This window comes from Coprococcus sp. AM11-30B (assembly GCF_027674365.1).
Taxonomy (GTDB): Bacteria; Bacillota; Clostridia; order Lachnospirales; family Lachnospiraceae; genus Allocoprococcus; species Allocoprococcus comes.
In genome coordinates this window covers 57,672-115,342 of the sequence record NZ_JAQDVB010000002.1, presented here as the reverse complement: position 1 = coordinate 115,342, position 57,671 = coordinate 57,672, and the positions used below count along the sequence as shown (strand labels likewise).

The following is a 57,671-nucleotide window of genomic DNA, read 5'->3' as shown; positions in this document are numbered from 1 at the left end:
TTGAATGCAAGTCCCTTTGTAAAGAAAGCGGCACTTCTCTTTTCAAATGCTTCTGCAAACATCGGATCATAAGCAGCGCTTACGTCAGAAGAAAGCATTCTTGAATTAGCAAGTGCACGGCGTACCTTCAGTTCAGATTCACCTTCTGTAAGTGCAACAAGCTCTGCAACTGTATTTTCAAAGAAACGAGAATGCATTCCAGTTGCTCCGACGCTTCCGATCTCTTCTTTATCTACTAACAGACAGCATCCTGTACGCTTTGCATTTTCCACATCCAGCATAGCGAACAGAGAAGTAAATGCGCAGACTCTGTCATCTTGTCCATAAGAAAGGATCATGCTGCGGTCAAATCCACAGTCTCTTGCCTTTCCGGCCGGAACAATTTCCAGCTCAGCCGATGCAAAATCCTCTTCTTCGATTCCATAGTTTTCTTTTAAAATATGAAGTACGTTAGCCTTGATCGTTTCCTTTTCTTCTTCATCAAGTCCCTCCGCTTTATCAAGCGGACTGTTTCCAATCAGAAGATCCAGTTTTTCTCCTTCAATCACTTCACTTGCTTTCTTTGACATCTGGTTTGCTGCAAGATGAACAAGAAGGTCTGTAATAACAAATACCGGATCAGACTCTTTTTCCCCAATGCTGATCTCTTCTACGCTTCCATCTGTTTTCGCAACAACACCATGAAGTGCCATCGGTCCTGTTACCCACTGGTATTTTTTGATTCCACCATAGTAATGTGTATCCAGATAAGCCATTCCTTCACTTTCATATAATGGATTCTGTTTCACATCAATACGTGGTGAATCGATATGAGCTCCAAGGATATTCATACCGTTTGAAAGCGGTTCTTCGCCCATACGGAACATGGCAAGCATTTTTTCCATGCATACCGCATATACTTTATCTCCTGCTTTCAGGCTCTTTCCTTCTTTCAGAACATCTTTGATATCCTGATATCCTGCTTCTTTCGCCATCTCAACCGCAAGCTTTACGCATTCACGCTCTGTCTTTCCGGCATCCAGGCAAGCTTTGTACTTTTCATTGATTTCATGAAGTTCTTTTTTGGCAGCTTCATCATAAGAGCTCCAGAGATTCTTTTTTTCTTCCATTTCTATACCTCTCTTCAATTCAGTTGGGATTCCCCACAATATTTTTAGTATAATCCTCTCCCGATAAGAAGTCAATTATTACCCTTTAACTTTACAAGCATTTCCGTCATCGTTTTCTTCAAAACCGGATGCCGTTTATGCGGTGCGATCTCACACATTGGTCCAAGCACAAATTCCCTGTTCTGCATATCGATATGTGGTATACATAAATCATCCTCTTCAATGATCTGATCCCCATAGAAAATGATGTCCAGATCCAGTGTCCTCGGTCCCCATCTGCGGATTCGCTTTCTTCCGGCTTCCTGCTCAATTCGGTGTAACAGCTCCAGAAGCTCATGCGGGGTAAGCAGTGTTTCCATTTTCAGTGCCCCGTTCAGGAATTCATCCTGATCCGTCACACCATATGGCTCGGTTCCGATCAGTTTCGATACCTTCAGGACTCTGCAAAGTTTTTCATTTTTCAGCTCTTCTACCGCATTCTCAATGTATTTTTTCTTATCACCCATATTCGATCCGAGTGCGATAAACGCTTCATTCCAGCAACGTTCAATCTTCACGGAAACCGTCTCAAGCGGCAGTCCTACCGGTGCCCATGGCTTCTTTACTTCCACCATGACTTTCCGGATCTTCTCATCAAATAATAAGATCTCTTCTGCAAGCTGCTCTGCTACTGCTTCGATCAGCCTGTAATTCTTCTCTTCCATCTTTTCTTTTATCAGATGGGAAATGGTTCCGTAATTCACAGACGCTTCCAAGTCATCCGTTTTTCCCGCCTTGCGTGTATCCACATATAAAATGCAGGAAACCAGAAACTTCTGTCCCAGTCTGTTTTCTTCCGGATACACCCCATGATTTGCAAATATTTCCAGGTTTTCAATTTTTATCTGATCCATCTTTTTCTCCTGCTTACTCTCTTGCCAGAATCACTTCTGTCATCTTGATCGCTCTGCGGTTTTTCTCAGCATCATGAACGCGCACAAATCCATAATGGCTCTGTACTGCCATCACGGTTGTGACAAGAGTTCCCTCTTCCCTTTCTGTTACCGGCAGATCCAGTGTCAGACCGATCATGGATTTTCTGGAAGTTCCAAGAAGCATCGGATATCCAAGTCCGTTAAAAAGATCCAGATGCTTCATCACATCCAGGTTCATCTCGTAGGTCTTTCCAAATCCAACCCCCGGATCCAGCATGATCCGGTCATCTTCAATCCCAGCCGCTTTCGCTGTATCTACACACTTCTGCAATTCTGCATACATATCCTTCAGGAAATTCTTGTACACCGCCTCATTTTTATTATGCATCAGACAGCATGCCGCATCATATTTTTTCACAAGACCTGCCATCTTTTCATCGTACTGGAATCCCCAGATATCATTTACCAGATCTGCTCCTGCCTGAAGTGCTGCCTCTGCCACCTCACTCTTATAAGTATCAATCGAAACCGGCACATCAAAATTCTTTTTGACAGCCTCGATAACCGGCGCAGTTCTTGTAATTTCTTCTTCTGACGTAATCTGCTGGTGTCCTGGTCTTGTGGACTCTCCTCCGATATCCAGGATATCGGTTCCGCCTTCTAAAAGCTCTTCTGCATGACGCATTGCCGCATCATAACCGTTCCACTTTCCCCCGTCCGAAAAAGAATCCGGTGTCACATTCAGTATTCCCATAATATAAGTATGTTTTGCTGTGTCAAATTCTTTATTCCCAATTTTCATTTTGTTTCCTCGTTTTCTACCAGATGATTTTCTGATTCTTCTTTTCTCCGCTCCAGTTACAGTCCTTCTCAGCCGGACACGTATAACACGCACGGGAAATCTTATCTGCATCATAAAGGATTTCTGCAAGCTGCCACTTATCCTGCCCTGCATTTTCTGTCTCTTCTGCATTGCCCCGGTGACTTAAAATTGCAAAAAGAATCCTGTCCGACTCCTCCTTTGTAAATCCAGTCTCTTCCAGAATCCTTTTTGCAATTTCAGCACTCGCTATCTCATGGGGAACTCCCGCCTTATACTGCTGCCATTTCCCGATATCATGAAGTAATGCCGTCGCATAAATCTCTTCTTTTCCAAAGGCATATCCACGCTCCATCGAAAAAATATACATCAGACGTGCCACGTCCAGAAAATGGTTCATATCATGATGGCAGAATATTCTTTCCTTTTCTGCATCTTTATTCTTTACCAGTCCTTCTATAAAAAGAGGATGCTCATATATTTTCCAGATTCTCTGCATCCTCCTCTGTTCTTCCAGTTTTCGTTTTATTTCCATCGCACTAACCTATCATACGGAAAAACATGTTCTGCAGCTTTTCATTTTCTTCAAATGCACCTCTTGTAACAACACTGACCGTCTTGCTTCCCGGCTTCTTGATTCCACGCATGGTCATACACATATGCTCTGCCTCAGCAAGTACCATTACTCCCTTTGGATGAAGATTCTCCATCAGGGCATCCGCGATCTGTGCTGTCATCTGCTCCTGCAGCTGAAGTCTTCTGGCAAACACTTCCACAGTCCGTGCAAGCTTGCTAAGTCCCACTACCTTTCCATCCGGAATATAGGCAATATGAACCTTTCCGTAAAATGGCAGCATATGATGTTCACACATGGAATAAAACGTAATATCTTTTTCCACAACCATCTCATTGTTTTCTGCTGTAAATGTCTTTTTCAGGTGTTCCGCTGCATCCTCATTCATTCCGCCACAGATTTCTTCATACATTCTTGCAATCCGGTCCGGTGTCTCAGCCAGTCCTTCCCTATCCGGATCTTCACCGATTCCTTCCAGTAAAAGACGGATTGCCTGTTCTACTTTTTTATGATCTACCATAATGTTCTCTCTTCCTTTTTTCTTTCAAACACGTTTGTTTCCCGTTCAAGTCTTATCACTTCTCCCAGATAAGATAAGGAACCAAACACCAGAACAACATCTTCTTTCCCACATTCTGCTTTTGCTTTTTCAAGCGCATCTGCAATGTTCTCTGCCGGTTCTGACTGTACGTTCTTGGTCTTTAATACTTCACATAATCTCTCTTTTCCCAGATTTCTCTCCCCATTTGGAAGATCGATCGTATACACCTTTGAAAGATACGGAGCCATGATCTCTGCGATTTGTTCATATTCTTTATCTTTAAAAACCCCCATCACACCGACAATCTTTCTGTCCGTCAGATAGGTTCTCACATTTTCCGCAAGTCTTCTTGCGGCATCCCTGTTATGCGCTCCGTCGGCGATCACGGTCGGTTCTTTTTCAAGTACCTGAAACCGTCCAGGCCATGTCACTTTCACAAATCCCTTTCTTACAGCGTCTTCCGGAATCGGGACACCGCTCCTTCTTAACGCATCCACAGCTTCCAATACTGTCGCCGCATTGTCAATCTGATATCTGCCAGCCAGGCGAAGACGGATATCTTTATATTCTCCATAAGAAAAAATCTGTCCATCCATCGTTTCTTCAGAAATCACAGCCTTTTCCGGATGCGAAACCACAAACCGGCATCCGCACTCTCCGGCCTTTTTCTGGAGGATATCGGTCACAGACATCTGCTGTGGAGACGTGACAACTGCCAGACATGATGGTTTTATAATTCCGGCTTTATTTTCTGCTATCTCTTCTAATGTGTTTCCCAACACTCCGATATGATCCATACTGATCGATGCAAAAATACTCAAAACAGTTGTATCTATTACATTTGTCGCATCAAGAAGCCCACCCATTCCGGCTTCCAGAACGACATAATCACACTGTTTTTCTCTGAAATAGAGAAATGCGATCGCTGTTTCTATCTCGAAAACAGTTACGGTAAGATCCGTTTTTTCTTCTACTTTTTCTGCTGCCTCTTTCACCTGAGATACAAAAGGGGCGAGCTCGTCCTCCGCCATCCATTGGCCATCAACCTGAAATCGTTCCATATATCCCATCACGGTCGGAGAACAGTATCTTCCGGTTCGGTATCCAGCCTGCTGCAGGATACCGGAGAGTCCGGCGAGAATCGATCCTTTTCCATTAGTCCCGGCTATATGTATAAATTTCAAATCTTTCTGCGGATTTCCAAGCTCACCCAATAAGCTCTTTATACTATCTAAGCCAAGTACACTTCCGTATTTCGATACATGATCCAAATATACCCTTGCTTCTTCGTATAACATGATTTAATTTTCCTTTTTGTACTTTTCAGCATATGCTGATATCTGAATATTTTATCATATTCCCTTACTGCTGTACAGTTCTATTTCTTTTTCTTTGGTACAACGTGGATCGCTCCACCCTCTGCTTCTTCCAGGGCTTCTCCGATTCCTTCGTTATACGTCGGATGTGCACGCATTCCCTTCAAAAGCTGTGCAACCGTCATTTTATTTGCAATCGCAGTTACAAATTCACTGATCATGTCAGTGGCTCTTGCACACATCATCTGTGCTCCGAGAATCACATCTGTCTCTTCATCTGCCACGATCTTGATAAATCCTCTTTCTTCTTTTGTAATAAGCGATTTACCATTGGCACTCATGATAAATTTACCAGTCTTCACTTTGATTCCCTGTTCTTTGGCTGCATCTTCGGTAACACCTGCTGATGCGATTTCCGGATCTGTATAAACACACCCCGGAACCACATCCAGATTCACAGAAGGTTCTTTTCCCGCCAGCTGTTCTGCAACAACGATTCCCTGTGCACTTGCTGCATGGGCAAGCTGTGCGCCAAAGATCAGATCACCGATCGCATAGACTCCCGGAATACTGCTTTCGAATTTATCATTTACAAGAACACGTCCTCTTTCCATATCCGGAGCAGCACCTTCTGCAAATAATCCGTCGGTATTCGGGCATCTTCCGACTGCACACAGAACATATTCTGCTTCTACAGTCTGTTCTTTTTCTTTTTCAACGAAGGTACATACACAGGTATCCCCTTCCATATGCACACCCTGTACTGCTGCTGATGTATGGCTTTCTACGCCACGTTTCTTCAGGATCAGTTTCAGGTTCTGTGCAATCTCTTTATCCATATTTGGAACCAGACGCGGCATTGCTTCAAGAATGGTAACCTTAGATCCAAGTGCGGAATATACGGTAGCAAATTCTACACTGATCACACCGCCACCGATGATAACCAGACTCTTTGGAACTTCTCTCATCTTGAAGAGTTCATCACTTGTCAGAACTCTCGGAAGATCCATTCCCGGTATTGGAAGAATCAGTGGTTTGGAACCAGAAACCAGAATGACATTCTCTGCTTCAATAGACTGTTCTTCATTCCCTGTAATCTTAACTTTTTTCCCCTCAAAAAGTGTGCCTTTTCCATGATATCTTGTTACACCGTTTGCCTGCAGGAGCTGTTCTACTCCCTGAACAAGCTGTCCGGTTGTCTGCTCCTTATATTCCAGAATTTTTTCAAAATCATAAGTAACATCTGATGCTGAAATTCCGAAGCGGTCCGCTTCTTTGATTTCACGATATAATGTCGATGCATGAATCATTGCTTTTGCCGGAATACATCCTCTGTTCAGGCATGTTCCCCCGACTTCTCTCTCTTCGATCACTGCGGTCTTCATTCCAAGCTTCGCAGATTTGATTGCTGCCACATATCCTCCCGGACCGGCTCCAATTACTACTACATCAAACTTCTCGCTCATTTTATTTCATCCTCCTACAGTTCCTCGCCCTGAATCCATTCGATAATGTCTTTCATCATCTCTTCTTCCTGTGGATCATCTGACCAGAACAGCCCCAATTCCGTACAGATACTTTCCTTTCTGTACTTCAGTCCTTTCAGATACTTCGGAAGTGTATGTATGAAATCCGGATTCAGTGCATCCGACCATGCAATTGCATCCTTGATCTTTCCTGATTCTACTGCAAACTGAAGTGTAATTCCTCCCCATCCAAAACGGTGGGAAAGCTCATACTGAAAATCAATTTTTCTGCCATAGAGCCAGTTCCATGAAGAGAAAAATTTCTCTCTTTCTGCAATTACTCCGGTATCAAGGTCTTCTATTTTTTTATCACGTACCTTTAATCCGTATACCTTTTCAAATGACTGCTTAAGTGCCACCTTCAGTTCTTCCATTGTAAGCTCCGGAAGATAATCTCTTAAATTTGTCACTCTGGATTTTACCGAATCAACCCCCTTTGATTTCAGTTTATCCTTTGATACAGTCAGATATCTGGATAAGGTTTCCATGTTTACTCCTACCATGATCGTGCCATGGTGATAGCAATGTTTTTCCTGCTCATAAAACGCATTTCCCGAGAATTTCTTTCCATCGATCAGGATATCGTTACGCCCGGATTTTTCAGCCTTCAATCCAAGGATCCCCATCGCTCCTATGATTACCTGCAGTTGCCGGTTCAGATCATATTCTTCTTTACTGATCAGAAATGTAAAGTTCATATTTCCCAGATCATGGTACACAGCTCCACCACCTGACAGGCGCCTGGCAAGATGACCACCTTCTTCTTCCAGCTTTGTTGTTCTACATTCTTTCCAAGCATTTTGATTCCGTCCGATAACAACTGTATTCTGATTCTGCCACAAATAAAGAATACATTCTTTATCCTCGCAGTGGAGGAGCAAATACTCCTCCACTGCAAGATTTCTATATGGACTGAACTGATTGCTTTCAATATAAGTAATCTTTTCAATCATAGTTTTTCCCTCGCTTTAAGCTATAACTTATTAGTCCTGCCATTCGTATCGCAGATATGGATGTCTTGCTGCTCCAACCTCATCCATTCTTGTAACCGGTGTTGTAACAGGAGCCTGATGAAGCTGTTCGGCATCTGTTTCTGCAATTTCATACAGTTTGCGTAATACTTCTACTGCTTCATCCAGAGTTTCTTTGGACTCTGTCTCTGTCGGCTCTACCATCAGTGCTTCCTCAACGATCAGCGGGAAGTACATTGTCGGTGGATGTATACCGTTATCAAGAAGTCCTTTTGCAATATCCATTGCAGAAATTCCTGTTTTCTTTTTCAGATCTGCAAGACTCATTACGAATTCATGCATACATACCTCGTCATACGCCATTGTATAAAGGTCTTTCAGTTTGTTCATCATGTAATTTGCATTCAGAACTGCATTCTGGCTCGCTTCCGGAATACCTTCGCGTCCCAGTGTCTTCACATAGGTAAGTGCTTTTACGATGACTGTAAAGTTTCCATAGAAGCTCTTCATCTCACCGATGCTCTGTGGTTCTTTTACAAATTTCAGTTCTTCTTCTCCATCTACTACATAAGACGGAAGGAACGGAACCAGCATGCTCTTGCATCCAACAGGTCCGCTTCCAGGACCACCGCCACCGTGCGGAGTTGAGAAGGTTTTGTGAAGATTCAGATGGATCACATCAAATCCCATATCTCCAGGGCGAACAGTTCCCATAACTGCATTTAAGTTTGCTCCGTCATAGTAGCAAAGTCCGCCACAGTTATGAACGATCTCCGTGATCTTCAGGATATTCTTATCGAAAAGTCCTACCGTATTTGGATTGGTAAGCATAAGTCCTGCTGTATCCTCTCCGCATACTTCCTGTAATTTTTCAAGATCAACACCACCATCCGGTGCAGATTCAATGCTGACTACCTGGAATCCTGCCATTGCCGCACTTGCCGGGTTGGTTCCATGTGCAGAGTCCGGAACGATGATTTTCTTTCTCTTTTCGTCTCCACGGCTCTTATGATATGCTTTGATCAAAAGGAGCCCTGTAAACTCTCCGTGAGCACCGGCTGCCGGCTGGAATGTCATACGATCCATACCTGTGATCTCGCAAAGCAGATTTTCTGATTCCTTGATGACTTCCAGGCATCCCTGTACCGTATGTGCCGGCTGCAGCGGATGGATCTCTGTGAATCCCGGAAGTGCTGCCATATCTTCATTGATCTTCGGATTGTATTTCATTGTACAAGATCCGAGTGGATAGAAACCATCATTCACACCATGTGATTTCTTTGCAAGCTCTGTATAATGTCTGCTCAGTTCAATCTCAGAAAGCTCTGGCAGATGAAGTTTTTTCTCTCTTTTATCTTTTTCCTGTGGAAGTGTTACTTCTACATCGCATTCTGGCAGTAAATCGCAACCTCTTCCAGGTCTGCTTTTTTCAAATATTAACATTACTGCACCTCCTTCAGAATCTGAACAACTGCATCCATCTCTTCTTTGGTATTCACTTCTGTACAGCACCACAGAATTCTGTGTTCGTCAAGCGGAAATCCTCCAAGGATTCCTTTTTCCTCAAGTGCTGCAAGTGCTTTTGCGGCCGGAACATCTGATACAGTTACGAATTCATGGAAAAATTCTCCTTTGTTCTCGGTCTGGTATCCAACTTTTGCAAGTTCTGCTGAAAGATAATGTGCTTTTGAGGTTGAAAGTGTTGCTGCTTTCTTAATCCCTTCATTGCCCATTGTTGCCAGATAAACGCCTACTGCAAGTGCGCAGAGTGCCTGGTTTGAGCAGATATTGCTGGATGCTTTTTCACGACGGATATGCTGTTCTCTTGCCTGAAGAGTAAGTACATAACCTTTCTTTCCATTGTGGTCTTCTGTCTGTCCGACGATACGTCCCGGAAGATTTCTCATCATCTTCTGTGTTGCAGCCATAAATCCAAGATATGGTCCGCCGAATGCAATAGAAAGTCCAAGTGGCTGTCCTTCGCCAACTGCCACATCAGCTCCATATTCTGCCGGTGTCTTTACTACACCGAGAGAAATCGGATTGACATTCATCACATATTTCGCACCGGCTCCATGTGTGATCTCACCAATCTCGGCTGCTTCTTCCAGATTACCGTAATAGTTCGGATGCTGGATCAGTACACATGCTGTCTGTGCATCTACATGTTCCTTCAGATATTCAATATCTGTAAGTCCGTCTTTTTCCGGAATTACTTCTACTTCCATTTCATTTCCGAAGCAGTATGTTTTGATCGTCTCAAGGACATATGGATTCACGGTAGCTGAAACAAGTGCTTTGCTGCGTTTTCTGTCACGGCACATTGCCACACCTTCTGCGGATGCTTCTGCGCCATCGTATACGCAGGCATTGGAAATATCCATTCCTGTCAGATCACAGATCATGGTCTGATATTCAAAGATCGACTGCAGGATTCCCTGGCTGATCTCTGCCTGATAAGGAGTATATGCAGTTAACAAATTTTCTTTTGAAATCACGCTCTTTACTGTTGCCGGAATAAAATGCCGGTAAGCGCCTGCGCCGCGGAAAATCGTCTTAAAGACCTGATTCTTTGCAGCAATATTTTCCATATCACGACGTACTTCTAATTCTGTTTTTCCTTCCGGAATATTAAGACCGCCCTGGATCTTTACTTCTGCCGGAATATGTGCGAACAGATCATCAATTGTCTGAAAACCGATTTCTTTCAGCATTTCCTGACGCTGTTCTTTTGTATTCGGTACATAGCTTCCCATGAATGGTTCACCGCCTTTCCCTGATTATTCTTCGCTTGCTACAAATGCCTCATATTCTTCTGCTGAAAGAAGTTCCTCTGTTCCGGATACATCTTTTACTTTGATAAACCATGCATCATACGGAGCGATATTGATCGTTTCTGGTGCGTCAAGAAGTTCTTCGTTGATTTCTTCAACTTCTCCAGTTACCGGTGAATATACATCTGATACCGCTTTTACAGATTCAACATCTCCAAATACTTCTCCTGCCTCTACACTGTCTCCGGCTTCCGGAAGATTTACAAATACGAGATCACCGAGTGCTGACTGTGCATAATCCGTAAGACCAATTGTCCAGACTCCGCCTTCTTCTTTTACCCATTCGTGTGATTTTGTATATTTTAATTCTGCTCTTACTTCCATGATTTTAATCTCCTTTTCTTTTCAACTGCCGGTCGCTTTTTCCAAACACTCTCTATCGCTTTTTTCTGCGACCGGATTGTTAATCTATTTTCGTTATTATTTTCTTTTATTTTGCTCTCTTATAGAACGGAAGCTGCACAACTTCTGCTTCCACTCTTCTTCCACGTACATCTGCTTCTACCTTGTCGCCAATTGCTACGCTTCCGGCATCAACAAGTGCCATGGCGATCGGATATCCAAGATAAGGGCAATGCGTTCCGGATGTTGTATGTCCGATCTTCTGATCTCCAACATACAGATCCTGATGTTCACGGATGATTCCTCTTCCTGTTACTTTAAGACCAATTCTTTCGATCTTTGGTGTTCCTCTGTCTTCTATGGCTTTCTTTCCGATGAATTCGTCTTTCTTCATCTTAACACCGAAGTTCAGACCTGTTTCAAGAGGTGATACTTCATCATCCATCTCATGTCCGTAAAGAGGCATTGCAGCTTCCATACGAAGTGTATCACGAGCACCAAGTCCACAAGGGATTAGTCCCTCTTCTTTTCCTGCTTCAAGAAGTGTCTCCCACATCTTTTCTGCCAGATCACTTGCCAGGTAGATCTCTACACCATCTTCACCGGTATATCCTGTCTTGGATACGATGCAAGGCATTCCGGCAACTTCTGCGCCAAATACTGCATGATAATATTTCTTTGGAATATTTTCTTCTGTTGTAAGTTTTCTTAAGATTTCCATCGCCTTCGGTCCCTGAAGAGCGATCTGTCCATACTGGTCGGATACATCTGTAAATGTAACCTCTCCTGACTGATGTGCGAGCATCCACTGATAATCCTTATCCTTGTTTGCTGCATTTACTACGATAAAATAGTGATCATCTGATCTTTTGTATACGATCAGGTCATCTACAGTTCCACCGTTCTCGTTACACATCGGGCTGTATCTTGCCTGTCCGTCTACCATATTTGTAAAATCGTTTGTAAGGATGTGCTGCAGATTGACAAGAGCATCTTTTCCTTCACAAAGGATTTCGCCCATATGAGATACATCAAAAAGTCCTGCCTGTGTACGTACTGCCATATGCTCTTTGATCACGCCTGTCTCATACTGAACCGGAAGAAGGTATCCGGCAAACGGCACGATCTTTCCACCTGCTTTTACATGAGCGTCATAAAGGGGTGTTTTTAATTCCATTATTTTTTCCTCCTGTTATTCATAAAGTGGATATTTATCGCAGATCTTTGTAACTTCGGCACGGATTTCATCTGCTTTGGTATCAAAGTCTGTAATCGTCATCTTGATCAGTTTTGCGATGGTCTTCATATCTTCTTCTTTCAGACCTCTTGTTGTAACAGCCGGTGTTCCGATACGAACTCCACTGGTCACAAACGGGCTTGCAGGATCATTCGGAACTGCATTCTTATTAACTGTGATGTAAACTTCATCCAGTCTGTTCTGAAGTTCTTTTCCTGTGATGTTCATGTTCTGAAGATCTACCAGAATCAGATGGTTGTCTGTTCCACCGCTGACAAGGTTGAATCCTTCTTCAACCATAGCTTTTGCAAGTGCTTTTGCATTCTTGACAACCTGTTCCTGATAGGTTTTGAATTCCGGTTTTAATGCTTCTCCAAAGCATACAGCTTTTGCTGCGATAATGTGCATCAGAGGTCCGCCCTGTGTTCCCGGGAAGATTGCTTTGTTGATCGCTTTTGCATATTCTTCTTTGCACATGATCATTCCACCACGAGGTCCTCTGAGTGTCTTATGTGTTGTTGTTGTAACTACATCAGCATAAGGAACCGGGCTCTGGTGAAGTCCTGCTGCAACAAGACCTGCAATGTGTGCCATATCTACGAAAAGATAAGCTCCAACTTCTTTTGCGATATCTGCAAAAATATCAAAACGGATCTCTCTTGGATAAGCCGAAGCTCCTGCTACGATCATCTTTGGTTTGCATTCACGTGCAAGCTTTCTGATTGCATCGTAATCCAGAACACCGTCATCATTGACATTGTAAGGTACGAAATTGTAAAGGATACCGGAAAGGTTTACCGGTGAACCATGTGTAAGATGTCCGCCGTGTGCCAGGTTCAGTCCCATAACTGTATCACCTGGTTTGATCAGCGCCTGATATACAGCTGTATTCGCATTTGCTCCTGAATGTGGCTGTACACATACATGGTCACATCCGAATAATTTCTTTGCACGTTCAATTGCAAGATTTTCAAGAATATCTACATCCTCGCATCCGCCATAATAACGTTTTCCCGGATAACCTTCTGCATACTTGTTTGTCGGTACAGTTCCCATCGCAAGCATAACTGCCGGGCTTACGATATTCTCTGATGCGATCAGTTCAAGGTTTCTGCGCTGACGGCCAAGTTCTAACTGCAGCGCTTTCCCTACTTCTTCATCACATTCAGTAATGTAATTTGTTACATCTTCAATTCTGTTCATTCTCTTTTACCTCCTTAAAACCAACTACCTTGTCTTTTTTGCTCCCTTTTCGGTGTGCTAAATTCAGAATTTTATCGTTTATATCTGTATTTTTCCGAATATTCCACTTTTTAGGGTACAAAAAAAACAGGCAAAAAAGTTTTCGTCATTGAAATCTTTTTTGTCTGCCTCTGTCCGTTCACCTGAAAGATCACCCAGACTTTTGCGCTATATAGTCCAGACTACTTCTTCGGTACAATACGTATATATTGTTCTCCAGAGTGTTGTCCGAATATGTTCCTTTTGCCTGAGAGTTTCTGCCTGCCCCTTCGGCTCATGCTGCACATTAAATAACGGTGCGCGCCGTCTGTACAACAAGTATCTCACATATTCATCTTCCAACCTTAACGTTAATCTCATTATATAATTGTCTTCACAATTAGTCAAGCGTTAAATAATTTTCTTTATTGTTTATTATTTGTCAGAATATTTAATAGTTTTTCCCTATAGGCATTGTTTTTATTGACTATTTTTTAACTATATCATCGATTTTCTTTGTCTAATTTCACAAATCAAATTTTTTCTCAGAATCCCATCACACTTGCCAGCATTTCCTCTGCCACAAAATAGTTTCCACTAGTAAAGTTGAATGACAAATGGGACAAATATAAGTGTTCAAATTCGATTGTTGTGCCATGGCGAGGAGACTCAAAAATTATGGAAGCCTCTGCTGACATAATTTTCGCTTTCAGAGGCTCCTCAGAATGGTTGGCACAACGGAATTTGAACACTTATATTTGTCCCATTTGTCTCACAACTTCCCCAACAAACTTTTTTGCACAAAAAGATCCGGACTTCCCAAACCTGGGAAATCCGGATCTTTTCAAATCTCTACCACTCAAATTTCTTCTCAAAGTACGCTTTGAGATCTTCAATTTTAATTCTTTCCTGCTGCATCGTATCACGGTCACGAACAGTAACTGCTCCGTCTTCTTCCGAATCGAAGTCATAAGTTACACAGAACGGTGTTCCGATCTCATCCTGACGGCGATATCTCTTACCGATATTTCCTCTGTCATCGAATTCGCAGTTGTAGTATTTGCTAAGCATAGCATAAACCTTCTCAGCGCCTTCGTTCAGCTTCTTGGAGAGCGGAAGCACACCGATCTTAATCGGTGCAAGTTCCGGATGGAAATGCATCACAGTACGTGTAGAACCGTCTTCCAGTTCTTCCTCATCATATGCTGCGCAAAGGAACGCAAGTACCACACGGTCAGCACCAAGTGATGGCTCGATAACGTATGGAATGTATTTTTCATTGGTCTCATCATCAAAGTAAGTCAGATCCTGTCCTGATACATTCTGATGCTGTGTCAGATCATAATCGGTTCTGTCTGCGATTCCCCACAGCTCGCCCCATCCAAACGGGAAGAGGAATTCTACGTCTGTTGTAGCCTTGCTGTAGAAAGAAAGCTCTTCTTTGTCATGATCTCTGTAACGGATTTCCTCATCCTTAAGGCCAAGAGAGAACAGCCAGTCGAGGCAGAATTTCTTCCAGTAAGCAAACCATTCAAGGTCTGTATCCGGTTTGCAGAAGAATTCAAGTTCCATCTGTTCAAACTCACGGGTACGGAATGTAAAGTTACCCGGTGTAATCTCGTTACGGAATGATTTACCGATCTGACCAATACCAAATGGAAGTTTCTTTCTTGAAGTTCTCTGTACATTCTTAAAGTTTACGAAGATTCCCTGTGCAGTCTCAGGACGAAGGTAAACAACGTTCTTTGCATCTTCTGTTACACCCTGGAAAGTTTTGAACATCAGGTTAAATTCACGGATCTCTGTGAAATTATGTTTTCCACAAGTCGGGCACGGAACTTCATGTTCTTTAATAAAGCCTTCCATCTCTTCATGTGACCATCCGTCAATGCTGTCCGGAATATCAATTCCATGCTCATGTGCATAATCTTCAATGATCTTATCTGCACGGAAACGTTCGTGACATTCCTTACAGTCCATCAGCGGATCACTGAATCCTCCCAGATGTCCGGAAGCGATCCATGTCTGCGGATTCATCAGGATTGCACAGTCAACACCTACGTTGTACGGGTTCTCCTGTACAAATTTCTTCCACCATGCTCTCTTTACGTTGTTCTTAAGTTCAACACCCAGGTTACCATAATCCCATGTATTTGCAAGCCCACCGTAGATTTCAGACCCCGGATATACAAAGCCTCTTGATTTTGCCAAAGCTACAATTTTGTCCATTGTCTTTTCTACCATAACACTAATCCTCGCATTCTTTTTATTTTTCGTTAGAAGAACAAAGCTACTTATCGCGATAACATTTATTCCTCTCTGATTCACCTATTATACCTATTGCATATAGGTTTTGCAAGCTTATCCTGCTAATTTTCGCCAGATTTGTCTTTATTTTCTAATCTAATATACAATTTTCCGGTTATTTCAGCCCTGTGAGCTGCTTCAGAATCTCAAGCGACTTGAATCTGTGATCCACGTATACATCCAGATAACGCTCCATTACTTTTCCCAGTTCCTGTAAAACTTCATCGCTTAAGGTAAAGGTATAGAGCTTTTCCACCGGTGTCCCGACAATGAACTGCATGGCATAAAGGGTAGACGTATTCAGCCGCATTCCGTCATAGATATTCTGACCGCATTCACTGCAGACCAGACCGCCCTCCTTCACACTGAACACACAGGGACGTTCCCTGTTCCCGCATCTGACACACTGAAATACCTGCGGTCCTTCCCCGCTGACACTGAGTGCCTTCAGTTCAAATATGTAGCGTACCAGCTCAAATGGAATGATCTTTTTCGTCAGCACGCGCATCGTCTGATATAGAAGCTTCAGCATTTCCCGCTCGTCATTGGCTTCCCTTGTATAAAAATCTGCAAATTCGAGAAAATAAAATGCATAATATGCCGCTTCCACATCCGTTCGGAGCTCTGCAAAATAATTCTCGATCTCTGCCGACTGGAGAGTGTTGGAATTTCTTCCCTCATACAGCATGAATTTTCCGAAATTACAAGGCGTACATGCCCCTGCAAGCGGACTGTTCGGTCGTCTTGCCCCTTTTGCAAACGCTGATATTTTTCCTTTTTCTTTTGTCAGGATCACGACTCTTTTATCATATTCACCGATCGGTGCTGCCGACAGAATCATCCCTGTCATTGTTGTTAACTGATTCACTGCATTTGTCCCCGTATTTCTCCGTTTTCGCTTTACAGACTTCCTTTTCCCGGTAGGAGAGATAATCCTCCACCCGTCCTGTCCTTGCAAACTGATCCCAGTATTCCTGATTCATCCTTCGGTCACCTCATCTTTTTCTTATGCCTTTTAAGATTAGGTTCTCCCATATTTTCAGATGCTATACTGCGTAATATCTGCCAGCTGTTTTTCAGAGAAACACCTTGACATTTTTTACTCGTCTTCTCGGTATCCGAAGTTCTTGATCAGGAAATCACTGTCTCTCCAGTCTTTCTTTACTTTTACCCAAAGTTGGAGATTTACCTTACATCCGAGCATCTGCTCGATCTCATATCTCGCCGTACTGCCGATCTTTTTCAGCATGGATCCCTGCTTGCCAATGATGATTCCTTTATGGGAATCACGTTCACAGATGATCGTTGCCTCAATATCCATCACTTTTTTGCGTGCTTTCATCTTCTCGATCGATACCGCAATTCCATGTGGAATCTCCTCATTCAGGCAGTGTAGTGCTTTCTCACGGATCAGCTCTGCCACGATCTGCCTTTCCGGCTGGTCGGTAATGGTATCTTCATCATAAAACTGCGGTCCATACGGAAGATATTTCATGATGACCTTTAAAAGCTCGTCTGTATTTTCACCGGTTCTTGCAGATACCGGAACGATATCTGCAAACTGGTATACTTCGTTGTATTTTGCAATACACGGAAGAATGTCTTCCTTCTTCACGGTATCTGCCTTGTTGATGACCAACACGACCGGTGTCGTCACCTTCCCAAGCTGCTGCACAATGTGCTGCTCTCCGGCTCCGATAAAGGTACTTGGTTCAACCAGCCACAGTACCACATCCACTTCATTTAAGGTGCGCTCTGCCACATTTACCATGTAGGTCCCAAGCTTGTTTTTCGCCTTATGGATTCCCGGTGTATCAACAAATACAATCTGTCCTTCATCGGTCGTAAGTACCGTCTGGATCCGGTTTCTGGTGGTCTGTGGTTTATTCGATGTAATAGCAATCTTCTGACCGATCAGATAGTTCATAAGTGTGGATTTCCCCACATTCGGCCTGCCGATCAACGTTACAAATCCTGATTTAAAATCTGCTCTCATGCATTCTCCTTCTAAAATAAATTCTCAACTGTCATAAACAGTTCTTTTTCTTCTTCTATCTTTGCTTCGTTTCCGATCACACAAATCTGATCATTTGCAAGCACCGCACGTGCCACACCTGCAAGTGCACGGATATCCTCCTGGTTGGCCGTAAGGATCTCTTCTCTTTCTTTTCTGATCATCTCTGCACTGACATGATTCATATAAAGGTTCATAGAACGGTCTCCCTTGGTTGCCGGTGTCATCGGCTGATCAATGTTGCTGATCGTTCCGATAATATATTTTGTCATATCACGCTCACTAACCGTGAAGTTCTCCAGATATTCCGGAACTCCGTCATAGATTTCCAGAGTTCTTCCCAGGTTCGGATCACGGTAAGATACAAAATACCCCTCACCAATGCGGTTAAAGTTGCTCATGCAGCCATAAGCTCCTCCTTTTACACGGATATTGATCCAGAGATACTCATAACTCATGATCACTTTCAGGATCTGCAGTGCCCCGTTATATTCCTCCCCTGCGTCGATAAAGTTGCCTGCCTTTGCCACAAACTGTACTTTAGAAGAAGTTTTAAATCCTTCATTCTTCTTTTCACAGTGCAGGATGCATCGGCTCTCTGGCGTTTTCTCCGGATAAAGAGCTTCTTTTAAGCTTCCGATCTCCTCTTCCAAAACGGCAAGTCCCTCTCTTGAGGCTGTGTAACTGATCATCACATTGCCTTTTCTGAAAAGCAATTCCGACAAAGCCTTCAATCCACTGATGATTTCTTCTTTCTTCTCATCAAAATGTTCTTCCATCTCACGGATATTCTGGTAATATTCTATTCCATTCGTCGTATCTTTGAATTTTGAAATCGGTGACTTATAAGACATTGCCCGGAGTGCTGCTGCGGAATGTCCTGCAGACAGGAAACGATCCTGCAATCTGGTCTTTGTCATAGAAAGAATCTCTTTCAGACGTTTTTCATCATCCAGTTTCGATGCTGTCAGAATCTCTTTCATCATACGGATGGCAAATGGAATCTGTCCATAAAGTGCTTTCCCTTTGATTTCAAAAGTTGCCCTGAATTCTTTTTCTTTGACCTTCGTCACATCCGGATAAAGCTCCAGTGAAGTTCCGATTCCTCCGGTATGTCTGTTGATCTCGTTGAAAAGTTCTCCATATTCATAATGCTCGGTGTCAATGATTCCGAGAACTGCCTGCAGAAGTCCTACCATCGGGAGATCTTTCTCCGGCACATCGGAAAGGTCAAACATCAGATCCAGATAACCGATTCCGTTCGTTTCAATCTCATGGAAGACAGTCGGGATATCTGCAATCTTCATCTCTTCATTGTAAATCGGTGCGATCTCTCTGGAAATATCCTCCCTTGTCAGCATCGGAATCTTCTCCAAATCCTCCTGACTTGACGGTTCTTCCTGATACTCCTGTAAATGCTTCGTATCTGTAACCAGCTTTTCGATTTCTTCCCTGCTAAGGCTTTCTTTGTATGCCTGCAGTTTTTCTTTTAATTCTGCATCCAGTCTGGCTGTACGTCCCGGTTCCGGCACGATCGTAACCAGTGCTCCATGCTGATTATCCAGAAGGTATGTCTGAATCAGCTTTTCAAAATACCCGGTACTGATCTGCTCTTTTAAGAATGCAAAGGTGCCCAGCGCCTCCACATGGATAAACGGCTTTGTTTCATCATAAAGCCAGCTGTCAAATATCTGCAGACCGTACATCAGTCCCTTCGGATAGCCTCCGAAGTCTGCTTCACGGTAACGGAATTCATGGTAATTGATTCCCGCTTCCAGTGCCTTTTTGTCCATTCCGTTTTCTACAATACCTTTTAATGTATCTTCGATCACTTTTACAAATTCTGCCTTCTGCTCTTCATTCGCATTCTTTGCCACGATCGAGAAAATCGGCTGATAGGTGCTGCTGTCATAAGATCCGCTGATGTCTTTTCCGATTCCTGCTTCCAGAAGTGCTTTTGTGATCGGTGCTCCCGGAGCAGAAAGCAGTGCATAATCCAGGATCTGGAATGCCAGATACAGCTTTTCATCCAGAGAAGTCCCAATGACCTTATTGTAGGAAAGATAGGTATTATCTTCTGTCGATTCATTACTTGCGATCGAATACGGCTTTGTGATATCATGCATTTTTTCAAACGGCTTCTGCAGATGGATCTCGGAATCTACTTCTTTTTTATCGTAAGCAGACAGATATTCCTGATCCAGCCAGTTTAATTTCTCTTCCATATCCATATTGCCATAGAGGTAAATATAACTGTTGGACGGATGATAATAGGTTCTGTGGAAATTCAGATATTCTTCATAAGTCAGTTCCGGAATCACATCTGGATCTCCGCCGGACTCATTTGCATAAGTCGTATCCGGGAACAGAGAATTCAGGATCATACGGTCCAGAACACCATCCGGTGAAGAAAAAGCTCCCTTCATCTCATTATAAACAACTCCGTTATAAGAAAGCTCCCCGTCTGCTTCCTCCAGGTGATAGTTCCAGCCCTCCTGCCGGAAGATCTCTTCGTGTTTGTAAATATTCGGATGCAGGACTGCGTCCATATACACGTCCATCAGATTCTGAAAATCCTTTTCATTACAGCTTGCAACCGGATATACCGTCTTGTCCGGATAAGTCATCGCATTCAAAAAGGTGTTCAAAGATCCTTTTACCAGTTCCACAAACGGATCCTTGGTCGGAAACTTTTCCGAGCCACACAGAACAGTATGTTCCATGATATGTGGCACTCCGGTACTGTTCGTGGTCGGTGTGCGGAATCCGATATTAAATACTTTATTTTCATCATCATTGGAGATCAGAAGCACCCTCGCACCGCTCTTTTTATGTCTTAAAAGCGCTCCTTCCGATTTCAGATCCGGAAGAGGTCTGTGCTCAATGATCTCATATGCTGTAAGCTTTGTTAAATCCATATATGATTTCCTCCAAGTTCTGTAGTTAGTCTCATAAATAACATTGTACACATTTCTTTGATTTGATACAAGGTCTTGGTGGGAAATGTTTTCCATAATCCGATGTACCTTCCCAGTTCTTTATGATTTTTCCGTCAACTATTAGAAACACGCTCCGCGAGTTTCTCAAGTTATCGCGTCAGTCGCCAAGGTCTCGTGCAAGCACGGACTTTGATTCGTTGCTCGCGTAAATAAAATAAGGAACAGCTACGAAAGCCATTCCTCATTTTCTCTATTATGCTTCTTTCTTCTGTGAAAAAGCTGTTGTCTGCTCTTTCTGTGAAAATTTCATGAATGTCACAAAGACAAGCATCATGATGATTCCTGCCGGAAGTGCGATCCATGCACTCTGTACGAATCCGGCAATAATATAAGTGATAAACGAAATCGCCGCGCAGCTTGCCGCATATGGAAGCTGTGTATTGACATGATTAATATGATTGCACTGTGCACCAGCAGATGCCATGATCGTTGTATCCGAAATCGGTGAACAGTGGTCACCACAAACTGCTCCGGCCATACATGCGGAGATAGCAATGATCATCATCGTCTCATTCTTTCCTTCAAATGCATGTACCACGATCGGGATCAGGATTCCGAATGTTCCCCAACTTGTACCGGTTGCAAATGCAAGAAAGCATCCCACAAGGAAGATGATTGCCGGAAGAAGATTTACCATACCTTCCGCACTTCCGGCTACAATGCCTGCTACATATTCTGCCGCTCCAAGACTGTCGGTCATAGATTTCAGCGTCCATGCAAAAACAAGAATCAGGATTGCCGGAACCATCGCCTTAAATCCGTCCGGGAGACATGCCATACACTCATCGAATTTCAGCACACGTCTTACCAGATACAGCACGATTGTGATCACAAAAGCAAAGAAGCTTCCATACACCAGTCCCTGGGAAGCATCACTTCCAGAAAATGCTTCTACAAAACCAACTCCGTCAAAGAACCCACCGGTGTAGATCATTCCGATCACACAGCAGATGATCAGTGAAATGATCGGGATCAGAAGATCCATTACTTTTCCTTTACAGTTATCCACTGTCTCTTCCTCCGTATTTGCATACGGTCTGTCCGGTGTGGTGTAAATATCACCTTTTTTCGCATTATCTTCATGAACCTTCATCGGACCATACTCAACCTTCATCACAACCATTGCGATCATCATCAGGATGGTAAGGATTGCATAGAAGTTATATGGAATTGCACGGATAAATATTGAAAATCCATCTTCACCTTCTACAAAACCCGTAACGGCTGCTGCCCAGGATGAAATCGGTGCAATGATACATACCGGAGCTGCTGTCGCATCGATCAGATACGCAAGCTTTGCTCTGGAAACATTCTGCGCATCCGTTACCGGACGCATCACGCTTCCGACTGTCAGACAGTTAAAATAGTCATCGATAAAGATCAGCACACCAAGAATGATTGTTGCCAGCTGTGCACCTACACGGCTCTTGATATGGGTACTTGCCCATTCACCGAATGCGGCAGATCCTCCTGCCTTGTTCATCAGGCAGACCATGGTTCCTAAGATAACCAGGAAGATCAGGATTCCCACATTATAGCTGTCAGAAAGAACAGCTACGATCCCTTCCTGAAAAATATGGGTGATGGTTCCTTCAAAGGAAAATCCGGAATAGAATATTCCACCTACTAAAATTCCTACAAATAATGAGCTGTACACTTCTTTTGTGATCAGTGCCAGTGCGATCGCAACCACCGGTGGAACCAGTGACCAGATGCTGGCATACATCTTCGGTACATACTCCTCCGCGTCTGCTGCAAAGGTGACAAGGGGACTTGCCATTACGCAGATCATTACAGCTGCGAGCAGACTGCTTAACTTTCTCATTTTTTCTCTCAATTAAAATACCTCCTGTTTTAAAACATAAAAATGCCATGAATAACGCTTGCACCGGCAAAACGCATTCATGGCATGTAAAGTCTTCCTTAAATGTTCTTCCGATAGCGCTCCACGTGTGTGACAGTACGCTGCATCTTCTGCATCGTCCCAGAAACCGGGGTTGGGGTTCCGGCTCCTTCGGCGGTATTTCCTTTCTCTTCTGTCGGCTTCCCTGCCGCATCTTTCAGAAGGTACTGATAAATCCCGCGCCTCTATCAAGCTGAATATTCATCATTTTCTTTATCAACCATACTACAAAATTTTCATTTTTGCAAGAGATAATTGCTATTTTACAATATCTACCGCTTCTTTTGTCATTTCTTTGATCTTTTCAAATTCTCCGCCATTTATCAGAGCATCCTTTACCATCCAGGTTCCGTCACATGCGAGTACCTTGTCAAATGCAAGATAGTCTTTGACATTCTGTGGACCTACAACACATTTGCAGGCAGTGTGCAGCGCAGGTTCTTTTGCGTACACGTCCCCTTTTGAATCCCCCCAAACAAAAAAGGAGTCAGAGACTTTCGTCCCTGACTCCTCATTAAAGTCAATCTTATTCTTCAGAACCGTACAGTGTAACGAGTTTCTGCAGATATGCATATCTAGCTTTTGCTTCTTCTTCGTTCTTAGCAAACAGAACTTTAGCCTTTTCAGGATTGAATCTGGCAAGAGCATTGTAACGAACTTCACCGTTAAGGAATTCTTCGTATCCGGCAAGATCTGGTGCCTTGCTGTCAAGAGTGAACTTAGATCCTTCTGCTTCTGGATTGAAACGGAAGTTGTTCCAGTATCCACATTCAACTGCAAGCTGTTCTTCTGTCTGAGCTTTGCTCATACCTTTCTTGATACCATGGTTGATACATGGAGCGTAAGCGATGATCAGGGATGGTCCCGGATATGCTTCAGCTTCTGCGATAGCTTTTACAGTCTGGTTGAAGTCAGCACCCATAGCGATCTGTGCAACGTATACGTAACCGTAGCTCATTGCGATAGAAGCAAGGTCTTTCTTCTTAGTTTCTTTTCCGCCTGCTGCGAACTGAGCGATAGCACCAGTCTTAGTAGACTTAGAAGACTGTCCACCTGTATTAGAGTAAACTTCTGTATCGAATACCATTACGTTGATGTCTTTTCCACTTGCAAGTACGTGGTCAACACCACCGAATCCGATATCGTAAGCCCATCCGTCACCACCGAAGATCCACTGGGATTTCTTAGCAAGGAAGTCTTTCTTTTCTACGATATCTTTGCATGTCGGGCACTCGCATCCTTCTAATGCAGCAACAAGTTTGTCTGTAGCTGTTCCGTTAGTAGCTCCGCATCCGTATGTTTCAAGCCATTCGTTGCAAGCAGCTTTTGCTTCTTCGCTGGCTTTATCTGATGCAGCAACTTCTTCTACTTTCGCTTTCAGACCTTCTCTGATTGCTTTCTGAGCAAGTAACATACCATAACCGAACTCAGCAGCATCTTCGAACAGTGAGTTAGACCAAGCCGGTCCCTGTCCCTTAGAGTTTACTGTGTAAGGTGTAGACGGTGATGAGTTACCCCAGATAGATGAGCAACCTGTTGCATTAGCGATGTACATTCTGTCACCGAATAACTGTGTGATAAGTTTAGCGTATGGAGTCTCTCCACATCCAGCACAAGCTCCTGAGAACTCAAGCAGTGGCTGTTTGAACTGAGATCCTTTTACTGTATTTTCTTTAAATTTAGCAACAACTTCTGGTTTTACTTCGATTTCTGTACCAAAGTCAAAGTATACCTGTTCTCCTGCGTTCTCTTCCATGTTACCCATAACAAGAGCTTTTTCACCCTTCTTACCTGGGCAGACATTTGCACAAGAACCACATCCTGTACAGTCATAAGCTGATACAGTCATTGTGAACTTCATTCCCGGCATACCGATCATGTCGATTGCTTTCAGTCCTTCTGGTGCTTTTGCAAGTTCTTCTTCTGTAAGAGCTACCGGACGGATTGCAGCGTGCGGACATACATATGCACAACGGTTACACTGGATACATGTCTCTGACTGCCAGATCGGGATATCTACAGCGATACCACGTTTTTCGTATGCAGCTGTTCCTGACGGTGTAGATCCATCTACATAGTCTTTGAATGCAGATACAGGCAGTGTGTTACCTTCCTGAGCATTAACTTTAGACTGGATGTTCTTAACGAATGCTACTGCATCTTCTCTTCCACCCTTAACTTCTGGTGTGAACAGACCTTCGTCTTCGCAGTTCTTCCAGCTTTCCGGTACTTCAACAGCGTTAACCTGTTTAGCTCCGGCATCGATAGCATCGTAGTTCATCTGTACGATCTTATCACCCTTCTTGCCGTATGTAGCTTTTGCAGCTTTCTTCATAAGGTCGATAGCTTCTTCTTCCGGAATGATGTTAGCCAGTTTGAAGAATGCAGACTGAAGAACTGTATTGATACGTCCGCCAAGTCCGATTTCTTTACCAATCTTGATACCATCGATTGTGTAGAATTTGATGTCATGGTTAGCGATGAATGCTTTTACCTGTCCTGGAAGATGTTTGTCCAGTTCTTCTACTGTCCATGGGCAGTTAAGAAGGAATGTACCACCATCTACAAGTTCCTGAACCATGTTGTATTTGTTGATATATGACGGGTTATGGCATGCAACAAAGTTTGCTTTGTGAATCAGGTAAGTAGATTTAATTGGTTTCTTACCGAAACGGAGGTGAGACATTGTAACACCACCGGATTTCTTTGAGTCATAATCAAAGTAAGCCTGTGCATACATATCTGTGTTATCACCGATGATCTTGATAGAGTTCTTGTTAGCTCCGACTGTTCCGTCAGCTCCAAGTCCCCAGAACTTACAGTTGATTGTTCCTTCCGGTGTTGTAACCAGTGGAGCACCTACTTCAAGAGAAAGTCCTGTTACATCATCAACGATACCGATTGTGAATTTAGCTTTTGCTTCATTTTCAAATACAGCAACAACCTGAGCCGGTGTTGTATCTTTAGAACCAAGTCCGTAACGTCCTGAGTTGATCTTAACAGCATCGAATTTTGTTCCTTTAAGAGCTGCAACAACGTCAAGGTACAGAGGTTCTCCAAGAGATCCTGGTTCTTTTGTTCTGTCAAGAACGTTAATGTACTTAACAGAATCCGGAATTGCATCTACAAGTGCCTGTGCGCAGAATGGTCTGTAAAGACGAACTTTAACAACACCAACCTTCTTGCCCTGAGCAAGTAAGTAATCGATTGTTTCATCGATTGTGTCGCAAACAGATCCCATAGCGATGATTACGCTTTCAGCGTCCTCTGCACCATGGTAGTTGAACAGTTTGTAGTTTGTTCCGATCTTAGCGTTAACTTTGTCCATGTATTCCTGTACGATTGCCGGCATAGCATCGTAGTATGGGTTACATGCTTCACGAGCCTGGAAGAATGTATCCGGGTTCTGAGCTGATCCTCTTTCACATGGATGGTTCGGGTTCAGTGCATGTGCACGGAATTCCTTGATTGCATCCTTGTCTACGAGATCTTCCAGATCTTCGTAATCCCATGTTTCGATCTTCTGGATTTCGTGTGATGTACGGAAACCATCGAAGAAGTTAATGAATGGAATCTTACCTTTCAGTGCTGCACAGTGTGCAACCGGTGTCAGGTCCATAACTTCCTGTACGCTGGATTCACAGAGCATTGCGCATCCAGTCTGACGACAGGCGTAAACATCTGAATGATCACCAAAAATATTAAGAGCGTGTGAAGCTACTGCACGGGCAGATACGTTGAATACACCCGGAAGCTGTTCACCAGCAATTTTATATAAGTTAGGAATCATAAGAAGTAAGCCCTGGGAAGCTGTGTAAGTAGTAGTAAGCGCACCTGCTGACAGTGAGCCGTGTACAGTACCTGCTGCACCTGCTTCAGACTGCATTTCTGTTACCTGAACAGTCTGACCAAAAATATTCTTTCTTCCTTGTGTTGCCCATTCGTCTGTGGCTTCAGCCATTACAGATGAAGGTGTGATCGGGTAAATAGCAGCAACTTCTGTATAAGCATAAGAAGCATGAGCAGCTGCATGGTTACCATCCATGGTCTTCATTGATCTTGCCATTTTCTTTGTTCCTCCTTAGATTGTGTCAAAACTTTTACTTGTGTTAAAATTTTTCTACACTTTCGTTCGATATTATTATAGCTGTTCATATATGAAAAGTCCAGTCATTTTACTGTTCTGATTGTTCCTTTTGACGTACAAACCCTGCATTTCAAGAGGTTGTTTTATGTAAACTGTAGTAAGGTTAAACTATCTCGTTTCATAAAAGAGACGGACATCTGTCCGTCTCTCGCCATACATTATCAATTACTTTTTTAACAAATATTATACGTTAAATCTAAACAGGATAATATCTCCGTCCTGTACAACATAATCCTTACCTTCCAGTCTTACCAGACCTTTTTCTTTTGCAGCGTTATAAGTGCCACATGCCATCAAGTCATCATAGGATACGATTTCAGCGCGGATGAATCCTCTTTCAAAATCAGAATGGATCTTTCCTGCTGCCTGTGGTGCTTTCGTTCCTTTTTTGATTGTCCATGCACGGACTTCCGGTTCTCCTGCTGTCAGGTAACTGATCAGTCCAAGAAGGCTGTAGCTTGCCTTGATCAGCTTTTCAAGACCAGATTCCTTAAGTCCCAGTTCTTCCAGGAACATGCTCTTTTCATCATCATCAAGTTCCGCGATCTCCTGCTCAATTTCTGCACATACAACGAATACTTCGCAGTCCTCTCTTTTTGCATACTCACGGACTGCCTGTACTCCTGCATTACTTGCACCGTCATCTGCAAGATCATCTTCTGCCACATTTGCAGCAAAAATAACCGGTTTGTAGGTCAGAAGATTATAGCTTTCCAGCCACTGCTGCTCATCTTCGTCATTGATATCATCAAAGCTCTTTGCCATCTTTCCATCTTCCAGATGTGCTTTAATTCTTTCCATCAGTGCCAGTTCTTTTGCGATCGTCTTGTCATTTCTTGCTGCTCTGACTGCTTTGGAAATTCTTCTTTCCAGGATCTCAAGGTCTGAAAAGATCAGCTCCAGGTTGATCGTCTCAATGTCACGCAACGGATCGATACTTCCGTCTACATGGACAATATTACTGTCCTCGAAACAACGTACTACATGAACAATTGCATCAACCTCACGGATATTTGCAAGAAACTGGTTTCCAAGACCTTCTCCTTTGGATGCACCTTTTACAAGACCTGCGATATCTACAAACTCAATCGCTGCCGGGATGATCTTTTTGGTGTGATACATCTCACCAAGCACATTCAGACGTTCATCCGGTACAGTAACAACGCCCACATTTGGATCAATGGTACAGAATGGGTAGTTGGCTGATTCTGCTCCTGCTTTTGTCAGTGAATTGAATAAAGTACTTTTTCCTACATTCGGTAATCCTACGATTCCTAATTTCATTTTTTATATTTCCTCCTATAAATCCTTTGATTTCAAGGGATTTCAGCATACTTATTTTTGCAAGTGGGCCATTTAGTGGGCCATTATATTGCCATAAGCGCTTCTGCCACCAAGTCCATTTCTTTTTTCTTTTCTTCCTCAGTAGTATGAACATATAAGTTCATCGTAATTCCAATATTCGAATGGCCCAGTAACATCTGAAGTGTTTTCGGTTTCATTCCTGCTTCAATACATCTGGTAGCAAACGTATGTCTCAAGATATGCATCGAAAATCTTGGAATTTTTGCTTTATCACAGATTTTAAACAACGCTGTATCATATGTACTGTTCTTGACAGGCGTTCCTTTTCGACACAGAAACACAAATTCTTCCCATTCTGTTGAAATTTCTGAAATCCTCTTATTCTTTTCTTTTTGTTTTTTTAGTATAGCAACCGCTTCTTCTGTTAAGGGTATCGTGCGGTAACCTGATTTACTCTTTGGTTCTCCGATACGCCACTCCTTTGCACTGTAACGATATTCCATACTTCTGCGAATCTGAATTGTTTTGGATTTTAAATCGATATCTTTCCATTTCAATCCTACCAATTCGCCTGTTCGCAATCCGGTTTGTAGTATAAAACGATACTGATTTTCATAGCTTTGACCTTCTGCGTATTGTAAAAATGTTTTTTGTATGTCTCTTGTTAATGCAACCTTCTTCTCAGATGGCTTTCCCATATCACTTTTCACAGATTTTTTACAGGGATTGCTACACAAGACTTCATTTTCTTTTGCATACTCAAACATGTTGTATAATGCAATTCTTGCCTGATAAATTGTAGATGTACGATACTCCTGATCTGCCATATCATAAAATATTTTCTGACAGTGAAGTGGTTTCACGTCTGATAGTGGCATCTCCCCAATTACCGGTTTAATATTTTTAATATATCTCTCCGTATAATTGCGAACAGTATTGGAACGGACTATTTTCTTTTTTATCCCAATCCAATAATCAAACCATTGATTGACCAGCATATCTGATGGCATTGAAATATCACTGTGTTCATCCACATAAGTTGCATCAGCAATCCACGCTCTGCATTCTTGCAGCTTTTTGAATCGTTTATGTTTTCTCTTTCCAAACCGATCTACAAATCTGGCTGAGTACAATCCCGTACTTTCCTGGGATATTCCCTTGCCAAGTTCTTTGCCTTTTAAATCTTTTCCCATATTTCAGCTCCTCTCATAAGAAGCCCTAATACAGTACCTTGTATTATACCATAGCATCTTATTTTTGTGAATATTCATTTTCATCTCCTGTCATTCATTTATATTTCCACACTTTCCGAAATGAATTTTTCAAATTCTTTTCTCTTTACAAGTTTTTTCGTACCTACGTAAAGCACAAACGGACATCTCGGTTCTTTCAAAAGACTACTTATTCTGTTTTGTCCGATATTACTGTATTCTGCTGCCTCTTCAATTGTAAGAGCCACTTTTTCACATATCGCAACATGTTGTTTGCTCATAAAATCCTTCCCTTATTATTTAACGTGCGTAGCATACACTTCTATCCGCAATACACACGATCATTCTTTGTATTCAACAACGTTTTCGCTTTCTCCATTTTCATACTTGCAATCGCTTCTCGTTTACTTGTACCTCCAACATACATTGGTGTACACATTTCTAAAATACGATCATAGATACGCCTTTTATCCAACATGGTCTCGCTTTTTATTTCTTTCAGCGGAAGATTGGTTGTGATGATCAAAGGTCGTCCCGAACGGATCCTGCGGTCTATGACGCTAAAAATAATTCCTAACGCATATTCTGAATTTCGTTCCACTCCAAGATCATCAATAATCAAAAGCTGGTAAGAAGCCAATGCATTGATATATTCCGTTTTGTCTGCCAGTGGAAATATATCATCAATAATGGTATTGAAATTTGTCATCTTTACCGTTACTTCCCGCTTAAGAAGTTCATTGGCAATGCATCCGGCAACATAACTTTTCCCGGTACCAACCGGTCCCCAGAACAAACACCCAATATGATTTCTTTTCATTTCATCCCAGTTATCAACATATTTTTTTGCTCTATGCATTACCGCGTCTGACATATCTGCATTCTCAAATGTCCACTCTTCCATCCTGCTCTCGTCAAAACAGATGCTTGTATTTCTGTTGACTAATTCCCGGTGTTCTTTGTCTTTAAAATATTTTTGTTCTTCTTCATATGCTTTTCTGTCACAGGCACATTGCCTGGAATGTTTCTTCATCCCCATAAATCCACCCTCTGGGAAAAAAGCTTCTTTCGCTTCCCCACAGACTTTGCAGTATCGCAAACCATCACTGCCTACACACACGGTATCTTCTTCTCTCATCACAAACTCTCTCCTTCCCCATAGCAATAATTTACTTCATAATATTTATTTCTTTTATATTTCTCAGTTACTTTACTAGGTGCCACATTTCCGGCTTCTGCACAGCCATTTTTACAGCTAGATGATGGTTGTTTTTCCAACTCTGTTGTAGCTATCTTTTCAACCGCCTTATTATCATCCAGTTGTAAACCAATCTCATCCGATGGAATTTTTACATATAAATGATTAGGTTTTGAAAATCCACCGGATCTGCGAACCAATAATCCCATATCATCTAATTCCTTCAACGCTGTTTTTACAGAAGATTTGCATTTATCGATTTGAACAGACAATTCTTCTATTGGAAATATCAAATAAACATTTCCATACTTATCTATCCAGCTATTCTTTCTCGATATCCGCGCCCGGTCATACAACACCATATAAAGAAATTTTGCAGTTTGAGAAATTCGCAGCTTTAATAAAAACTTCGGAAACTGGAAGTACTGAAGCATCTGCTCTGACTCCTTCATGTATTCATATTTCATTCTTTTCTCGCCTCATTTCTGTTTCTAATTATTGTAAAAATCATTTTTATGCCGGCTCAAAAATGTCCTTACATATATTCAAAAGATGAAGGGCATAAATACAGGCTCTTGAGGAAAGTTTTTTATTTTTCCCGCCCAAATACCCTTTCATTAATACGAAACGCCGAGAGGCATTTTTACAGCCCCCTGATGAAATTTTTTTAATTTTTTCGGTTAATTGAATATTTGAAAACAAAAAACACTCACCTATTCCAGGTGAATGCCTTATCAAAATTTCCTTATTTTGTTGTCTATGACGCTTATTCAGATATGCCTGCATATCTGCTAAAATGTAATTGCCTGCAATTATATTTTCACGTGGGTATGGGGACGTAATCCCCATCAAGTCCGCTACTCGTAAGTAATACAAAATTGTCAAAATGACAATACTGTATTACACGGGTGGATCTTGCTCTGGTTGTAACATATTAATTTATACAATAATAGGCCCAAATGGACACTTTCACCATTCGAGCCTATATATTATATGTCTTTGGGATAATAGCGTAAAAAGCAACTATAACAGGGCAAAGTTCACAAGAATTTCACCTCAAAACTTGACATAGATCCTAAATAGTCACCGCGTCTCTTCTATCTCTTCTTGTATATAAAATGTGTAACCATAACATTAATAAGCATTAAAGAAAACATTACACCTACCATAACATGAATCGGCCAATGAAATATAAAATATGACAATTTATTTTCCATATAAATTTTCACTCCAACCAAGGCTGCCACCCCTACAGTAAACAACATTCCCATCACACACATAAAATAATAACTGCCTTCTCCAAAGAGCATTAATTTCATTTGTTTATCCGTCATCCCGATACTTTTCATAATATCAAATTCTTTTCTCCGAGCGTACATCCCGGTAAATACGACGTTACAATAATTGGTCAATCCCGCAATGAATAATATGATGCTTATAGCACCTAGGAGAATTCGATTTCCTCTCATATATGTTTCTTTTTGCTGCATCAGGTCTGATTTACAGATAACAAAAACTCCTGCTTCGCCTGTGCCTTCATCCATCGATACTTCTGTCATTTCGGATCGTTTCTTATTTTCCTCGGATATCAGCTCGCTGATCTGTGTTTTCACATAAGGTTCTTTTTCCGGATCAGCAGTTAATTCCATTGCTAATATCTTTTTCTCAGTTGGTATCTTTTGAAAGCCTTTCTCACTGATAAAATAATATAAGCTGCCTTCTCTACCATGCCAGGATTGATGTATTTCTGGGAAATTATCACTTTGCCTGTCTAAATAACCACATAGAGTAAATGTTTCGGATTCCTTTTGAGGAAATTCCTCTTCCTGTTGTTTCTCTTTACTATCAGAATTACTTTGTTCTTTTCTACGAATCGCATCTTCTTTTGAAAGCAAAGTTTTAAAATATACCGGTTCGCCAATTGCTTCATCTGCAAGTTTTTGTTGTTCCGGGGTCAGCATATGATCATGTATAATCAATACGCCAGTCCCTTCTTCCAAAGATTTTACATCAATATTTAATTGATTATCCTGTACATATTTCTTAAGCGACAAGATTTGATCTTCGTCTATAACTTGTACAGTATCCCAGGTGATTCCTTCCACCATATTATCATTTGTAAGATCCGAAAGCCCTTCGTCATAAGGGCGGATGCCTTTTCTGGACATAACTGTAGTTACATAAGCTCCTTCGATCAGATTGGAATTTTCCCAATCAATACCTTCCATCTTATGTAGTTTTTTCTCCAACTCTTGAGAGATTGGTGAAAATTCATCATAATCGTTATCACACAGCAGTTCCACACCATCTCCCTGTGTCAGCAAAGGATCAACATCAATTTCTCTGGTTTTATATTCTTCTCCATAACCCATGCTTTGCCCAAATTGACTAAACTCTCCTGCCAGCAAAAAATCAGGTCGTTTTTCAAGAAGATGCTTATAATCACAGCCATTTATAAGTACATTCATTAGAATAAAAGACAGGACTCCTAAAAATATGGAAAGGCTTGTAATGATAAATCGTGTTTTATGACGCGTTATATTCCCCCATGCAATATAGAACATTTCTCCTATTTCAGAACGTTTCAACACCATTTCCACGGGATGTTTTATTTTTCTGTTAAGCTTATTTCCATCATAAGTGGCACTCTCAACGCAAGACAGAGTCGTTATTTTTCTAATAACACCTTCCGATGCTATCCACAGAATTCCATTTACAAATAGAACAGAAATCAAAAGAATCCACGGCCTGAAAAAGGAAAGTATCGTGTTTCCTCCCATTTCCTGATAAAAATGAAAGCCTACTATTTTCGGTATCAATAAAATCAAAATCAGTGCAGAAATCAAACTTCCCAAAGCAGAGCCTTTTAACATGAGTAATCGCATTTGTTTCCGGTAAATTTTTGTAATCTGTATTTCTGTAGCTCCAATTGTATGGAGCAGTCCGAGATTTTGAATATCTTCACTCATGGATATCCAAAGGACATTGCACACAAGGAAATATATTCCGCACAAAATGCCCAGCGTTCCCAATATCACCATCTCATATCCACCTGCGAATTTAGAAACGGCCGTATATTGTGCTGTATCAGAAACATATATCTTCTGTTCTGCACTCTTCATCGGCAATGTCTGATATAATTTTTCTTCTGTTTTGCTTCTGCTTAAATGATTACTCTGACTGAAAAGTAACGTATAAGGTCCTTTTTCCAGACTCAACTCATTAATTTTGTCATGTGAAATATATCCAATTGACAATTCATTTCCAGAGTCCGTATACCAGCCACATAGTTCGAATTTTTCTTTCGAATGTTCGAACGCACCTTTGTATACATCTAAGTTTATTTCCATTCCCTGTTCCGGTTCAGAAATACCAAGTTTTTTCAATGCCCTCTCAGATAATAGAATTTCCTCCTTTTTCTGTGGGTAGCTTCCAATCACATTGGTATATGCCGGCTTCAAAAAAGAGTTCCAGCTTTCCAAGTCAGCCCATACTACGTTGCATATCGTTTTTGCATTGTTCTCTGAAACTTCTGTAGCTTCACCTACAAAAATGCTTTTCCCAACCTGTTTTATATAATCCAGTTGTTTTAATTTTGCATATTGTTCTTCTGTTCCATCTTCTATTCTGCCCGAAGAAGCAGCTCCATTTTCTCTGATTAATCTTATTTCTTCTGCCTGTATTTTCCCAAAAGAGATTCCGAATACCATGGTAATCGCAACAATACCGATTACTACCGAGCAAAATAAAATCGAATTTCTTACCTTTTTTGTGCCTGCAAAATTCTTAGCCAGAAATCGGATTATGTCTTTATTGTTATTTGGAATGTTCTTATGAAACATAATGATACCTCCTAACAATCGTTACAATCTCTTGTATAGATTTTCCCATCGGACATACGTATTACTCTGTCTGCCATCTGTGCTACTTCCTCTTGATGAGTTACGATCAATGTCGTCTGATGGAATCTTGCGGCACAGGATTTTAGTAATCCCACAACTTCCATACTTGTAACAGAATCCAGATTTCCAGTCGGTTCATCCGCCAGGACAATGGCCGGTTTCGTTAATAATGCCCGCGCTATAGAAACTCGCTGTTGCTGCCCACCGGACAGTGTTGATGGGAAACGTTCTAATTTATCTTTTAGTCCAAGTGTTTCTACAATTTCATTGAAAAAATCCACATCGATTTCCTTACCATCCAGTCGCATCGGAAGAACTATATTTTCGCGTATGCTAAGAGAAGGTATCAAATTATATTGCTGAAATACAAATCCGATATTTCTTCTTCTGAATATCGTTCTTTCTTCCTTGTTAAGATCTTTTAAACTTGTATTTCTGATCCAGACACCTCCAAAATCCGGAGTGTCAAGACCGCCCAAAATGTTCATAAGTGTTGTCTTTCCACATCCAGACGTACCGACAACCGCTATAAATTCGCCCTCTTCCACTGTCAACGACACACCATCTAAAGCACGCACTTCATATGTATCGGATGTATAATATTTTTTTAGATTCATGGCTTTGATTATATCCATCTTTTCTGTAAACTCCTTTCGTAAATGCTACCTTTAACTCAGCCATAATCTATTGTACATGGTACATCTTACAAACTTCTTACAAGGTGCATATGAATTGTCTATATCGGAAGATTCACCTCTATAAGCATCCCTGGATTCATTTGTTTTGCTTTTATCATCCCTTTTTGTAATAAAACAATCTCTCTGGAAAGATATAAACCAATTCCGCATCCTTCCTGACCTCTTGTCTGCTCGCCTCGATAAAATCTTTGAAAAATTTTGTTTTCTTCTCCGTCTTTTATCCCGATTCCATAATCTCTTATCTGAATTTTATAAAACATTTCCGTTTGTTTCATTGTGATATCGATCGTACTATTGCTTTTGCTATATTTGACTGCATTATCAAACACATTATAAAACGCCTCACACATCCAGTTTTTATCATGTTCGCAAATGATTTTCTCCGGCAATTCTACTTGAAAAAAGATACCTTTATCTTCTGCCTTTTTTTGTATTTGCCCTAATGCATTTAGAATTGTTTCGACAAGATTTTCTTTTTGCATGTGAACTTGTATGATTCCTTGCTCTAATCGAGCAGTTTTTATAAAGCTTTCCACTAAAAAACATAATTGTTCTTCACTCGTTCGCAAGTCTTTCATGTATCCTGTATTCAATACTTCTTGCGTTTCATCCAATGATTCTTGCAGCAATTCCGTATAATTTTTTATATTCGACAGCGGTGTCCTTAGTTGATGCGCAATCTCAGAAATCAATTTCTGTATCTCATATTGACTTTTTTCGGCCTCTTTTCTTCTTCCTTCTAATATTTCCTGTAAACGGATTAATTGATTGGCTGTTTTAGAGTAAAGCGTTTCCTTCCCTATATCAGAATTATCTAAGTCATTGCCGTTTATTAAAGATTCGGTCAGTTTATATATTTTGTTCATTTCCTTTGTCCTAAAATGATTTTCAACTAAATATACAGTACTTCCTCCGAGTATGAAACCTGTTAAAAGTACTGTAAAAATTGCTACAGCCATGCTAATCTCCCATTCTATATCCCATTCCAAATACATTACTGATAACATTCGATGAATCATTTAATTTCTTTTTCAATCTGCTGATCATAACGCTAATTGTGTTAGGATCAATAAATTCACTATCGATTCCCCATATATTTTCCATTATCATCTCTTTTGTAAGAACCTGATTCTGGTTCATAATAAAATATTCCAAAAGCTGATACTCTTTGAGTGTTAACGATATTTCTGTTTTTCCTACAAAAACCTGTTTTCTATCCGAATACAAGATGACCTGCCCGCACATAAAAACATTTTCATTTGATTTTCTCTTCAAAACAACTTCCATACGTTTTAACAATACCTTTATTGAAAATGGTTTGACCACATAATCATCTGCTCCTATATCAAACGCTTTTAACATATCTTTTTCATCATCTTTTGCAGTTAAAAAAATTGCCGGGATTCTTCCATTTTTTTGAAGTTCCTGATATAGATTTATTCCATCTCCATCCGGTAATCCAATATCTACAATCAACAAATCTACAGAACTATCTATATTTTTAATTGCTTCTTTTCTTGAAGCGGCAAGAATCGTTGTATAACCTTGATTTTGCAATGATGTATCTAAGGCTTTTCTCAACAAATTGTCATCTTCTATAATTCCTATTACCATACACACCTCCTAATTTTTCTAGAATGTAATACAAAAAAGCCCATTACAATATACATAACACCTCTGCATATTGTAACGGACTTTTTTTCAAACCCAGACTTGGTGCAAGCACCATTTCTGATAAAAACCTCGAAAGTTTTTGTTCTATGTGCATATATTACCCAATTTCATTCATAAAGTCAATATGTTTTCTACTAAATTTTCAAGTACCTTTTATGTTTTGGATTATTATTTTGCTTCTTAATATATTGTATTACTCCACTAATGAATCTATACGCTTCAGCAATAACCTGATTTTTTTCAAAATACTCTTTGTACTTCAAAACTCTTCCATCTTTTTCACAGAAAAAATGGTACAATTCATCCATTGTTTTATCACGCATATTACGGTTAGCAGCTTCCTTTAAAAGGTCATTATAAACAAATAAAAGTGCCACAAAATCATGAAATGTAGGATAAGCCATATATTTACTACGAGCATGTAAACTAATTTCCTTTTGAGCCTGGGATAATGCATTTGTCAACTTGATGGTCTTTCGAAATTTTTTTGCTCCCTTGGGTTTCATAATTGAACTCATCAAACAATTGCTATGAGCTGCTGCATTTCTTAAAAATTTAATGGATTGTAAATAATCACTGTAATTTGGTGATTTATACTCTTGATAATACATGGTATATAACTCCACAAATTTTCCAAATGATAATAATTCAACCAAATTCCAAACGGAATATTCCTCATCCAGCGAATGTTTCTCTGCTAAATCAGACGTGAAATTATATGAATTTGCTTTCTGTAGTATTTCTATCTTTGTATTAGGATACGCCCATAAATATTTTTTGACAATATTATATCCATCTTCTTTTTCGTTTTGACTAACATCATATAACATCCTTGTTTTTAGTATATGCTCTACATCTAAACACATACCCAAAATTATTTTTCGAAGATACATATCCAGCTTCGACAATTCCACTAAATACGCAAATTCTAAATTTACATATTTACCATTTTTCGGATTAATAGGATAATTTTTTGCATATGATTTCAATTTGAAATAATAATTATTGTAGCGAAGAAATTTTTTTGCATCCTCTTCACACATTATTTCAAAAGTAACTCCTTTTTTCTTGAGATCTTCAATTTGCTCATCTATTGTAAGTTTCTTTTTCATTGTAAAAGCTCTACCTTTTTCCGTTATTTATATCATTTCCATAAATATCATAACAATGAATTTTACAAATAGCAACTATTGTTTATACCTCGTCAATAGCTGTAGCCACTTCACAATTTTCCGGTAAAAAATCACTTAAAATATTTACAATATTTTCCAAAAAAGAAGCGCTCCTACAAGCGCTTCTCCTTACCATATTAGGACTTCGATCAAAAAGTTAGTGGGCCACAAAGTGGGCCATTTTCCAAAAACTCACATGAATTTATATAGAGTTTTATCCAAGTCGGAAATCCGCTAAATGCTCTAGCTATCAGCATTTAAAGGCATTTAACAACTTATATGGACATTTATGAAATCGGTCTCGGAATAACGATTCCTAATTTCATTTTGTATATTTCCTCCTATAAATCCTTTGATTTTCAGTATAATTATCTAAATTCAGTACTCTGTATTATACCATAGCCTTTTCTCTTTGTGAATATTTAAGTTTCTGTTTTCTTTACACTTGTAAGCAACCTTATTTGTAAAACTTAATTTTCTCTAAGAAATTTGTTGCGCCTGCCGCCAATGACAGATCGTTCTTGATGAAAATTTTTTTCGGTTATTTAAATACCTGAAAGCCAAAAACACTCACCCATTCAGGGTGAATGCTTTATCAAAATTTCCTTATTTTGTTGTCTATGACGCTTATTCAGATATGCCCGCATATCTGCTAAAATGTAATTGCCTGCAATTATATTTTCACGTGGGTATGGGGACGTAATCCCCATCAAGTCCGCTACTCGTAAGTAATACAAAATTGTCTGTAATACACGGGTGGATCTTGCTCTGTTTGTAACACATGAATTCATACAATAATAGGCCCAAATGAACACTTTCACCATTCAAGCCTATATATTATATGTCTTTCAGATAATAGCGTAAAAAACAACTGTAACGGGGCAAAGTTCACAAGAATTTCATTTCAAAACTTAACATAGATCCTAAATAGTCACCATGCCTCTTCTATCTCTTCTTGCATATAAAATGTGTAACCGCAACATTAATAAGCAATAAAGATAATATTACACCTACAGTAATATGAATTGGCCAATAAAATGTAAAATATGACAATTTATTTTCCATATAAATTTTTACTCCAACCAAAGTTGCTGCTCCTACTGTGAACATCATTCCCACCACGCACATAAAATAATAACTACCTTCTCCAAAAAGCATTAATTTCATCTGCTTATCCGTCATTCCGATACTTTCCATAATATCTAATTCTTTTCGCCTGGAGTACATACCAGTGAATACAACGTTACAATAATTTGTTAATCCCGCAATGAATAATATGATGCTTATAGCACCTAGGAGAATTCGATTTCCTCTCATATATGTTTCTTTTTGTTGCATCAAGTCTGATTTACAAATAACAAAAACTCCTGCTTCGCCTGTGCCTTCATCCATCGATACTTCTGTCATTTCGGATCGTTTTTTATTTTCCTCGGAGACCAGCTCGCTGATCTGTGTTTTCACATAAGGTTCTTTTTCCGAGTCGGCAGTTAATTCCATTGTTAATATCTTTTTCTCAGTCGGTATCTTTTGAAAGCCTTTCTCACTGATAAAATAATATAAGCTGCCCTCTCCATGCCAGGATTGATGTATTTCCGGGAAATCATCACTTTGCCTGTCTAAATAACCACATAGAGTAAATGTTTCCGATTCTTTTTGAGGGAATTCGTCTTCCTGTTGTTTCTCTTTATTCTCAGAATTACTTTGTTCTTTTCTACGAATCGCATCTTCCCTTGAAAGCAAAGTTTTAAAGTATACCGGTTCGCCAATTGCTTCATCTGCAATTTTTTGCTGTTCCGGGGTCAGCATATGATCATGTATGAGCAACACTCCATTTCCTTCTTCCAAAGATTTCAAATCAATATTGAGTTGATTATCCTGAACGTATTTCTCAAGCGACAAGATTTGATTGTCATTTAAAATCTGCACAGTATCCCAACTGAATCCTTCCACCATATTGTCATCTGTAAGATTCGAAAGCCCTTCGTCATAAGGACGGATGCCCTTTCTGGACATAACTGTAGTTACATAAGCTCCTTCGATCAAATTAGATTTTTCCCAATCGATACCATCTATCTTGTGTAATTTTTTCTCCAACTCTTGAGAAATTGGTGAAAATTCATCATAATCGTTATCATACAACAGTTCCACACCATCTCCCTGCGTCAGCAAAGGATCCACATCGATTTCTCTTGTTTTATATTCTTCCCCACACCCCTGGCTTTTCCCAAATTCGCTAAACTCTCCTGCCAGCAAAAAATCAGGACGTTTCTCAAGAAGATGCTTATAATCACATCCATTTGTAAGTACATTCATTAGAATAAAGGATAGGACACCTAAAAATATAGAAAGACTTGTAATGATAAATCGTGCTTTCTGTCGTGTTATATTTCCCCATGCAATATAGAACATTTCTTCTGTTTCAGAACGTCTGTGCACTATTTTCCCAGAGTGTTTTGTTTTTCTGGCAACTGTATTTTCGTTATAAGCAGCACTCTCAATACAAGACAGCTTCGTTATTTTTCTAATAACGCCTTCCGATGCTATCCACAAAATTCCATTTACAAATACAACAGAAAGCAAAAGAATCCACGGTCTGAAAAAGGAAAGTATTGTATTCCCTCCCATTTCCTGATAAAAATGGAAACCTAATAGTTCCGGTATTAATAAGACTAAAATCAGTGCAGAGATCAAACTTCCCAAGACAGAACCTTTTAACATGAGTGACCTCATTTGTTTCCGGTATATTTTTGTAATCTGTCTTTCTGTGGCTCCGATTGTGTGGAGCAGTCCGAGATTTTGAACATCTTCGCTCATGGATATCCAAAGGACATTGCGTACAAGGAAATATATTCCACACAAAATTCCTATTGTTCCCAATATCACCATCTCATATCCACCTGCGAATTTAGAAACAGCAGTATATTGTGCTGTATCAGAAACGTATATCTTCTGTTCTGCGCTCTTCATCGGTAATGTCTGATATAATTTTTCTTCTGTTTTGCTTCTGCTTAAATGATTGCTCTGACTGAAAAGTAAAGTATAGGAACCCTTTTCCAGGTTTAACTCATTAATTTTGTCATGTGAAATATATCCGGTTGCCAGTTCATTTCCAGAGTCCGTATACCAGCCACATAGTTTGAATGTTTCTTTCGAATGTTCGAACACACCTTTGTATACATCTAAGTTTATTTCCATTCCCTGGTCTGGTTCAGAAATACCAAGTTTTTTCAATGCCCGCTCCGACAATAGAATTTCATCCTTTTTCTGTGGGTAGCTTCCAATCACATTGGTATATGCAGGCTTCAAAAAATTGTTCCAGCTTTCTGAGTCAGCCCATACTACGTTGCATATCGTTTTTGCATTATCCTCTGAAATGTCTGTAGCTTCACCTACAAAAATGCTTTTCCCAACCTGTTTTATATAATCCAGTTGTTTTAATTTTGCATATTGTTCTTCTGTTCCATCTTCTATTCTGCCCGAAGAAGCAGTTCCATTTTCTCTGGTTAATCTTATTTCTTCTGCCTGTATTTTCCCAAAGGAGATTCCGAAGACCATGGTTATAGCAACAATACCGATTACTACTGAGCAAAATAAAATCGTATTTCTTATCTTTTTTGTGCCTGCAAAATTTTTAGCCAGGAATCGGATTATGTCTTTATTGTTATTTGGAATGTTCTTATGAAACATAGTGATACCTCCTAACAATCGTTACAATCTCTTGTATAGATTTTTCCATCGGACATACGTATTACTCTGTCTGCCATCTGTGCTACTTCCTCTTGATGAGTCACGATCAATGTCGTCTGGTGGAATCTTGCGGCACAGGATTTTAGTAATCCTATGACTTCCATACTTGTAACAGAATCCAGATTTCCGGTCGGTTCATCCGCCAGGACAATTGCCGGTTTCGTTAATAATGCCCGCGCTATAGAAACTCGCTGTTGCTGCCCGCCGGACAGTGTTGATGGAAAACGTTCTAATTTATCTTTTAATCCAAGCGATTCTACAATCTCATTGAAAAAATCCACATCGATTTCCTTGCCATCCAGTCTCATTGGGAGGACAATATTTTCACGTATACTAAGAGAGGGTATCAAATTATATTGCTGAAATACAAATCCGATATTTCTTCTTCTGAATATCGTTCTTTCTTCCTTGTTAAGATCTTTTAAACTTGTATTTCTGATCCAGACACCTCCAAAATCCGGAGTATCAAGACCTCCTAAGATGTTCATAAGTGTTGTCTTTCCGCATCCGGACGTACCGACAACTGCTATAAATTCACCATCCTCCACAGTCAACGACACACCATCTAAAGCACGCACTTCATATGTATCGGATGCATAATATTTTTTTAGATTCACGGCTTTGATCATATCCATTTTTCTATAAACTCCTTTCGCAGATGCTACCTCTAAATCAGCCATAATCTATTTTACATGGTACATCTTACAAACTTCTTACAGACTGCATATGAAATATCTATACCGGAAGATTCACTTCTATGAGCAACCCGGGCTTCATTTGTGTTGCTTTCATAATCCCTTTTTGTAATAGAACAATCTCTCTGGAAAGATACAAACCAATTCCGCATCCTTCATACCCTCTTGCCTGTTCGCCTCGATAAAATCTTTGGAAAATTTTGTTTTCTTCTCCGTCTTTTATCCCGATTCCATAATCTCTTATCTGGATCTTATAAAACATTTCCGTTTGTTTCATTGTGATATCGATCGTACTGTTGCTTTTGCTATATTTGACTGCATTATCAAACACATTATAAAATGCCTCACACATCCAGTTTTTATCATGTTCGCAGATAATTTTCTCTGGCAATTTTACTTGAAAAAAGATATCTTTATCTTCTGCCTTCTTTTGTATTTGCCCTAACGCATTTAAAATAGCCTCAACAAGATTTCCTTTTTGCATATGAACTTGCATGATTCCTTGTTCTAATCGAGCAGTTTTTATAAAGCTTTCCACCAAAAAGCATAACTGTTCTTCACTCGTTCGCAGATCTTTCATATATTCTATATTCAATATTTCCTGCGTTTCATTTAATGACTCTTGCAGCAATTCTGTATAATTTTTTATATTCGACAGCGGTGTCCGTAATTGATGTGCAATCTCAGAAATTAATTTTTGGATCTCATATTGGCTTTTTTCAGCCTCTTTTCTTCTCCCATCCAGCATTTCCTGCAAACGAATTAATTGATTGGCCGTTTTTGAATATAATGTTTCTTTTCCTATATCAAAATCATCTAATTCATTGCCATTTATTAAAGATTCGGCTAGTTTATATATTTTTTTCATTTCATTTGTTCTAAAATGATTTTCAAATAAATATACAACACTTCCACCAAGTATTATCCCCACCAAAAGTACTGTAAATATTACTACCGCCATGCTATTCTCCCATTCTATATCCCATTCCAAATACATTACTAATAACATCGGACGAATCATTTAATTTCTTTTTCAATCTGCTGATCATAACACTAATTGTATTTGGGTCAATGAATTCACTATCTATTCCCCAAATGTTTTCCATTATCATATCTTTTGTAAGAACCTGATTTTGATTCATAATAAAATATTCCAAAAGCTGATACTCTTTGAGTGTTAACGATATTTCTGTTTTTCCTACAAAAACCTGTTTTCTATCCGAATACAAGATGACCTGCCCGCACATAAAAACATTTTCATTCGATTTTCTCTTCAAAACAACTTCCATACGTTTTAACAATACTTTTATTGAAAATGGTTTGACCACATAATCATCTGCTCCTATATCAAATGCTTTTAACATATCTTTTTCATCATCTTTTGCAGTTAAAAAAATTGCTGGGATTCTTCCATTTTTTTGAAGCTCTTGATATAGACTTATTCCATCTCCATCCGGTAATCCAATATCTACGATCAACAAATCTACAGATCTATCTATATTTTTAATTGCTTCTTTTCTTGAACCAGCAAGAATCGTTGTATAACCTTGATTTTGCAAAGATGTATCCAAAGCTTTTCTCAACAAATTGTCATCTTCTATAATTCCTATTACCATACACACCTCCTGATTTTTCTAGAATATAATACCAAAAAAGCCCATTACAATATACATAACACCTCTGCATATTGTAACGGACTTTTTTCAAACCCAGACTTGGTGCAAGCACCATTTCTGATAAAAACCTCGAAAGTTTTTGTTCTATGTGCATATATTACCCAATTTCATTCACAAAGTCAATATGTTTTCTACTAAAACATCTGTGTAATTCTTGCGATCTCCATAACTACAATCTTTAGCATCACTCCACCAGACATCACATGAAACCATATCTCACGCATATGCTGTGACTTTGCTATTGGTGCAATAAGTTTCATCCTTTTTTCCTCCTCCATATAAACGACGCAGTGCAAAACTGTAACGCTACAATCCATTCCTGACGCTCTGATTCATCGTTCAAATCGTTTCATCCTTTCAACTTATCTGCATTTCCTGTAAGAAATGATCCATATGCTCTTCCAGTAACTTTATCACTTGACTTTTGTCTTCTGCTCCATCATATATGCTATAAAGCAAAAAAATAGGTCCATAAAAATCAAGTGCTGTCTGTCTGGCTTTTCCTTCATCGCCCAGCATTCCTGAAAACAAAGCTTCCATATAAGTTAATGGTCCGCTTGCAAGATAATTCTGATATAGCTGTGCCATCTGTGGCTCCCTGTACTGTTCCAATGTCAACATCTTACGAAAACAGCTTGAAAATTCTTCCTCCGTCCAATGAAGAAACTGCACCTTTGTGAACTGCTTAATCTTATCAAATGCCGTTTCTTTATACTCGGCTGTAACCTTTTCCAGATCACCCTCCGGCATTTCATACTGCTTTACTCTCTCAATATCCAATTCATTCATTTTTTCAATAATACTGTCCAATATCTCCTGCTTGCTTTTATAATGCTTATACAATGCAGCCTTGGTTACTCCAAGTTTTGAAGCAATATCATTCATGGATGTTCCTATATATCCACTCTGTGCAAATAACTTCAAAGCTTCTTCCAATATTTTTTCCTTTTTGTTCTTTTCTTTGCTTTCCATGTCTATCTCCTAATTTAAATCTGTTATTAAGTTACCTTTTGGTAACTTGTCAAGTAAATTATAAATTAGTGTTTTTTTTCCATATCAACGATTGGTGAAATGAAAAAGGCTTTGTCTATCTGCTGAAAATAATATTTTCTATCGTCCGCCTTCACCATCTGGCAGCAATGTAACAAAATAATAAATAATTCCGAATACAGCTATACTTCCCATCATAATACCGATCATCTGATTTACACCTACCACATTTCCATGAAATACCGGATTGCAATCAAGAGTGGCTCTTATCGCTTCAACCATTTCATCCGGATAATGTTTTCTCTCCATCTCCATGAATACTCCGTGAAGCATATGATTCTTAATCAATGAAGTGGCATATGTACTCGGGAGATAAGACAGTGCCTTCTGAAGACCTGATCCAAAATTTGAAATCGGCATATAAGCACCACATATAAAACCATATCCTGCGCTGACAATTGTACCTACAGCCGAAAGCTGTCCCTGTGTTGTCAACGGAAAGCTAATGATACTTGAAAGCGTACTTCCAAACAGGACGAGCAATATCATATCAAATAAAACCCATAATACATCTACTGCATTCAGATACCATCCCATTTTAAGCAGATATCCCAGACATAATACAAACGCAAGTGCATTGACCATCAATGAATTAGCTACTGTTGACAGAAAATATCCCAAATATATTTTTCCCTTGCTGACAGGCGAAACATTAAAATCCTTCCATGTTCCATTTGCCTTGTCCTGCACCATAGTCAGATTCACACAAAATGTTACAGTGATACAGCTCACTGCCATAAGTGATGCTGTCAGTTGTGCTGCCACGGTTCCATTAATGAGCTTATCCGAAATCGTGATCATATCCGGAATCGCTGCTGTAAAAGAATCTCTGAAAACTTTTGCAAGAAACGTAGCATACAGAACAATCAGAATGACGGGGGTGATCATTGATGTAAACAACATACCTTTATCTTTAAAAAACAGTTTCCTGTTCCTGTTCATTAATGCCAATACTGTTCTCATCAATGCTCACCTCCTAGCTTTTTCCCTGTGACTGCAAGAAATACATCATCCATTCCGCCTTTTACTACTTCATAATCCCTGAATAGGTCCTGATGTTCTACAATAAGCTCCGTAGCTTCCTTCGTATTTCTTACTTTTATCTGATATCCGTCACGTATTTTTTTATATTCTCTGTTCAATGACTTTATTTCATCTTCGGAAACACCATAAACAGATACTATATCCTGTACATAATCATTTTTAAGTTCAAACGGTGTACCTTCCGCTGCGATACTTCCTTTGTCGAGAATCACAACATACCCGGCATTAGCAGCCTCTTCCATATAATGGGTGGTTAGAAATACTGTCATATTTTCATTTTTCTGAAGCTTCTCGATAACATTCCAGATTAATTGCCTTGTCTGTGGATCAAGCCCTGTTGTAGGCTCGTCAAGAATCAAAATTTCCGGTCTGTGCAATAATGCACGGGCAATATCAATCCTCCTTCTCTGACCTCCCGACAGCTTACCTACAGGTCTGTTTAAAAACTCGTCAAAATTCAAAATCTCGACCAGCTCCTGTAATCTCTTATCAAAGGCATTTCCTGTAATGCCGTACAAAGCAGCTCTGCTCATTAGGTTCTCTTTCACCGTAAGTGGTTTATCAAGTACGCTATCCTGAAATACAACACCAAGCATCCTTTTTATCTGTGCGCCGGCTTTGTCAGTTTCTATTCCGTTTACCTGAACCGTTCCACTGTCTTTTTTCAGCAGTCCACAAAGAATAGAAATGGTTGTACTTTTCCCTGCACCGTTTACTCCTAGAAATGCAAACAATTCTCCTTTTTTCACACGAAAGCTCAAATCATTTACCGCTTTTACTTCGCCAAAGCTTTTATTCAAGTGGCTGATTTTAATGATATCTGATTCCATATCTTCTCCTTATATTTTCATTTTTCCTTAAATGCTGCAGCATATGTTGGATTTATCTTTTTTGTTAAAATCCATATATTAAAAAGTAATATGAATGCAAAAATTGTCCATGCCCCTTGGCAGTTACCATTCGGTTACTTATATTGTAGTAACCAATTGGTAACTTGTCAATCTTTTTCTAATCTTCTATCACTTCTATCGGATGAGCATCCGAAACATAAATCATCGGATCATATGAATAAAAAATATAATTTTTTCGCTTGCCATTTTCGTTCTTCACTTGTTTTGTTATAAGCCATTATCTTTCCTCCGATCTGATTTTTGGTATAGAAATCAAATCGGAGCATGGCGGTGACCGGATATGTAGTATCCCACAATTCTCAAAAAATGTCGAAAAAAAGTGTTGCAACCAGTATGATGATTACAACACTTTGTTCATTCTTATTGTTTAATTCTTTTTGTTGAACCCATTGATGCAAATACCACTTCTCCTATTGCTCATGTCTCCCCTCAAAACATTACATTTAGAAGCATATGACATAATAATTAACCACTACCCCATATTATAAATACCACCCAGAGATACTTATTTCAGACTGATAATCAGATTTTTATTGAATTTATTAATCTATATGTTATGACAACATATCTTTCAGACATGTACTCCGGTAGTCACTCGGTGATATTTTATATCTTTCTTTAAATACTCGGTTAAATGTTCTCTGACTTTCAAATCCACTATCCAGACAAATGTTTGTAATAGAATCACTCGTATTTTCCAAACGCTGGCATGCATAGTTCAGCCTTACATCGTTAAGATATTGATTAAAGTTTCTATGGAATGTTTTGGAAAAGAGTCTGGATAAAACATATTTGCTCACCCCCAGATCTTTTGCCATCTCTTCCAGCGAAAATTTCTTCTTAAAATTTGCTGATATATAGGAAACTGTCTGGTAAATAAGATCGTTGCTCCCCACATTACTCTTTTCTACCAAATTTAATTTTCCTATGCAGCGTGCCAACACAATTTGAAGATATGCCTGTGCAACAGTAATATCCGACTGTTCTGTCTCTAAAATTGCATTTATAACCCTATATACCTCCGGTTCAACCTTTTCCGCTTTGATGATTGGGTATTCAGGAGCCATGGATTGCATGATATCTGCAAATTTGGCTATCGTAAATGGCGATGCAATCAGATAAGTCGCTTTATTTACACCGGGTGTCAGTACCTGATAGTGATGAATAACATCTAGAAATACAAAGCCTATATCTCCTTTTTCCATATGGTATAGTTCCTGTCCGACACCAAGTTCTAATGCTCCACTTGTTACACAAACGATCTCCAGTGCATTATGAAGATGTGGTTCAATATGTTTTGACTTCCTATTTATTGCTATGATCTCCTCTTTTGTGTCAACATATCTCGAAAAATGAATACCTGGATCACGAGATGGATAACGCAGTTACCTTTTTCAGTGAAAATTATAACCAGAATATTAGCATAGATGATTATGCTGCCTCACGTGGAATGAGTGTCAGCTGGTTTATCCGAAACTTCAAAAAATACACAGGTTCTACACCAATGCAGTTTATTGTGGGAATCCGAATTAACAATGCCCAGATGTTACTTGAAACAACAACCTATTCCATCAATGAAATTTCTAAAATCGTCGGGTATGATAATCAGCTTTATTTCAGCCGGCTTTTCCACAAGCTGAAAGGATATTCTCCAAGAGAGTACTGAAAGATAAGAAACAAGTTCTAAAATCCACAATATCATAAATCCAGTTTCCCCTCCAAAAGAGGATGCACTCCCTGCAGCATGTTGCCGGATTGTGTCCAACCCTTTTTCAGATTCGTGATTTTTTTCAAAATCCGGCTTTATAATCAAAAAAGTACTCATCTCAGACACCTGGTACCTTTTACGCAAAAAAACCAGATATCATTTTCGAGTGATATCTGGCTTTTCTCTTCTTATACATCTCTTATCAGTCTTTCGTTTCCATAATAACAATCCGACCATTTACAAAACTGATCTTCACTTCATCATCCACAAACTGGTTGCTCACCGTCAGACTGTCGCACGGCATCAGATCATGATGATTGAGCGGCCATTTCGTACCCTCCAAACTGAAATCATAAACCTCGCCTTCCAAAGAAAATACAGAAAGATATGGGCCGTATGCTTCTGACTTTTTCAGCACACAGGATTTATTCGTTACCCAGATTTTATTTTTCTCATCCAGAATGCAGGCATTTACTCCGGCATCACATGCCACACTAAGTGTCTGGACATTCGCCCACAAATGATCGATTCTTCCACCGGTTGCCCCAAGAAGGATCATCTCTTTGCTTCCCAGTGTAATTCCCAGCCGAAGAGCAATCTCTGTATCCGTCGCATCCTTAACCGGATTATATTCCCGGATCGGAATATTCGTCTCCTTGCGATAGTAATCAATCACCTTTGGATCAATACTGTCAAAATCCCCAACAATATACTGAGGCTCAATCTTATGGTTATACAGATACTCAAGCCCCTTATCTACTGCGATAATATAAGCCTCCGGATTTGCTTCAAGAACCTTCTCTGCAAATCCCTCGTCAAGCATTCCCCCACTGATAATGACTGTCTTACTCATAATTCTTTAAAATCTCCATCAATTCTCTTGTGTTTTCTCCTGCATTCCCTTTGAATACAGCTGATCCCGCAACAATCACATTTGCTCCCGCATCCAGTGCTTCTTTCACATTGAATGCATAAATTCCTCCGTCAACCTGGATATCAGTCTCAAGTCCACGTTCATTCAGCATTGCCCTAAGTGTTCTGACCTTATCCAGCGTCTCAGAAATCAGCTTTTGTCCGCCAAATCCCGGATGGACTGTCATCACAAGGAACATATCCACTTCACCAAGGAATTCCTTCAGGACCTCCACCGGTGTATCCGGTGAAATTGCCAGTCCTGTCTTCATGCCACACGCTTTGATCTTGTCCAGAGTCGCACGTATATCCTTACATGCTTCATAATGTACAGTAAGAATATCCGCTCCTGCCTCTGCAAATGCTTCCACATAACGGATTGGTTCCGTGATCATCAGATGCGTATCTATCACCTGCTTTACCGCCGGTTTGATTGATGCAAGTACAGGCATTCCAAAAGAAATACTCGGTACGAACACGCCATCCATCACATCAAAATGTAAATATACCGCTCCATTTTCCTCTGTCTGGCGGATACCTTCTTCCAGATTACAAAAATCTGCCGATAAAATAGATGGTGATAATTTATATTCCATTTTAGTACCTCCTTTTTTCCTTCTGTTCTAGTTCCCGATACATCTCACAATAATCTTCATACCGCACCGGATGCACTTTTCCCTCTTCCAGAGCCTCTTTTACCAGACACCCCGGTTCACTGATGTGATTACACCCCTGAAACCTGCAGCCTCCCTGATACTGATCAAACTCCGGAAAATAATATTTCAATTCTTCCTTGCCAAAATCATTGGTATACAGTGACGAAAATCCCGGTGTATCCATGATATAGGAATCCTCGTCGATCGGGATCAGTTCTGAATGGCGGGTAGTATGTTTTCCCCGCTCGATCTTTCTGCTGATACTTCCGGTCTCCATATTGACATTTTCCTGAAGACAGTTGATCAGAGAGGATTTTCCAACTCCTGAAGGTCCGGCAACAGTTGTTGTCTTTCCTTTTAGTGCCTCTTTAATCTCCAGAATATTTTCTCCTTCTCTGGCACTTGCAAAGATCACACGGTACCCACAAGCCTCATAAGTCTTCTCCAGAGACTCGATTTCCGGCTCATCTGCAATATCCTTCTTGTTGAAACAGATAATAACCGGAATCTCCTGCCGCTCCATCATAACCAGAAACCTGTCCAGCAGATTAAAATGCGGATCCGGCTTCTTCACTGCAAATACAACCAGTGCCTGATCAATATTTGCCACTGCCGGTCTGATCAGTTCATTCTTCCTGGGAAGGATCCGGATGATATTACCGGTCTTCTCTTCTGCATCTAAGATCTCATATTCTACCAGATCTCCGACCAGTGGTTTAATCTTCTCCTTACGGAAAATTCCTTTTGCTTTACATTCATAAATGACAGATTCTACTACGTCATAAACGTAGTAGAATCCTGCAATCCCTTTTATAATTCTTCCCTGCATAAAACAGTCCTTTTAATTTCCTGTATTGTTGCCGTTATTTGAGTTGTTACCGGAATTATTGCTGCCCGAATTGTTACTGTCGGATCCACTGCTTGCCTGTGAGCCATTGCTTACATACAGTGTGATCGCAGTTCCTACATCTACCGATGTACCTTCTCCCGGATCAACTTTTACAACTTTTCCAGATGGTTCTGCACTGTCAATATCAACTTCTGTATAAGTCAGATTTCTGGCATTCAGTGCTGAAATCGCATCTCCAAGTGTCTTTCCTGTCAGAGTTGGTACCTTCACCTGATCTGCAGGCTTTGGTCCTTTGCTGACAACATAACTTATACTTGTTCCTTCAGTCACCTTCGTTCCGGCATCTTTACTCTGACGAATAATCATACCTTCTGCATAATCATCTGAATATTCTTCACTGCTCGTTCCGCCATCGGACAGTCTGTTTGCGTTCAGTGTAGATACCGCATCATTTACATACATTCCCACAATTGGCGGAACTGATACCTTATCCGGCTGTTTTTCACCTTTACTGATATACAGTGTGATCTTAGAATCAGCAGATACCTCTGTTCCCTCTGCCGGATCAGTCCTTGTTGCTTTTCCGCTTTCAACATCACTGCTGTATTCACTGGTAACAGTGATGTTCTTGCTCGTAAAGCCCTGTTTGATCAGTGCTTTCTTGGCCGCATCTTCATCCATTCCCTCTACACTCTGGATCGTGATCTTTTCCGGTCCTGAACTTATTACAACCTTGATCACCGTATTTTTCTTGACTTTCTTTCCTGCTTTTGTCTTCTGCTCAACAATCGTACCTGCTGCCTTATCTGATGCTTTCTCGGATTCTACTTCCAGCTTCAGCTGCTTCTTTTCGCACATCGTCTCTGCAACATTCTGCGGCTGTCCGACCAGATTTGGCACTTCAATCTCATTGGAAAATGAGATCTGACTGTCTGAACGCTTACCAAACACGCCTGCTGCTTTGCCGATCAGGAAAATCAGTGCAAATGCAACGATCACTGCAACTGCAACCATGAGGATCTTCATCATCTTGTTCATCTTCGGATCTACGCCATTTTTACTGTTACCGCGTCTGCCCCCGTTATAATTATCCTCTTCGTCATCCTCATCATAGTCATCATTTTCGTCATATTCTTCATCGTCATAGCCATCATCATACTCTTCGTCATCATAACCATCGCCCTGACGCTTTTTCATACGTGCCATCCGCTCCGGCGAGATCATCACCGTATCTCCCATACTCCGGATCGGAACCATATCTACAAATTCGCCACTCGGATCGACCAACGCCCTCTTCAGATCCTGGATCAGTTCTCCGGCACTCTGGTAACGTCTTTCCGCGCTCTTCTGTGTACACTTGAGAATAATCTTCTCCAGCGCCGGATATAAATCCGGTGTATACTCAGAAGGCGGGGTAATATTCTCCTGTAAATGCTTCATTGCAACCGAAACAGTAGAATCGCCATCGAAAGGAACCCTTCCGGTCACCATCTCATACATGGTGATACCTGCAGAATAGATATCACTCTTCTCATCACAATAGCCACCCCGTGCCTGCTCCGGAGATACATAGTGTACCGATCCCATTGCACTGGTGCTGACTGTCTGCGATGTTGTCGCCTTTGCAATACCAAAATCCGTAACCTTTACCTTTCCTTCTTTGGAAATGATAATATTCTGCGGTTTGATATCTCTGTGTATGATGTGATGATTGTGAGCTGCCTCAATACCGGTACACATCTGAATTGCAATACTGATCGCTTCCTTGGAAGAAAGCTTTCCTTTTTTATGCACATATTCTTTCAGAGTGATTCCTTCTACCAGCTCCATGACCATATAATAGAGTCCTCGATCCTCCCCTACATCATATACATTGACAATATTCGGGTTCAGAAGCCCTGCTGCTGCCTGTGCTTCTGACCGGAATTTCTTTACAAAGTTTTCATCTTCCCTGTATTCTTTTTTCAGGACTTTCACTGCGACATATCTGTTCAGCATACAGTCCTTCGCCTTATATACATCCGCCATTCCACCGGCTCCGATCTTGCTCAGAACCTGATAACGGCCACTTAAATAAATCCCGTCTTTTACCATATACTCACCTCATCAGAAAACGGTTCTGCAAGAACAACACTGATATTGTCATTGCCCCCGTTCTCATTCGCCCGGTCAATCAGATTCTGACCAGCTTCTACGATATCTCTTGCCCCTTTAACTATCGCAAAAATTTCTTCATCCTCTATCATATTACTGAGTCCATCGGAACACATCAGGATGATATCTCCCTTTTTGAGGCTGAATTCATAAAAATCCGCCTCTACATCCTCTTTTACTCCAATTGCTCTGGTAATGATATTCTTATCTGGATGATGTCTTGCCTCTTCCTCATTGATTCCTCCCAGACGAACCATCTCTTCTACCAGGGAATGGTCTCTGGAAAGCTGCCTGATATCCTTATTCAAAAGATACAGACGGCTGTCACCTACATTTATAAAATAAAGTGTATGATCGATCACAGTTGCCGCAACCAGAGTGGTTCCCATCCCCTCCAGATTAATGTCTTCATCTGCTTTCTCGATCAGCTTGTGGTTCGCTGTCTGAGCCGCATCTTTTAAAATCTCTTCCGGTCCATCCTTTAATGTATGCTTCAGTTCTTCTTTCAGAACTTCCACCGTATATTTTGACGCAAAATCGCCTGCCTTGTGTCCACCCATTCCATCGGCTACTACCAGAAGATTCGGCAGCGTACCTAATGACTCATCTGTGGCAAACACGTAATCCTGGTTCATTTCACGTTTTCTTCCAACATCTGTCATAGAAAATATTTTCATATTTTATACTCCTTGCATCGTCTTGCGCCGTAACTGTCCACAGGCTCCGTCTATATCTGAGCCCATTTCTCTTCTTATAGTAACATTTATCCCGTTTTTTTCAAGTTTATTTTTGAAATTCTCGGCACTTTTTTTGTCCGGTTTTTCGTAGTTTCTCTCCTTGATCGGGTTCACCGGAATCAGGTTTAAATGGCAGTTTCTGTCTTTTAAGATTCCCATCAGCTCTTTTGCATCCTCCGGTGTATCGTTTACGCCGTGAACCAGGCTGTACTCAAAAGTGATCCTTCGTCCGGTCTTTTCAAAGTAATAATCACACGCTTCCAGGACCTCATGAAGCTCGTATTTATTTGCCACCGGCATCAGCGATCTCCTCTTTTCCTGGTTGGAACCGTGCAGGGAAAGTGCCAGCGTGATCTGCAGCTTTTCTTCTGCAAGTTTCCGGATGTTCGGTACAATCCCACAGGTAGACGCCGTGATATTTCTCTGGCTGATATTGAGTCCGTGTTCGTCACTGACCATGTGAATGAATTTCAGAAAATTGTCATAATTATCCAGCGGTTCTCCGGTTCCCATGATCACAATATTAGAAACTCTCTCGCCAGTTATCTTCTGGATCTGGTAAACCTGTCTTAACATCTCTGACGGTGTCAGGTTTCGTTCCAGCCCGTCCAGTGTTGATGCACAGAAACGGCATCCCATCCGGCAGCCAACCTGCGAGGATATGCATACCGAATTGCCATGTTTATATTTCATCAGAACACTTTCTACCATATTCCCGTCTTTCAGACAAAACAGGAATTTATTGGTCCCGTCAATCTTTGAAATCTGTCTTTTTTCCATTTCGACTCTTCGTATTTCGTATGCTGCTTCCAGTTTCTGGCGTAAAGTTTTTGGAAGATTGGTCATTTCTTCAAAATCATCCACCAGCTTTTCATGGATCCAGGAATAAATCTGTCGACTGCGGAATCCTTTTTCTCCAATCGCCAGCATTTCTTCCTGTAACTCTTCAAATGAATACGAAGCGATATCTTTTTTTTCCATTATCTGCCCCTCCGGATAAATTTAGCAATATAGAAACCATCGGTTATATCAGACGGGAAAATCTGTTTCTCCCATTCCAGGTCAAATTCCGGATGTTTTTCGGCAAACCATCCGGCGTTTTCCTCGTTCTCTGTCCTGCTGATCGTACAGGTGCTGTACATCAGTGTTCCCTCCGGCTTCACATATCGGCAAACCGCATCCAGGATCTCTCTCTGAAGTGCTGCAACTTCAGTCTCCGTCTCCGGGTTCATCTTATACTTCAGATCGGTCTTCTTCGCAAGAACACCAAGGCCGGAACACGGAAGATCCGCGATCAGCACATCTGCTTTTTCCTCAGAGTCCGCATCGAAGCAGGTTGCATCCTGCTGCACTGCACGGATATTTTCAAATCCCATCCGTGAAATATTTTCCCGAATCAGCTCTACCTTCATCTCTGTCAGATCCCTTGCCTCTACCATACCTGTCCCATTCAGGATCTGTGCCGCATGGAGCGCTTTTCCTCCCGGTGCCGCGCACACATCCAGTATGTAATCTCCTTCTTTGATTCCTGCCTGTTCCGCTACCATGATCGAAGCTGCATCCTGTACCTGGAATTTTCCTTCCCGGAACGCCGGGATTGCTGCCAGATAATCATAGCCTGAGATCAGAAGCGCAGACGCAAGAAGCGGATGTTCTTTTACCTGAATGCCTTCTCCTGTCAGCTCTCTGATCAGCTCTTCTTTGGTGGTTGCATTTCCATTGATCCGGATTGTTGTTGCACGCTCTTTATAAAAACCTTCCAGGATGTATTTCGTCTTCTCTTCTCCATAATCTCTCACCCACATACGGATGATCCATTGTGGCATGGAATACTTTATTGAGAGAAATTCTTCTGTATTCTCCGGATACGCAATCTTATCAATGTTTCGCGCGATATTTCTAAGTACCCCATTTACAAATCCCCGCAGGTTCTTAAAGCCTTTCCTGATAGCAAGGTTGACTGCTTCATTGCATGCTGCCGAATCCGGAACCTGATCCATGTATTTGATCTGATAGACCGCACAGCGCAGGATATTGCGGATCACCGGTTTCATTTTTTCTGTCTTTACTTTTGAAAACTGGTTGATAATATAGTCCAGTTCTATCCTCCGCTCTGTTGTCCCTTCTGCAAGCCTGGTCAGAAATGCACGGTCCTGCTTGGACAGATACTGATATTTTTCCAGCACCTGTCTGAGCACGATATGACTTTTCTCTCCACGCTCGATTTCCAGCAGGATCATCAGTGCAAGTTCTCTTGTACCTACTCCCTGGTTATTCGTCGTCATTTCTTCTTCCTCCTGTCAGGATCAGTATTCTTAAAAGCTGCAGAAGTGCAGATGCTGCACTCGCCACATAGGTAAGCGCTGCCGCTGTAAGAACACTTCTTGCCTCACGTACTTCTGATTCATATAGCATGCCTGAATTTTTCAGGATTTTAAGTGCTCTTCCCGATGCATTAAACTCTACCGGAAGCGTGATGATCTGGAACAGCACTGCCAATGAAAACATCAGGATCCCAAGATTGATAAACAATGTAGACATTTCTCCTCTGATAAATAATCCCATTATGATCAGCGGCCATGAAATCCCGGATCCAAAATTCGCCACCGGAACAAGTGCTCCGCGTATTGTCAGCGGTACATAATGCCTTGCATGCTGGATCGCGTGTCCACATTCATGTGCTGCAACTCCAAGTGCCGCAACCGATGTCGAACCGTAGGTGGAATCTGAAAGCCGCAGTACATGGTTCGCCGGATCGTAATGATCGGTCAGTTTTCCACTTACTCTCATCACCTGTACATCATAAATCCCTTCCATCCTGAGGATCTGCTCCGCAGCCATCGCGCCGGTGATCCCGGCGTGGTTGCGAACCTGATCGTACCTGGCGTAGGTAGAATTCACTTTGGCGGATGCAAGGGCGCAGATGATGACGCCGATGATGACAAGGAAATAAGTTGGATCAAAATAATATGGGTAATACATGTTTGCCTCCTTGTTGAATAAGAGTCCGCCCGGAAGCGAAAGATATTCGCATGCAGGCCCGCTCGCGCTTGCTTTGCATGCCTAAATAAACGTCCGGTGGACGTTTATTCGGCTAGTCCGGAAACGCAGCGGTACTAAGCGCGACCTTCGCTTGCGTTCGGTCTTGCTAAGTGCCGGCGTTTTCGATGACCTGCTTAGCGAATATCTTTCGCTTCCAGGCTACATTTTTCAATGGGTGTCGGCTGTTTGTCCTATCGTGCGGTGCACGATGGGACAAATGCGCAAAAGGGCGCGAAAAACGCTTTGCGTTTTTTTGCGCCAGATATGTTAGGTCGAAAAATATTTGTTAAATTTGCAAAGCTCAAATTCTAAAAGTAAACTCTAGCCTAATTTTTCTCCTGTTTCTATGTGGTATCCGCGTAGGAAGGCATCGGCTTCCATGCGTTTTTTGCCTGGGATCTGGAGGGACTTGATGGCTAGTCTGCCTTTGCCGGTCTGAACTTTGAAGCCGTGTTTTGTGACTTCTGTGATCGTTCCGGGCTCATGAGTATCTATGGTTTCTACAATATCCTCTACTTCTGCTTCCCAGATTTTCATCGTTTTTCCTTCCCACT

50 protein-coding genes, 1 pseudogene and 2 riboswitches (2 of these 53 cut by a window edge) are annotated in these 57,671 nt (G+C 40.7%); of the genes and pseudogenes, 1 reads left to right on the top strand and 50 read right to left on the bottom strand.

Annotation, left to right across the window (positions count from 1 at the left end; translation table 11 throughout):
* From PGU50_RS01520 to PGU50_RS01320, 41 genes are all read right to left on the bottom strand, one after another.
* Window positions 1-1,109, bottom strand: the 5' portion of a protein-coding gene (locus PGU50_RS01520) for an aminopeptidase (RefSeq protein WP_270246022.1). 292 nt of this gene lie to the left of the window's left edge; the window shows 1,109 of its 1,401 coding nt (coding positions 1-1,109); the start codon lies at window positions 1,107-1,109; the stop codon falls past the left edge of the window.
* A gap of 71 nt (window positions 1,110-1,180) precedes the next feature.
* A complete protein-coding gene (gene folK / locus PGU50_RS01515) occupies window positions 1,181-2,002 on the bottom strand; it encodes a 2-amino-4-hydroxy-6-hydroxymethyldihydropteridine diphosphokinase (protein ID WP_055157486.1) in 822 nt (273 codons plus the stop codon).
* Window positions 2,003-2,015: 13 nt separating this feature from the next.
* Window positions 2,016-2,825 (bottom strand): dihydropteroate synthase, encoded by an 810-nt coding sequence (gene folP / locus PGU50_RS01510; RefSeq protein ID WP_270246021.1) that lies wholly within the window; start codon window positions 2,823-2,825, stop codon window positions 2,016-2,018.
* A gap of 16 nt (window positions 2,826-2,841) precedes the next feature.
* Complete coding sequence (locus PGU50_RS01505) at window positions 2,842-3,378, bottom strand: HD domain-containing protein (protein ID WP_227084685.1); 537 nt, start codon at window positions 3,376-3,378, stop codon at window positions 2,842-2,844.
* A 4-nt stretch (window positions 3,379-3,382) separates the two neighbouring features.
* Window positions 3,383-3,937 carry a GTP cyclohydrolase I FolE gene (folE, locus tag PGU50_RS01500; RefSeq protein WP_008372045.1) on the bottom strand — a complete coding sequence of 185 codons (555 nt, stop codon included), beginning with the start codon at window positions 3,935-3,937 and terminating at the stop codon, window positions 3,383-3,385.
* Window positions 3,931-5,256: a bifunctional folylpolyglutamate synthase/dihydrofolate synthase gene (locus PGU50_RS01495; protein ID WP_270246020.1), complete on the bottom strand. Its 1,326-nt coding sequence runs from the start codon at window positions 5,254-5,256 to the stop codon at window positions 3,931-3,933. Before PGU50_RS01495 ends, folE begins: the two co-directional genes overlap by 7 nt.
* Before the next feature lie 80 nt (window positions 5,257-5,336).
* Complete coding sequence (gene lpdA / locus PGU50_RS01490) at window positions 5,337-6,740, bottom strand: dihydrolipoyl dehydrogenase (protein ID WP_270246019.1); 1,404 nt, start codon at window positions 6,738-6,740, stop codon at window positions 5,337-5,339.
* A gap of 14 nt (window positions 6,741-6,754) precedes the next feature.
* The gene (locus tag PGU50_RS01485; protein ID WP_270246018.1) at window positions 6,755-7,753 is read right to left on the bottom strand and encodes a lipoate--protein ligase; all 999 of its coding nucleotides are present in this window, start codon (window positions 7,751-7,753) and stop codon (window positions 6,755-6,757) included.
* 30 nt (window positions 7,754-7,783) lie between these two features.
* Complete coding sequence (gene gcvPB, locus PGU50_RS01480; protein WP_117822745.1) at window positions 7,784-9,214, bottom strand: aminomethyl-transferring glycine dehydrogenase subunit GcvPB; 1,431 nt, start codon at window positions 9,212-9,214, stop codon at window positions 7,784-7,786.
* Window positions 9,214-10,527: an aminomethyl-transferring glycine dehydrogenase subunit GcvPA gene (gene gcvPA, locus PGU50_RS01475; protein WP_270246017.1), complete on the bottom strand. Its 1,314-nt coding sequence runs from the start codon at window positions 10,525-10,527 to the stop codon at window positions 9,214-9,216. Before gcvPA ends, gcvPB begins: the two co-directional genes overlap by 1 nt.
* Before the next feature lie 24 nt (window positions 10,528-10,551).
* Window positions 10,552-10,929 (bottom strand): glycine cleavage system protein GcvH, encoded by a 378-nt coding sequence (gene gcvH, locus PGU50_RS01470; RefSeq protein ID WP_270246016.1) that lies wholly within the window; start codon window positions 10,927-10,929, stop codon window positions 10,552-10,554.
* A 106-nt stretch (window positions 10,930-11,035) separates the two neighbouring features.
* Complete coding sequence (gcvT, locus tag PGU50_RS01465) at window positions 11,036-12,124, bottom strand: glycine cleavage system aminomethyltransferase GcvT (protein ID WP_195434563.1); 1,089 nt, start codon at window positions 12,122-12,124, stop codon at window positions 11,036-11,038.
* A gap of 15 nt (window positions 12,125-12,139) precedes the next feature.
* Entirely contained in the window at window positions 12,140-13,387 is a 1,248-nt protein-coding gene (gene glyA, locus PGU50_RS01460; protein WP_270246015.1) for a serine hydroxymethyltransferase, read from the bottom strand.
* A gap of 264 nt (window positions 13,388-13,651) precedes the next feature.
* Window positions 13,652-13,764, bottom strand: a riboswitch (glycine riboswitch).
* Between the two features lie 493 nt (window positions 13,765-14,257).
* Window positions 14,258-15,649, bottom strand: coding sequence for a glycine--tRNA ligase (locus tag PGU50_RS01455; protein WP_173826079.1), 1,392 nt, complete (start codon window positions 15,647-15,649; stop codon window positions 14,258-14,260).
* A gap of 178 nt (window positions 15,650-15,827) precedes the next feature.
* A complete protein-coding gene (gene recO / locus PGU50_RS01450) occupies window positions 15,828-16,580 on the bottom strand; it encodes a DNA repair protein RecO (protein ID WP_270246014.1) in 753 nt (250 codons plus the stop codon).
* Window positions 16,525-16,695 carry a hypothetical protein gene (locus tag PGU50_RS01445; protein WP_173699385.1) on the bottom strand — a complete coding sequence of 57 codons (171 nt, stop codon included), beginning with the start codon at window positions 16,693-16,695 and terminating at the stop codon, window positions 16,525-16,527. The genes recO and PGU50_RS01445 overlap by 56 nt, the downstream gene beginning before the upstream one ends.
* Window positions 16,696-16,811: 116 nt before the next feature.
* Window positions 16,812-17,708: a GTPase Era gene (gene era, locus PGU50_RS01440; RefSeq protein WP_117555625.1), complete on the bottom strand. Its 897-nt coding sequence runs from the start codon at window positions 17,706-17,708 to the stop codon at window positions 16,812-16,814.
* An 11-nt stretch (window positions 17,709-17,719) separates the two neighbouring features.
* Complete coding sequence (locus tag PGU50_RS01435) at window positions 17,720-20,644, bottom strand: insulinase family protein (protein ID WP_270246013.1); 2,925 nt, start codon at window positions 20,642-20,644, stop codon at window positions 17,720-17,722.
* A 274-nt stretch (window positions 20,645-20,918) separates the two neighbouring features.
* Window positions 20,919-22,517 carry a Na+/H+ antiporter NhaC family protein gene (locus PGU50_RS01430; RefSeq protein WP_416387012.1) on the bottom strand — a complete coding sequence of 533 codons (1,599 nt, stop codon included), beginning with the start codon at window positions 22,515-22,517 and terminating at the stop codon, window positions 20,919-20,921.
* Window positions 22,518-22,656: 139 nt separating this feature from the next.
* Window positions 22,657-22,824: riboswitch (Lysine riboswitch) on the bottom strand.
* Window positions 22,825-22,886: 62 nt separating this feature from the next.
* A complete protein-coding gene (locus PGU50_RS01425) occupies window positions 22,887-23,081 on the bottom strand; it encodes a hypothetical protein (RefSeq protein ID WP_270246012.1) in 195 nt (64 codons plus the stop codon).
* Between the two features lie 73 nt (window positions 23,082-23,154).
* Window positions 23,155-26,694, bottom strand: a complete 3,540-nt coding sequence (gene nifJ / locus PGU50_RS01420; RefSeq protein ID WP_270246011.1) for a pyruvate:ferredoxin (flavodoxin) oxidoreductase — start codon at window positions 26,692-26,694, stop codon at window positions 23,155-23,157.
* A 264-nt stretch (window positions 26,695-26,958) separates the two neighbouring features.
* Complete coding sequence (gene ychF, locus PGU50_RS01415) at window positions 26,959-28,059, bottom strand: redox-regulated ATPase YchF (RefSeq protein WP_022220674.1); 1,101 nt, start codon at window positions 28,057-28,059, stop codon at window positions 26,959-26,961.
* 83 nt (window positions 28,060-28,142) lie between these two features.
* On the bottom strand, window positions 28,143-29,273 hold the full coding sequence (locus tag PGU50_RS01410) for a tyrosine-type recombinase/integrase (protein ID WP_118005577.1): 1,131 nt from the start codon (window positions 29,271-29,273) through the stop codon (window positions 28,143-28,145).
* Window positions 29,274-29,371: 98 nt separating this feature from the next.
* Window positions 29,372-29,572, bottom strand: coding sequence for an excisionase (locus PGU50_RS01405; protein ID WP_117538234.1), 201 nt, complete (start codon window positions 29,570-29,572; stop codon window positions 29,372-29,374).
* 41 nt (window positions 29,573-29,613) lie between these two features.
* The gene (locus PGU50_RS01400; RefSeq protein WP_270246010.1) at window positions 29,614-30,429 is read right to left on the bottom strand and encodes an ATP-binding protein; all 816 of its coding nucleotides are present in this window, start codon (window positions 30,427-30,429) and stop codon (window positions 29,614-29,616) included.
* Window positions 30,429-30,956 carry a replication initiator protein A gene (locus PGU50_RS01395; protein WP_270246009.1) on the bottom strand — a complete coding sequence of 176 codons (528 nt, stop codon included), beginning with the start codon at window positions 30,954-30,956 and terminating at the stop codon, window positions 30,429-30,431. Before PGU50_RS01395 ends, PGU50_RS01400 begins: the two co-directional genes overlap by 1 nt.
* Before the next feature lie 46 nt (window positions 30,957-31,002).
* Window positions 31,003-31,341, bottom strand: a complete 339-nt coding sequence (locus tag PGU50_RS01390) for a hypothetical protein (protein WP_270246008.1) — start codon at window positions 31,339-31,341, stop codon at window positions 31,003-31,005.
* A gap of 245 nt (window positions 31,342-31,586) precedes the next feature.
* Window positions 31,587-34,331 (bottom strand): FtsX-like permease family protein, encoded by a 2,745-nt coding sequence (locus tag PGU50_RS01385; RefSeq protein ID WP_270246007.1) that lies wholly within the window; start codon window positions 34,329-34,331, stop codon window positions 31,587-31,589.
* 11 nt (window positions 34,332-34,342) lie between these two features.
* On the bottom strand, window positions 34,343-35,026 hold the full coding sequence (locus tag PGU50_RS01380; RefSeq protein ID WP_118005569.1) for an ABC transporter ATP-binding protein: 684 nt from the start codon (window positions 35,024-35,026) through the stop codon (window positions 34,343-34,345).
* Between the two features lie 101 nt (window positions 35,027-35,127).
* Window positions 35,128-36,048, bottom strand: coding sequence for a sensor histidine kinase (locus PGU50_RS01375; protein ID WP_270246006.1), 921 nt, complete (start codon window positions 36,046-36,048; stop codon window positions 35,128-35,130).
* Between the two features lies 1 nt (window position 36,049).
* Window positions 36,050-36,703: a response regulator transcription factor gene (locus PGU50_RS01370; RefSeq protein ID WP_118005567.1), complete on the bottom strand. Its 654-nt coding sequence runs from the start codon at window positions 36,701-36,703 to the stop codon at window positions 36,050-36,052.
* A 194-nt stretch (window positions 36,704-36,897) separates the two neighbouring features.
* Window positions 36,898-37,875 carry an Abi family protein gene (locus tag PGU50_RS01365; RefSeq protein WP_268803826.1) on the bottom strand — a complete coding sequence of 326 codons (978 nt, stop codon included), beginning with the start codon at window positions 37,873-37,875 and terminating at the stop codon, window positions 36,898-36,900.
* 1,005 nt (window positions 37,876-38,880) lie between these two features.
* Window positions 38,881-41,622, bottom strand: coding sequence for an ABC transporter permease (locus PGU50_RS01360; RefSeq protein WP_270246005.1), 2,742 nt, complete (start codon window positions 41,620-41,622; stop codon window positions 38,881-38,883).
* 11 nt (window positions 41,623-41,633) lie between these two features.
* Complete coding sequence (locus tag PGU50_RS01355) at window positions 41,634-42,317, bottom strand: ABC transporter ATP-binding protein (protein ID WP_270246004.1); 684 nt, start codon at window positions 42,315-42,317, stop codon at window positions 41,634-41,636.
* A 100-nt stretch (window positions 42,318-42,417) separates the two neighbouring features.
* Window positions 42,418-43,338, bottom strand: a complete 921-nt coding sequence (locus PGU50_RS01350; protein ID WP_270246003.1) for a sensor histidine kinase — start codon at window positions 43,336-43,338, stop codon at window positions 42,418-42,420.
* A gap of 1 nt (window position 43,339) precedes the next feature.
* Window positions 43,340-43,993: a response regulator transcription factor gene (locus PGU50_RS01345; protein WP_117835563.1), complete on the bottom strand. Its 654-nt coding sequence runs from the start codon at window positions 43,991-43,993 to the stop codon at window positions 43,340-43,342.
* 194 nt (window positions 43,994-44,187) lie between these two features.
* Window positions 44,188-44,313, bottom strand: a complete 126-nt coding sequence (locus tag PGU50_RS01340; protein WP_270205306.1) for a hypothetical protein — start codon at window positions 44,311-44,313, stop codon at window positions 44,188-44,190.
* 97 nt (window positions 44,314-44,410) lie between these two features.
* Entirely contained in the window at window positions 44,411-45,025 is a 615-nt protein-coding gene (locus PGU50_RS01335) for a TetR/AcrR family transcriptional regulator (RefSeq protein ID WP_270246002.1), read from the bottom strand.
* A gap of 138 nt (window positions 45,026-45,163) precedes the next feature.
* The gene (locus PGU50_RS01330; RefSeq protein WP_173826086.1) at window positions 45,164-46,066 is read right to left on the bottom strand and encodes an ABC transporter permease; all 903 of its coding nucleotides are present in this window, start codon (window positions 46,064-46,066) and stop codon (window positions 45,164-45,166) included.
* A complete protein-coding gene (locus tag PGU50_RS01325; RefSeq protein WP_270246001.1) occupies window positions 46,066-46,977 on the bottom strand; it encodes an ABC transporter ATP-binding protein in 912 nt (303 codons plus the stop codon). Before PGU50_RS01325 ends, PGU50_RS01330 begins: the two co-directional genes overlap by 1 nt.
* A gap of 635 nt (window positions 46,978-47,612) precedes the next feature.
* Window positions 47,613-48,416, bottom strand: a complete 804-nt coding sequence (locus tag PGU50_RS01320) for a helix-turn-helix transcriptional regulator (RefSeq protein ID WP_270246052.1) — start codon at window positions 48,414-48,416, stop codon at window positions 47,613-47,615.
* Between PGU50_RS01320 and PGU50_RS01315 the strand changes: the two are divergent.
* Window positions 48,395-48,724: pseudogene (locus tag PGU50_RS01315) on the top strand (helix-turn-helix domain-containing protein); the annotation flags it as partial. The gene PGU50_RS01320 and the pseudogene PGU50_RS01315 sit on opposite strands and share 22 nt — an antisense overlap.
* 244 nt (window positions 48,725-48,968) lie before the next feature.
* Here the strand turns inward: PGU50_RS01315 and PGU50_RS01310 are convergent.
* From PGU50_RS01310 to fmt, 9 genes are all read right to left on the bottom strand, one after another.
* Entirely contained in the window at window positions 48,969-49,619 is a 651-nt protein-coding gene (locus tag PGU50_RS01310) for a thiamine diphosphokinase (protein ID WP_270246000.1), read from the bottom strand.
* Window positions 49,612-50,274: a ribulose-phosphate 3-epimerase gene (gene rpe / locus PGU50_RS01305; RefSeq protein ID WP_173826088.1), complete on the bottom strand. Its 663-nt coding sequence runs from the start codon at window positions 50,272-50,274 to the stop codon at window positions 49,612-49,614. The genes PGU50_RS01310 and rpe overlap by 8 nt, the downstream gene beginning before the upstream one ends.
* A 1-nt stretch (window position 50,275) precedes the next feature.
* On the bottom strand, window positions 50,276-51,163 hold the full coding sequence (gene rsgA / locus PGU50_RS01300) for a ribosome small subunit-dependent GTPase A (protein WP_008372146.1): 888 nt from the start codon (window positions 51,161-51,163) through the stop codon (window positions 50,276-50,278).
* A gap of 12 nt (window positions 51,164-51,175) precedes the next feature.
* Window positions 51,176-53,278 carry a Stk1 family PASTA domain-containing Ser/Thr kinase gene (gene pknB, locus PGU50_RS01295; protein ID WP_270245999.1) on the bottom strand — a complete coding sequence of 701 codons (2,103 nt, stop codon included), beginning with the start codon at window positions 53,276-53,278 and terminating at the stop codon, window positions 51,176-51,178.
* Window positions 53,272-54,015, bottom strand: coding sequence for a Stp1/IreP family PP2C-type Ser/Thr phosphatase (locus PGU50_RS01290; RefSeq protein ID WP_117822698.1), 744 nt, complete (start codon window positions 54,013-54,015; stop codon window positions 53,272-53,274). Before PGU50_RS01290 ends, pknB begins: the two co-directional genes overlap by 7 nt.
* 3 nt (window positions 54,016-54,018) lie before the next feature.
* Window positions 54,019-55,056, bottom strand: a complete 1,038-nt coding sequence (gene rlmN, locus PGU50_RS01285; RefSeq protein WP_270245998.1) for a 23S rRNA (adenine(2503)-C(2))-methyltransferase RlmN — start codon at window positions 55,054-55,056, stop codon at window positions 54,019-54,021.
* Window positions 55,056-56,360, bottom strand: a complete 1,305-nt coding sequence (gene rsmB, locus PGU50_RS01280; protein ID WP_022220919.1) for a 16S rRNA (cytosine(967)-C(5))-methyltransferase RsmB — start codon at window positions 56,358-56,360, stop codon at window positions 55,056-55,058. The genes rlmN and rsmB overlap by 1 nt, the downstream gene beginning before the upstream one ends.
* Window positions 56,347-57,057 (bottom strand): zinc metallopeptidase, encoded by a 711-nt coding sequence (locus tag PGU50_RS01275; protein WP_008372155.1) that lies wholly within the window; start codon window positions 57,055-57,057, stop codon window positions 56,347-56,349. The genes rsmB and PGU50_RS01275 overlap by 14 nt, the downstream gene beginning before the upstream one ends.
* A gap of 381 nt (window positions 57,058-57,438) precedes the next feature.
* Window positions 57,439-57,671: the 3' end of a methionyl-tRNA formyltransferase gene (fmt, locus tag PGU50_RS01270; RefSeq protein WP_270245997.1), read on the bottom strand. It continues 706 nt past the right edge of the window; only the last 233 of its 939 coding nucleotides appear in the window; its start codon lies beyond the right edge, outside the window; its stop codon occupies window positions 57,439-57,441.

What these genes read in the sequence shown, in the direction of transcription:
- nifJ (WP_270246011.1), bottom strand. Translation starts at nt 26,694, where the DNA reads ATGGCAAGATCAATGAAGACCATGGATGGTAACCATGCAGCTGCTCAT.
- gcvPA (WP_270246017.1), bottom strand. Translation starts at nt 10,527, where the DNA reads ATGGGAAGCTATGTACCGAATACAAAAGAACAGCGTCAGGAAATGCTG.
- rsgA (WP_008372146.1), bottom strand. Translation starts at nt 51,163, where the DNA reads ATGCAGGGAAGAATTATAAAAGGGATTGCAGGATTCTACTACGTTTAT.
- PGU50_RS01455 (WP_173826079.1), bottom strand. Translation starts at nt 15,649, where the DNA reads ATGGTAGAAAAGACAATGGACAAAATTGTAGCTTTGGCAAAATCAAGA.
- ychF (WP_022220674.1), bottom strand. Translation starts at nt 28,059, where the DNA reads ATGAAATTAGGAATCGTAGGATTACCGAATGTAGGAAAAAGTACTTTA.
- folP (WP_270246021.1), bottom strand. Translation starts at nt 2,825, where the DNA reads ATGAAAATTGGGAATAAAGAATTTGACACAGCAAAACATACTTATATT.
- lpdA (WP_270246019.1), bottom strand. Translation starts at nt 6,740, where the DNA reads ATGAGCGAGAAGTTTGATGTAGTAGTAATTGGAGCCGGTCCGGGAGGA.
- PGU50_RS01355 (WP_270246004.1), bottom strand. Translation starts at nt 42,317, where the DNA reads ATGGATATGATCAAAGCCGTGAATCTAAAAAAATATTATGCATCCGAT.
- PGU50_RS01385 (WP_270246007.1), bottom strand. Translation starts at nt 34,331, where the DNA reads ATGTTTCATAAGAACATTCCAAATAACAATAAAGACATAATCCGATTT.
- PGU50_RS01360 (WP_270246005.1), bottom strand. Translation starts at nt 41,622, where the DNA reads ATGTTTCATAAGAACATTCCAAATAACAATAAAGACATAATCCGATTC.
- era (WP_117555625.1), bottom strand. Translation starts at nt 17,708, where the DNA reads ATGAGAGCAGATTTTAAATCAGGATTTGTAACGTTGATCGGCAGGCCG.
- PGU50_RS01435 (WP_270246013.1), bottom strand. Translation starts at nt 20,644, where the DNA reads ATGGATTTAACAAAGCTTACAGCATATGAGATCATTGAGCACAGACCT.
- PGU50_RS01380 (WP_118005569.1), bottom strand. Translation starts at nt 35,026, where the DNA reads ATGGATATAATCAAAGCCATGAATCTAAAAAAATATTATACATCCGAT.
- PGU50_RS01370 (WP_118005567.1), bottom strand. Translation starts at nt 36,703, where the DNA reads ATGGTAATAGGAATTATAGAAGATGACAATTTGTTGAGAAAAGCCTTA.
- pknB (WP_270245999.1), bottom strand. Translation starts at nt 53,278, where the DNA reads ATGGTAAAAGACGGGATTTATTTAAGTGGCCGTTATCAGGTTCTGAGC.
- PGU50_RS01505 (WP_227084685.1), bottom strand. Translation starts at nt 3,378, where the DNA reads ATGGAAATAAAACGAAAACTGGAAGAACAGAGGAGGATGCAGAGAATC.
- PGU50_RS01495 (WP_270246020.1), bottom strand. Translation starts at nt 5,256, where the DNA reads ATGTTATACGAAGAAGCAAGGGTATATTTGGATCATGTATCGAAATAC.
- PGU50_RS01345 (WP_117835563.1), bottom strand. Translation starts at nt 43,993, where the DNA reads ATGGTAATAGGAATTATAGAAGATGACAATTTGTTGAGAAAAGCTTTG.
- glyA (WP_270246015.1), bottom strand. Translation starts at nt 13,387, where the DNA reads ATGAACAGAATTGAAGATGTAACAAATTACATTACTGAATGTGATGAA.
- rlmN (WP_270245998.1), bottom strand. Translation starts at nt 55,056, where the DNA reads ATGGAAAAAAAAGATATCGCTTCGTATTCATTTGAAGAGTTACAGGAA.
- PGU50_RS01430 (WP_416387012.1), bottom strand. Translation starts at nt 22,517, where the DNA reads ATGATCTGCGTAATGGCAAGTCCCCTTGTCACCTTTGCAGCAGACGCG.
- gcvH (WP_270246016.1), bottom strand. Translation starts at nt 10,929, where the DNA reads ATGGAAGTAAGAGCAGAATTAAAATATACAAAATCACACGAATGGGTA.
- gcvPB (WP_117822745.1), bottom strand. Translation starts at nt 9,214, where the DNA reads ATGTTAATATTTGAAAAAAGCAGACCTGGAAGAGGTTGCGATTTACTG.
- PGU50_RS01335 (WP_270246002.1), bottom strand. Translation starts at nt 45,025, where the DNA reads ATGGAAAGCAAAGAAAAGAACAAAAAGGAAAAAATATTGGAAGAAGCT.
- PGU50_RS01310 (WP_270246000.1), bottom strand. Translation starts at nt 49,619, where the DNA reads ATGAGTAAGACAGTCATTATCAGTGGGGGAATGCTTGACGAGGGATTT.
- rsmB (WP_022220919.1), bottom strand. Translation starts at nt 56,360, where the DNA reads ATGACGACGAATAACCAGGGAGTAGGTACAAGAGAACTTGCACTGATG.
- PGU50_RS01325 (WP_270246001.1), bottom strand. Translation starts at nt 46,977, where the DNA reads ATGGAATCAGATATCATTAAAATCAGCCACTTGAATAAAAGCTTTGGC.
- PGU50_RS01400 (WP_270246010.1), bottom strand. Translation starts at nt 30,429, where the DNA reads ATGAGAGAAGAAGATACCGTGTGTGTAGGCAGTGATGGTTTGCGATAC.
- rpe (WP_173826088.1), bottom strand. Translation starts at nt 50,274, where the DNA reads ATGGAATATAAATTATCACCATCTATTTTATCGGCAGATTTTTGTAAT.
- PGU50_RS01485 (WP_270246018.1), bottom strand. Translation starts at nt 7,753, where the DNA reads ATGATTGAAAAGATTACTTATATTGAAAGCAATCAGTTCAGTCCATAT.
- PGU50_RS01445 (WP_173699385.1), bottom strand. Translation starts at nt 16,695, where the DNA reads ATGAATCAGGAATACTGGGATCAGTTTGCAAGGACAGGACGGGTGGAG.
- folK (WP_055157486.1), bottom strand. Translation starts at nt 2,002, where the DNA reads ATGGATCAGATAAAAATTGAAAACCTGGAAATATTTGCAAATCATGGG.
- PGU50_RS01290 (WP_117822698.1), bottom strand. Translation starts at nt 54,015, where the DNA reads ATGAAAATATTTTCTATGACAGATGTTGGAAGAAAACGTGAAATGAAC.
- folE (WP_008372045.1), bottom strand. Translation starts at nt 3,937, where the DNA reads ATGGTAGATCATAAAAAAGTAGAACAGGCAATCCGTCTTTTACTGGAA.
- PGU50_RS01395 (WP_270246009.1), bottom strand. Translation starts at nt 30,956, where the DNA reads ATGAAATATGAATACATGAAGGAGTCAGAGCAGATGCTTCAGTACTTC.
- PGU50_RS01330 (WP_173826086.1), bottom strand. Translation starts at nt 46,066, where the DNA reads ATGAGAACAGTATTGGCATTAATGAACAGGAACAGGAAACTGTTTTTT.
- PGU50_RS01350 (WP_270246003.1), bottom strand. Translation starts at nt 43,338, where the DNA reads ATGGCGGTAGTAATATTTACAGTACTTTTGGTGGGGATAATACTTGGT.
- PGU50_RS01340 (WP_270205306.1), bottom strand. Translation starts at nt 44,313, where the DNA reads ATGAAACTTATTGCACCAATAGCAAAGTCACAGCATATGCGTGAGATA.
- PGU50_RS01410 (WP_118005577.1), bottom strand. Translation starts at nt 29,273, where the DNA reads ATGGGAAAAGATTTAAAAGGCAAAGAACTTGGCAAGGGAATATCCCAG.
- gcvT (WP_195434563.1), bottom strand. Translation starts at nt 12,124, where the DNA reads ATGGAATTAAAAACACCCCTTTATGACGCTCATGTAAAAGCAGGTGGA.
- PGU50_RS01375 (WP_270246006.1), bottom strand. Translation starts at nt 36,048, where the DNA reads ATGGCTGTAGCAATTTTTACAGTACTTTTAACAGGTTTCATACTCGGA.
- PGU50_RS01275 (WP_008372155.1), bottom strand. Translation starts at nt 57,057, where the DNA reads ATGTATTACCCATATTATTTTGATCCAACTTATTTCCTTGTCATCATC.
- PGU50_RS01405 (WP_117538234.1), bottom strand. Translation starts at nt 29,572, where the DNA reads ATGAGCAAACAACATGTTGCGATATGTGAAAAAGTGGCTCTTACAATT.
- PGU50_RS01365 (WP_268803826.1), bottom strand. Translation starts at nt 37,875, where the DNA reads ATGAAAAAGAAACTTACAATAGATGAGCAAATTGAAGATCTCAAGAAA.